Below are 57,671 nucleotides of genomic sequence, written 5' to 3'. Positions count from 1 at the left end.
CGAACTATACGAGATAATTTTTTCAAAAGCGAAGTTTGGAATAGGATTGGCAACACCAGAAGAAATTGATCTGTACAACATATTCCACGCAACGGAACTTGCTATGAACAGGGCACTTGAATTGCTTAGTCAATTTGTTGAAATAAAAAATGTCTTTGTTGACGGTAAGAATTTGAAATTGAACTATCCGGCAACTTGCATCGTGAAAGGCGATGGCGAAATTTATCAAATCTCCACTGCATCGATTCTGGCAAAAGTAACAAGGGACAAGATAATAAAGAAATTCGATTTGCAATTTCCACAATACAAGTTATCGGTACACAAAGGCTATCCAACAGAAGAACACATTGAATTGCTGAAAATTTACGGTCCAACACCTTTTCACAGATTAACTTTTGAACCGGTTACTCAGATATTATCGATAGAGCTTTTAGATTCATGGCTAAGAGAAGGTCTTATATCAGAAGAAAGATACAAGAAAGTTTCGAGTCTTTTGGAGGTGGATCTCTTTGGGAATCTCAGAAAACATCGAACACATCGAAAAAACAAATGATAAATTGAATCTTGAAGAAAAAATTCTCGACAAGGGTTTTGTAAGGCTTGTAGATATGATGGGGGATGATTACGCAGCGGTTAAAGCCGCTCGAGTTTCGTATGGTCAAGGGTTGAAAACACCCGAACGCGACAAGGCACTAATTATGTATCTCATGGAACACGGGCACGAGACACCTTTTGAACATATAGTCTTTACATTTCACGTTAAAGCACCGCTTTTCGTTGCAAGGCAGTGGTTTAGGCACAGGATTGGTTCATTTAACGAGATAAGCCAGAGGTATACGGAAATAAAAGAGGAAGAATTTTACATACCTGAAAACATAAGAATTAACGTTCCTGAGGACAGGCAAAAGGCGATAGTTGTTGATGACACAGAACTTCTTGAGAAAGTTAAGGAAGCAATGGTGAAGACCTTCGAGGAGGCTTATCACACTTACAAAGAATTGCTCAACATGGGTGTTGCAAGAGAACTTGCACGTATCGTTCTACCTCTTTCAACTTACACGCAGTTTTATTGGACGGTTAACGCGAGAAGTTTGATGAATTTCTTGAGTTTGCGAGCGGATTCTCACGCCCAGTGGGAAATAGAGCAGTACGCCATAGCTATTGCGAAGATGTTTAAAGCAACTTGCCCGTGGACCTACGAGGCATTTGTAAAATACGCCTACCGAGGTGATATCCTTGAAGCTTAGAGAAATACTTGAAATAGTAGAAGGAAAAGTAATTGCACCAGAGGATGCCGATTTGAACATAGAAATCAGTAAAGTTGCAGCCTCTGACTTGATGAGCGACGTGCTCGCACTTACAGAACCCGGTTCACTGCTTGTAACAGGGCTTGCAACACCGCAATGTGTGAGGACAGCGGGGGTTGTCGGCATTCCTGTTGTTATCATTGTGCGCAACAGGGACATAATGCCTGAAACATTGAAAGCCGCAGAAACGGCTGGTGTTGTGCTTTGCGTAACGAAAAAAGGCATGTACGAAGTCTGCGGGTTGCTGTACACCGCAGGACTTCAACCTGTCTTTAACCAAGGATAATAACTGCTATTGGTGGAAGGTGGGGACATATGATTCTGAATTTAGAACCGCTTTATTCATCAATTGTTGAAGATATAAAACAACGTGTGGCAAGGTTACCGAGAACACCGAAGCTGGTAGCTGTCACTTGCCAGCCAGAACCTTCAACGCTGAGTTATCTGAGAAGTCAGGAAAAACAGGCTAAAAGATTTGGTATTGAATTTGCGGTATATGAGGCACCGAAAGCGTCGGATTTGAAATTGCTTTTGCCTAAGTTATCAGCTGATGACTCTATCAACGGAATCTTTCTCACACATCCACTACCGCCGGAGATTTCTGAAATCGAGGCGATTTCTTTAATCTCTCCGGACAAAGACGTTGAGGGCAGGCATCCAGCGAACCTTGGAAAAATAATGTACGATAGCCCCATCTTTCCGCCATGTACTGCAGAGGCTGTGTTAAGAATAATAAAATATCTTGGAGATCCAACCGGAAAGAGAATTTCCGTTATAGGCAGAAGTGTTACCGTTGGAAAACCGCTTGCACTTCTTTTGTTGCAAAAGGGTATTGACGCAACGGTAACTGTATGTCATTCAAGGACCAAGAATATAGCTGAAATAACGCGCGAATCGGGTATTGTGGTTGTTGCCATAGGAAGAGCGAAGGCCCTCAACAAAGATTATTTCAAGCCTGGAACAACTGTCATAGATGTGGGTATAAACGTTGAGAACGACGAAATTTTTGGAGACGTGGACCCCAGTGTCGCCGAGATATGTGACTTAACGCCTGTTCCGGGTGGAGTCGGGAGGATCACAACACTGGTTCTTATGGAGCATACAGTAAAAGCAGTTGAAATAGCAAGGAACATTTTATAAAAAGATAAAAACATATCAACCCTTAGGAGGTGTGTACGAGTGAAACTTATATTCGCAGGAGCGCCAGATGCAGGAGCAACAACAGGAACAGCTACACCAACAAGTACTTCTGGAGCATTGATGCAGATGCTCATCATGCTACTTATCTTTTTTGCGATGATGTATTTCTTGGTGATACTGCCGCAGAGAAGAAGAGAAAAGGAATTCAAACAAATGATCGAGAGCTTGAAAAAAGGTGATACTATAATCACAACTGGTGGTGTGGTTGGCAAGATAGTTGATATCAAGAAAGACGTAATCAAGATCAAAAGTGCAAATTCAACTGAGCTTGAAATTCATAAGGCTTACATAGCTAAGGTAATTAAAGAGAAAGAGGAAGCCAAAGAAGAAGTAAAAGAAGATTCCAAAGAATAAGTAGCGGGGGAGGGTTTCGGAATGCGGAGTGATCGCATAAGACTTATCATCTCATTGGCACTACTTGTAGCAGCTGTTGTAGCCATGTTGCTGCCCGGTGGAAGACCGGCAAGTGGTTTTGCGAAGTTTTTCAGTCGCATCAAACTTGGTCTTGACTTAAGCGGTGGAGTAAGGCTCGAGTACAAGGTTGATATTGAAAAAGGTACGGAAAATCCAAGTGCGGTAGTTGATGATGTTTGGACGGTTTTGAGAAACAGGCTTGACTCAGCAGGATACACTGAAGCGGTGGTAAAGAAAAGTTTCAGAGAAAACAATTCTTTTGTGATTATAGAAATCCCAGATGCAACGGATACGTCAAGAGCAGAAAAGCTAGTTGGTTCAACTGGTGTGCTCTGGTTTGGTCAATCGATTGACGAAAGAACGTACGACCCAACGACAAACCCAGACGATGTGAATCTTGCGTTAAGAGAAAACGCCGAATGGTATCAGAGCAAAGATGGAAAGACTTGGTACTTGATCAAGAAAGAAATTAACAACAGGAAAGATCTTGTACTCTCAGGTCCAAGAATTGTCGAGGCGGTACCAACAATAGATCAAAAAGGTGTTGCAAATTACGTAGTTTCTTTCACGCTTGACAGACAATTTGTCGAACTTTTCAAAAATATCACAAAGGAACTTTACGTACCTGAACAGGTTCTTAATAGCGGTACAACGCAGTATCAACTTGCACTTAAGAAGAGACTTGCAATAGTTCTTGATGATAAAGTTCAGTTTGTTGGATTTGTCGTCAGTCCAATCGAAGATGGAAAAGGACAAATTAGAGGAAACTTCACTTTCGATGAAGCAAAGGAACTGGCCGCAATACTTAGAAGTGGTGCACTCCCGGCAAGGTTGGAAAAAACGACAGCCAATCTTGTTTCACCAACTCTTGGTAAAGATGTCCTCAATCAATCACTCAATGCAGGTATAATAGGTGCAATACTTGTCATACTCTACATGCTTATCATTTACGGAGTTATGGGATTTGTTGCTGTTATCGGTATATTCTATGCACTGATAATAATTTTTGGATTCCTTGCCGGAACTGGTGCAATACTCACGTTGCCAGGTATTGCAGGTATAATCTTCACAATAGGTACTCTCGTTGATGGTAATATAATCATCTACGAAAGGATCAAAGAAGAAGTTAGAAGCGGAAAGACTATAAAGGCAGCGATAGAAATGGCATTTTCAAGATCTTTCTGGACGCTATTTGATGCAAACCTTACAACTATAATTGCTGCACTTTTCCTCTACTACTTCGGTACTGGTACAATCAAAGGATTTGCTATAACAACGATCGTTGGTATCTTTGCAGCAATGTTCATGAACCTCGTATTCAGCAAATTCTTGCTCGATGCAATGTCTGGGGCTATCAGAGTTAGAAAAGCAGGGGGTGCAAAATAATGAAACTCGATTTCGTTGGAAAAAGATATTACTTCATTGCGCTTTCCGCAGTATTAATAGTTATTTCAATCATAAGCATATTCACCAAAGGATTCAATGTTGGCTTGGAATTCATAGGTGGAAGCGAAGTTGTAGTTAAGACTTCGCAAGATATGAAAATTGCAGATGTCAGGGCAAAGATTTCTGACTTAGCTCCAGAATTCAACAACGCAAGAGTTCTTGAAGTAAAAGCTCTTGGACAAGAAGAGGAAAAGACATTTTCAATCGTTGTTGCACCAAAGGATGAAAAAGGTAATCTGAGAACGTACAATGCTGATGAAAAGGCAACATTGTCGAAAGCAATAGAAGAAAGACTCGGCGGTAAAGTCGTTTCATTTACAGAAGTCAGCGGAGACGCGGCGAACGAAATCAAGAACCTCACTTGGAAAGCAGTGGTATTCACACTCCTCGGAATTCTTATATACGTAGCTTTGAGATTTAAATTCGCATTTGGTATAGGTGCAATTTTGGCACTTATCCACGACGTCGTGATAACACTCGGCTTCTACTCGATTTTCGGCATAGAAATGAACATTGCGGCGATTGCAGCTGTTTTGACACTCGTAGGATACTCTGTCAACGATACGATTATAGTATTCGATAGGATCAGGGAATTCGGAAGGAAATTCAAAGGTAGAGAAATGGCAAGTGTTGTTAACGACAGTATAAACTCTGTTATATTTAGAACAATAAACACATCTTTAACAACGTTCTTTGTCATACTGATGTTGCTCTTGCTCTCAACTGGTAGCATAAAGTCATTTGCATTTGGAATGACGATAGGCGTGGTTGTCGGAACGTACTCATCGATATTCATCGCTTCACCGATAGTAATAAAATGGGTTAAGTCTCTATAATTGGGTGACTATATGGATACGGGGGCATGTTGACCGCGTGCCCCCTTTTTGTAATAATAAAATTCGACAACGGAGGTGGGATTTTGGCTATACTATTTTCATCAATATTGGCGGGAACTATTTTGATAGTTTACCTAACTTTAAACGTGCTCGACAAGAGTCCAGGAAACGAAAAGACAGAGAAGATATCAAGAATCATTCAACGTGGTGCGAAGTCGTTTTTGTTTCAAGAGTACACAATCTTCTTCCCAATAGTCTTCTTGCTCTCACTTCTCTTTGGATTTTCATCCGGTTGGGTGAATGCAATTTCTTTCATTATAGGGTCTTCGTTCTCTGTTTTGGCAGGATTCTTTGGAATGCTTATCGCCACAAAATCTAACGCGAGAACTGCCTGGGGTGCTACAAAGGGAATAGGAGAGGCGCTCGACATAGCCTTCTCTGGCGGTGCAGTTATGGGGCTCATTGTATCGGTCCTCGGACTTGCAGGTCTCGGGATAGTGTATCTATTGTTTGGTCTCCAAGCGGTAAGTTATTATTCACTTGGAGCGTCCTTTGTTGCGCTCTTTGCCAGAGTTGGTGGCGGTATCTATACCAAAGCGGCAGATGTTGGTGCTGACATTGTTGGAAAGGTTGAATCGAACCTTCCGGAAGACGACCCGAGAAACCCCGCAGTTATCGCTGACAACGTGGGTGATAACGTTGGAGACGTTGCTGGCATGGGTGCAGACCTTTACGAATCGTACGTTGGTTCAATATTCTCCGCGATATCTCTTGGATATGCACTCTTTGGAGCGAGTGGAATAACGAGCACGCTTTACATAATCTCTTTTGGACTGATTTCGTCGATACTTGCGATAATACTGGTTAAAGTCTTATCAAGGCTCAACACAGAACCAGCGCTCGCTTTAAGAAGCGGTACAATTGCTTCGAGCGTAATCTTTTTGGCGTTTTCGCTTTCATATGCAATCATGGATAAGAACATGAACCTATTCTGGACAGTTTTAGTTGGTAACATCGTGGGCGTGTCAATAGGGCTCATCACTGAATGGTACACATCCGGAAAGAAAGTTGAGAAATTAGCACACTCAGCAGCGATGGGACCTGCCAACGTTATCATCAGCGGTACAGCGCTTGGAATGGAATCGACAGCGGTGATAACCATTCTCATAGCGGTTGGAACACTTATTTCACACAAATTAGGCGGACTGTACGGAATAGCGATGGCTGGGGTCGGTATGCTTGCTACACTTGCGATGAACCTTTCAGTCGATGCTTATGGACCTATTGCAGACAATGCTGGTGGAGTAGCTCAAATGGCAGGATTGGAAAAAGGCGTAAGAGATATTACCGACAAACTCGACGCACTTGGGAACACAACCGCGGCTATGGGAAAAGGTTTTGCGATAGGTTCAGCAGCACTTACAGCTATAGCCTTGTTCGCAAACTTTGGTTCTATTGCACACATTCAACAGATACAGCTGCAAGACCCAAAGATGTTCATCGGTGCTCTGATAGGTGCAATGCTTACGTTCTTCTTCTCAGCGCTTGCAATGAACGCAGTTGGCGATGCTGCAAACGATATGGTTGAGGAAATAAGAAGACAGATCAGAGAGATGCCTGGAATACTTGCCGGCGCGACAGAACCTGACTATGGAAGCTGTATAAAAATCGCCACAAAAGGTGCACTTAAACGAATGGTCTTACCATCAGTGCTTGCAATTGCTTCACCGATTATCTTGATGCTAGGTCTTGGCGTTCAATCGGTAGCTGGATTGTTGATAGGCTCAACCGTAACAGGCGTTGCGCTCGCTATATTCATGGCAAATTCAGGAGGAGCTTGGGACAACGCTAAGAAGTACGTTGAAGAAGGACACCTCGGTGGTAAGGGATCATTCGCACATAAGGCAACCGTTGTTGGCGATACAGTTGGCGACCCTTACAAAGACACTGCTGGTCCAGCACTTAATATACTTATAAAATTGATGGCAATTACATCGATAGTATTTTACTCAATTGTGGGGAGGTGGATTCAATGAGACGTGTGGGAGTACTTTCAGTTGGAAACGACTGCCCGGGTATAAACGCAGCGATAAGGTCAGTTGTTGTCAACGCTATAGAGAAAGAAGTCGAAGTCATGGGTATCAAAGATGGCTTTGAAGGTTTATTGAATGATAAGGTTGACATACTTGTAAGAAACAACGTTTCAGGTATACTTCACCAGGGCGGTACAATACTCGGCACCTCTTTATTCATTCCAGAGAGCGATGAAGATTTGACAGCAATAAAGAACAAAACGATACAATACGGAATTACGGGATATATCATCCTTGGCGGAAGGAATGCTGTCAGAGCAGCTTTAAATTTGCAAAAATACGGAATACCATCAATAATAGTTCCTGCAACGATAGACAACGACCTTTCATTTACAGATTTTTCAATAGGATTCATAACAGCACTTGAGCACGTAACACAAGCACTCGACATAATCCACTCGACAGCGGAATCGCACCATAGAGTCATGATAGTCAAGACGATGGGTGCACCGGGTGGATGGCTCGCCACATTTGGAGGATTGGCAGGCGGTGCAGATTTTGTCATCACGAGCTCCGATGTGCTTAATCCAAAAGAATTGGTTCAAACTATACAGCATAGGTATGAGAGTGGAAAACGATTCTCGCTTGTCGTTGTCGAAGATGGTGTAAAGCTTCCAGATGAGATAATCGACGAATGTAAATGCTCGAATGAAAGTGATCCGGCAGAAGTCGTTGGGCTTTACATAGGTAGGAAACTGAATCTTGAATGGAGATATACAAACCTTGGATACATCCAAAGAGGAGGAACACCTGCTGCAATAGACAGGATAATTGCAACCCAGATGAGTGCAAGAGCGGTTGAACTCGTCAAAATGGGTAAATTCTACCATGCAGTTGGTGTAAAGGGATTCATCGTCACAGAAGTGCCGTACAGCGATACACTACTTAACGTAAGGCCAGTAGATTTCTACATCAAACAACTTGCAAAATTGTTCTATTAATATTTAATATTAATTCTTGGAAAACCTGAAAAAGTCGGTGTGAAAAAGACACCGACTTTTTTTATTATGACAATTATGAGAAAAGAAAATGAGCGTAATAAAGAGAAATAAAAAGAAAGACAACATTTGAAAGACTATCATGTGCTTATTCTGTACGTATCGATTTTGTTATTATATTTTTAACATGATATAATGAAATTAGTTTTCGGTAACGTTACCAATAACAAAAAACGGTGACAATTGAGATGTAAGTCTTAAATAACAAAGGGGGTTGCTATATGGCTGAAAGATTGCCGTTGTGGAAGAAGTGGATGTACGCACTCGGTCAGCTTGGATGGTCACTCACAAGCTTTGCGATTGGAAACGCACTTGTTTATTTTTACATGCCGCCCGAGGGGGTGAATTTTACGCAGTTTATTCAAAAGGGTATAGTATTTGCAGGACTCACGATAGTTGGATTAGCGCTCGGCACATCGAGGCTTTTCGACGCCATCACGGATCCTCTCGTTGCGACTTTGTCTGATAGGAGCAAACTGAAACTTGGCAGAAGAAGAGGCTATTTGGCAATAAGCGTATTGCCTTTTGCACTTCTTTCTTACCGTTTTTACCGCCATCGAGTAATTATCTAATAAACACAATCTGGCTCTTCTCTACAGTAATTGCTTTCTACTGGTTCATGACAATGTATGTCACACCGTTTTTTGCATGGATGAGCGAGCTTGGACACACGCCAAATGAAAGGCTCGGACTAAGCACGATGATTTCTGTCACGTGGGCAGTAGGGTACGTTATAGGTACACAGATATACCTCTTCCAAACGATGCTGGAAAAAGCTGGTTTTGAACCACTAAAAGCATTCCAGACAGTTACAATAGCTTACGGCGTTGTAGGTTTTATCTTCATGCTGCTACCGATAATATTTATAGACGAGAGAAGATACTGTGAGGCACATACAGTAAACGAAGGTGGACTTGAAGCGATCAAAACAGCATTTAAGGATAAGCCGTTTTTTATATTTGTCATCCAAGACCTGCTCTACTGGGTCGGATTAACCGGAATAAGCCTTGGACTTGTTTACTATATAACAGTATTGCTGAAACTTCCAAAAGAGCATGCTTCACAAGTTCAGCTCATAATGTTCTTGCTTTCGTTCCTATTCTACGCACCTGTGAATATACTTGCGAGAAAACTTGGTAAAAAAAGACTGCTAATGGTTGGATTCATAATATTTGCTATAAACTTCGGATTTACTTCAATGCTTGGAAGACTGGCATTATCACCGGTTGCGCAAAGCTACATCGTCGCAGTCCTCGCAGCGATACCGTTAGCCATATTCGGAATACTTCCAAATGCAATGGTTGCCGATATAGCTGAAGCCCATGGAAAGAGAACTGGAAATTACAAGGCAGCAGTTTTCTTTGGCGCAAGGACATTCGTGCAGAAGATGGGCCAAACAGTTGCAGGTCTTATATTCCCTTCGCTATTCATACTCGGCTCAAATGAAGTTAATGAAGTTGGACTAAGAGTAAGTGCGATAGTTTCACTTGCCCTGATGATACTCGGATATGTTCTGTTGCTCTTCTATGATGAAAAATTTATATTGAAGCATCTCCAAACAGTACATAGTGAATAAGTCTAAAAAGTTTCTTTCATTAAATAGAACCGAGGCAGAAAGCCTCGGTTGTTTTTTTGCCTTTTGAAAACCTCAACAAGACTTAAGACTTTCAGCAATCGTGAAAATAATAACAACAAGATATTGACAGTATAATGAGTATGTATTAAAATATTAATGGAACGTGAAATATATCACAAAGTTAGTTATTTAATACTAAGTATAGCTTATTCCAATCTTAGAGTGCAGGAGGTAGACTAACATGTTTGAAAAGAAAGTTAACATCTACAACGTTTTCGAGCTTAGGTGCAAGACAACATGCTATTTTGGAGTTGGCGCTATTGAGAAGATGAAGGATATATCTGAATATCTTAAAAATAACAACATGAAGAAAGTTATCGTTATTACAGACCCTGTTGCTTACAAAGTTACTGGCGCATGGGATGTTGTAACAAAGTACTTTAAAGAATACGGAATTAAGTACGTTCTGTACGACAAGGTCACACCGAATCCAACGGTTGAACAGATAGATGAAGCGACAAAACTCGGAAAGGAATTCGGTGCGAAAGCAGTACTCGGCATAGGCGGAGGTAGTCCAATCGATACGGCAAAGAGTGTTGCCGTTTTGCTTGAGTACGACGGAAAGACTGGCTCTGAGCTTTATGAAGGAAAATTCGTTCCAACAAAAGCAAAACCGATAATCGCAATTAACACGACACATGGAACAGGTACGGAAGTCGACAGATTTGCTGTAGCCTCTATTTTGGAAAAGGAATACAAACCAGCGATAGCATACGACTGCATTTATCCATTGTTTGCAATAGACGATCCCAAACTGATGCTAACACTTCCATACAAGCAAACTCTCTACACGTCAATTGATGCTTTGAACCACATTACAGAAGCAGCTACTACACTTTCGAGAAACCCATACTCGATACTCTTGGCAAAAGAAACGGTTAGACTTATAGCTACATACTTACCTCAAGCATTGAGCAATCCAAACGACCTGAACGCAAGATACTGGCTGTTGTATGCATCCGCAATAGCGGGTATATCATTCGACAATGGGTTGCTCCACTTCACGCACGCACTTGAGCACCCGCTGAGTGCAGTTAAGCCAGACCTTGCGCATGGACTCGGACTTGCGATGCTTCTTCCTGCTGTTGTCAAAGAAATATATCCTTCTGTAGCTGACATTCTTGCCGAAGTGTATGAACCAATTGTTCCGGGATTGAAAGGCAATCCAGGCGAAGCAGAAGCTATAGCCAAGGGAATAGAAAACTGGCTATTCAACATGGGAGTTACGGAAAAACTTTCAGATATAGGATTCAACGAAGGTCACGTTGACAAACTCACAGAACTTGCAATGACGACACCTTCACTTGGATTGTTGCTTAGCCAAGCACCGATAAAAGCTGAGAGGGAAGTTATAAAGAGGATATATGAGACATCATTGAGGAGAATGTGACAAAAAACCGGGCTGATTTACGCCCGGTTTTTGCTTTTAACGGCGTTCAATATTTAAGAGTACATTTTTACTATATCAAAAATCTCTTCGCACGTAGATAGCGCCTGTAAAGGTTCTTCTTTTGATTTGTATTCTTTTGTAATGAGAAGTTGATTATTAGCGTAAATGACAGACACTCCGAAGTACCTGACAAGCTGTTCTTTTAAATCTAAAGGAAGTCTTTCGCTTACTTCTTTTGGAATAACTTTATAAGTCTTATCGAAGGCAGTATTCTTTCTCAAGAAAATAATTTCAAATGGCGAACGAGGTATTATACTGCATTCCGGAAGCTGGGAATGAAAATTTTCAAGTAGATAACAGAAATACTTTTTATAGTAATTTCTCGCGGTTACTTCTAATTCAAAACAAAGTGATTTACCTTCCTGCTCTTCTGTGGGGTATGTGAACAAGTGTTGTACTTTCAGATTCTTCCATCTGAAATTCGGGTTGAGTTTTGAGAATGTTTTTGAAAACTCCTTTTGGAATGTTTTATCTTCTCGAGCGATGTATCTGTATCCATGACCGTTGATGTAATCCTCTACGAGGTTTTCTTGTTCCTTTTTCTTTTTTCTGAATCTGTAAATCACAAATAGAACGATAGCATCGGAGACTATTATGAAAATTACTAATAGTATTACAAATGTAGAATCCATATACAGCGCCACCATTTAAGTAATGAAATTGTTATTCATTTCGTCTCTTACCTGTTATGTACTCTATTATCAATTTTACCACTGTTGTGTTAGAACACTCACTTTCAAATTCTTCAGCTCTTGATTGAGTGAATTTTCCGTACGTTTGCGGCGAGTACTTCCGGACAAGTTCAAGTAGTGCCATCTTCTTTTTTTCACCATCAACAACCCTTGCTTGACCGAAAGCTATAACGCTTTCGTAAGCTGTCGACAGTTGTTCTGGAAGAACTTTTGCCTTTGTTACTACTGAGAAACTTACGTTCTTGTGCACAGAAATGTTTTCAAGCTTTTTTCCAGAGCTCGCACAGTGGAAATAAATCGCACCGTCTTTATAAACATAATTCACTGGCACTGCGTACGGATAGTTACCGTCGTAGGTTGTAAAAAAACCATATTCGCCGATTTTGAGAAGTTCGATAGCATCTCTAATAGGTAATTCTCTGTCTTTTCTTCTCATCTTTGGGAATGGAGATATTCCAAGAGCCTGTTTGACAAGTGTGATTAAGACTCTCGGAGGAATTTGACTTTCGATAGCGATATTTCTGTTCGTGTAAATGTCGAATTCTTCGGTGCTTATTCCTTCACCTAAGTCGTACTCTTTTTCGTATTTTTCAAATTCGTCTTCAGTTTCGATTTCTACCATGTACTTAATATCGATATTGTAAGGAATGTCAAGCTGCATGAACTCATCGAGCACTATTTCTGTGGGCGTATCGGATATGTAGTGTCTGATCTTCACTACAACGGGCTTGCTTGATAATTCGTTGAAGAGTCTTTCCCACATATCTGTATTTTGTTTCCTGATAAATTTGGTTAAATCGTACTCCTCTTCAACTCGTTGAAAACCTTCCACGAGTTCAGACTTAAATGCGGCGATCCAAGTTTCGTTTCCTTTTTTATCCACTGTGTAGCGAATTCTCCATTCTCGACTTTTTGAAAAGTCCCGTTCGCCAAGAAGTTCCAACAACAAAATGCAGTCCGGCAGATACCACTGGACCACACCAATTGAAAATTTTGCCATATTTTTAAGTTTCGTGGCTTGGTTTTCGTCAATCAGATACTTCTTTTCTCTTTCGATGGGCATAGCGCACGCCTCAAAATAAGTTCAAGTTTTGAAAATCATTGAATGGTTGCCGATTCTACCGGATAATCGATCTCTTCGAGCTTTTGTACTACTCTTTCAATGTTATCTGTGTCGATAATGACTTCTTTCTGGGCAACTCTAACTTCAAAGTCCTTCTCTCCAATTTCCTCGAGTGCCTTTGAAATTCTCATCTTGCAGTGGTTGCATGAAATGTCAGGAACTTTCAACAGATACCTTGCCATACGTCTTCGCCTCCTTTGAGATTCGGGGATAATTAAATGGATAAGTGGGTAGCCCTTTCGAACTTATTCCTGATTCTTATTGAGTTAAAAATCACCGTGATTGAGCTCATAGCCATGGCAGCTTCAGCTATCGCCGGATGTAACAACCCAAGCATTGCAAGCGGAATAGCGATGACGTTGTAGAAGAACGCAAATAGCAAATTGACCTTGATAGCTTGGAATGTTATTTTCGATATCTTTATCACATCAGCTACCTTTGATATACCACCCTTTGTTATTATTATATCAGCACTATCGATTGCCAAGTCACTTCCGCTTCCAATTGCAATGCCTATGTCCGCTGCTTTCAGCGCCGCTGCGTCGTTTATTCCATCACCGACCATAATCACTTTCTTGCCGAACGCTTGGAATTTCCGCACAATGTTCAGTTTTTCCTCGGGCTTAACGTTTGCATATACTTGCTCTATGCCAACGATATTTGAAACGTACTTTGCAGTGTTTTCATTGTCGCCTGTAACCATGACAGGAATTATACCTGAATTCTTGAGTTCAGTAATTGCTCTGACAGAATCTTCCCTTATAGCATCTTCGATGACGAAGAAGCCCAATATCTCGTCATCTTTCCTAAACTCGACGATCGATTTTCCTTGAGATGTATATATCGAATAAGAAGCTATGTCTTTCGGTTTCCCAAGAAAATAAGTCACTCCATCTACATTACCCTGAACACCTTTTCCGTGAATTTCGGTAAACTCGATGATTTGAACAACTGTGGCCTTATGGTTTGACAAATATTCCGCAACTGCTCTTGAAAGCGGGTGAGTTGATAAACTCATCAAGCTGTAGGCTATCGGTTTCAATGAATCTTCGATTTGCGCAACGGAAACCTTCGGTTTTCCTTCCGTAATCGTTCCTGTCTTGTCGAAGAGCACATAACCAACGTTCTTGACGGTTTGGATAGCCTCCGCATTTCTAATGAGCAATCCTCTTTTCGCTGCCAAAGAAGTTCCGACTATCAATGCCATTGGAGTTGCCAGTCCCAAAGCACACGGACAAGCGATGACAACCGTGGTTAAGAATACGAATATAGACAGCGAAAGTATGTTTTCAGTGTGGATAGTCCACGGAAGGATATCGCGTATTGAATGAGTCAGCATGTTCATATTCTCGAAATTGAAATACCACAAAAAAGCGCTTATGAGAGCAAGAGCCACAATGGTGGGCACGAAATAATTCGTAATCCTGTCTGCGAGCTGTTGAATTGGCACCTTTGCTCCTTGAGCTTCTTGGACTAACGAAATCATTTTTGACAAAAAGGTATCCTCACCAGTCTTAGTGACACGAGCTTTTATAACACCGTTCACATTCAAAGATCCGCCTATTACTGAGTCGCCCTGTCCTTTTTCAACAGGTATGGGCTCTCCGGTGATCATAGATTCATCTACCAGTGCTGTTCCTTCTATAATTTCTCCATCTGTTGGAATTCGCTCTCCTGGTTTTATCAATAGTATATGACCTTCCTTTATAGCCTCGATGGGAACTGTGAATTCTCCCTTGTCCGTTATAACCTGCGCATCCTTTGATTGAAGCGCAAGTAATTCTTTCACTTGCTTAGATGCTCTATCCCTAAGGTAGGATTCGATGAATCTGCCAAGCAAGTGGAGAGATACTATCATCGCACCGATACTGCCAAATGCGTGGATGTCCATGAAATAAGATAGAGGCGTCGTCAACCAAGCTGTTACAGAGCCAAAGAGTATCAAAGTATCCATATTTGAATGCTTATGCAAAAGGGCGATTGTAGCACCTTTAATAGTATCGCGACCAGCATAGAAAATGACAAGTGCTGCAAATATAAGCTCGAGTTCTTTGAAGTAAGGTATGTGGACGTTATTCATGTGGAAAAGCATCAGAATTGATAGAGGGATGGTTATGATGAGTGCGATTATCAGGTTTGTCTTTATCCTTTTCAATCTCTTCTCCTCGATTGCCTCGACTGGTTCATCAGTAACACCATATCCAACGCTTTCAACCGCTTTTGCCAGAATCTCATCATCTACATCGTCTTCTAAAACAACGAAAGCGGTGTTCGTTGCAAGGTTAACAGCGGCGAATTTGACACCTTCGACTTTTGAAAGAGATTTTTCAACGATTCGTGCGCAATTCGCACACGTCATTCCTGTGATGCGTAAGCTTTTCTTCTTCTCAACATGTTCCATTTCGCTCCCTCCTTACAATTTATATTATACACGATAATCTGAAAAAGTAAATTAGTTATCACTAAGTCAGTGAAGAAAATTTAAAAAGCCCCATGTTTTTTTCGGTAAGAACACAGGGCTTTAAGTTTCTACTATTTTAGAAAATGCCATTTCTAAAATATGTTCATGTTATTCAATGTTATCGATGCTGAGTTGCGAGGCGAGATGGTAGCTTTTTCCGCTGTTTTTCGCGTAGTACATTGCCATATCAGCTTTAATTAGTAAATCCCCAAAGTCAATGCCATCATGCGGATATATTGCTATTCCGAAGTTTGCGGAGACTTTGAATACATGCGACTCCCAGATTATATCTTTTTCTATCTCTTGGAGCGTTCTTTCCACAAATTGTAGATATTCTTTACAATCATATAGTAAGAAGACAAACTCATCCCCACCGATTCGTGCGACAAAATCACTTTTCCTTACAACTTTTTGGAGTCTTTCAGAGATCACTCTAAGTAGATAGTCTCCTACTCTGTGGCCAAAAGAGTCGTTAACAATTTTGAATCTCAGAAGATCAACGTACACTACGCATATGTTTTTTCCTTCCCTTTTTGCAAGGTTCATCATTCTTTCAGCTTCAATTTCAAGCGCTCTTCTGTTTGGTAGTTGTGTTAGAGCATCTCTTGTGGATAAGAATTCAAGCATGTCTTTTTGTTTCAACAACTCTTCTTCAAGTTTTAACCTTTCGAATACAACACCTATCTGGGTAGCGAAGAGTGTGGCGATTCTAACTGAAAAATCATTAAACGTATGTACTTTTTCAAAATTGTCGATATTTAAAAATGCCGCGATTTCATTGTTTACAATGATTGGAACAGAAAGCATAGCTTTGATTTCGTTAACTCTTCCGTATTTGTCTAATATTTGAAACCTCTCATCTTTGAGCTTCTCTGAGTCGAAACCCTGAAGGTGCGTTATTATTTTTACTTTAGGATCCATACTTTGCGCCAGCTCTTCAGGAAGGAACCAGACCTTTTTCAGTTCTTCGAAGTTGTATCCAACACAAGCACTAAATTTATATCTATCGCCATCTTTCACAAGAACCGAGCCTGCTTGTGCGCCCGGAATTATTTCTATTGCTTTTTCTAATATCAGTTGATATGAAGGTTTTACGGAACCTCTTAGCATATCTTGGCTTAGCTGGATTACTGAATTTAGCGCTTTATTAAGAGTCGATTCTATATCTAATTCTCGACGTACGTACATTTCGTAAACAACAGTAATTGCTATCAATAACAGTAGAACGAAAGACATGATTATTGGAATTTCGCTAATTGTGAGTAATCTTTCGTATCTCAAACCATATGCTAGATCTCTTACTAAGTTACTCTTCGCAGTTGTTATTCGTATATTGTGTATTTCAAAGTTTCTTAGAATAGGGCCTACATCAATTCGGATACTGGCTCTTTTGTCAGGTAGAAATCTCTCACCAAAAGAATCGAATATTTTGTATTCAACGATAAGGAATGTCCCTTCACTTCTTATTGAGTAAAATCCATTCGGAGGGTTAGCACTTTCAAAAGTAACGTCTACAATGAACGGATAGTCCTTTTTCATCTCTCTTTGAAGCTTTCTCATGCTTTCATGGTCCTGTTTTGAGACAGCATTGTACATATCGTCCCATTGAGAGTATGCTCGCGATACTTCCATTGCTTGAGTTTCCATAATGTTCTTGAATAGCAACCTGAAAGATTTATCTTCATTTTCAAGGTATATTCTCAGAAATATGATGAATGAGAATGTTATAATCCCAAGTAGTAGAAAATAAATCCAACTTTTTGATTTCACATCGTTCCCTCCGAGAAGGAATTTTATTCGATAATATTTTACCATGTTTTCTTAATTTTTATATTTAAAAATATCTGATAAAATAATATACGATTATCAACTTAAGGTTTTTGCCCTGGAGGTGCATATCATGATTTTTACATTAACTATGAATCCCTGCCTTGATAGGTACATCTACGTTGACGAGCTTATTCTGGACGATACTATCCGTGCACAGAAAGTGGTAGATTATCCAGCGGGTAAAGGAATCGATGTATCAAGAGTAATAAAAGAACTCGGCGGAGTATCGATTGCTATAGCGCTCGTTGGTGGAGATAATGGTCGCAAGCTCGAAGAGATGTTAGATAGAGAGGGGGTCATCTACTCTTCCATCCGCGTGCCGCAAGAAACAAGGATGAACGTTATACTTGAAACCAACAAAGGTCAGTACAGAATAAGTATGCCTGGTGAGAAGATTAGCGTCAGAAAGTTGCAAGTTGTACTTGAAGTTCTCAATGCACTTGTTAGACCAGGGGATGTTGTGGTCGTCTCAGGAAGTTTGCCAAAAGGAGTTGCCGCTGAGTTCTACACAGGCATAGTCTTTTCGTTAAAGCAATGGGGAGCAACAGTTTATTTCGATGCTGATGGCGATAAATTGAAAGCAGGATTGATTGGACAGCCCGACTATATAAAGCCGAATTTGCATGAATTCCAAAGACTAATTGGAAAGCACGTTTCAAAGCGTGAAGAAATTGTGGAGGAAGCAATAAAAATAATTGATATCCACGAGCTTAAGGGGATACTATTAACCCTTGGCGGTGAAGGTGCCTACTTCATATCGAAAGAAAAAGTTCTTTATACAAAAACAATAAAAGTGAATGTAAAGAGTGCGGTAGGTGCCGGAGATTCATTCTTGGCTGGTTTTGTGCTCAAAAGGACCGAAGGTGCGTCAGATGAGGAAGCACTAAGATGGGCAAATGCATCTGGTACTGCTGCTGTCATGACGCCTGGAACAAGGTTGTGCAGAAGGAATGATGTCGAGAGGTTGCTTGAAAAGGTGGAAATTGAGGAAATAAAGTTCTAAGAATAATAAGAAGAACGGGGGTATCCCCGTTCTTTCTTCAAAGTTTATAATTTGCACCATTTCATTACTTCTTCGACTTCGATTGTGGCAAGGGCTATGTAATTGTCAGCAGCACCGTAATACACATAATATTGACCATTGTACTCAACCATTGCATCGCTGAAAACCACATTTGGTACACCGCCAAATATTTCCCATTCTTCTTCCGGTTCTAAGATTGGCTCTTCACTTCTCTTAATTACTTTTGTTGGGTCATTAAGATCAAGTAATATGAATCCGAGCCTGTATATCGGTCTTGGTGCTTCTTCTACACCATGGTAGAGCAGCAGCCAGCCATAAGGTGTCTTTATTGGTGGAGCACCAGCACCAATTTTTAGATTATCCCAGTAACCTTTTCTCGGACCAGCTATGCTTACGTAGTTTCCCCAGTTTACAAGATCATCAGAAAATGCCAACCAAATGTCCGGTTCGAATCTGTGGAGCATTACGTACTTGCCATTTATCTTTTCTGGGAAGAGAGCGGCATCTTTATTGTTGATTTCGTCCTTTATCACTACGCCATATCTCTTCCAAGTAATGAAATTCTTTGTCGATGCTAAGGCTACTCTTGGACCTTTTGGTGAGTAAGCTGTGTAAAGCATGTAGTATGTGTCTCCAATTTTGGTTATCCTCGGGTCTTCAACGCCGTACAGTTCATCGCTTACTGCTGGAGAAAAAACAGGTTTCTCAAACCGATTGAAGCGAACTCCATCCGTGCTAACGGCGTACCCTATTCTTGAAACCATATCGACACCTTGTGCCCTGTAGAGTAAGTGGAAAAGCTCACCGTCGTAAACAACGGCGCAGTTGAATACAAACTTGTTTTCCCAAAGGTGTTCAGGAACGGGGGCGAGTAATGGATTCAACGGGTGCCTTTTTAATCTTAACTCCATCTTTTTTTTCTCCTCCTTTTGTAATGTTGTAATAGTCTCCTGTCTTTTTCTCTACCTTAAAGACATAGATATTCCTTGTAAGAAGTAGTTTCTCAGTAGCAAGAAGATGATCACCATCGGTATAGTCTGGATAACAGCGCCTGCGAGAACAGGGCCGATGTAACTTGCGTACTCATGATTGAACGACGCAAGTAGAACTGAAAGTGGCATATTCTTGTAATCTTTCATTACCATAAGTGGCCAAAGGAAATTGTCCCAGATCCCTATGAAAGTGAACAGCCCAACTATAGAAGCTGTTGATTTAGCCAGTGGGAACATTATCTGTATTACAACCCAAAAATTGCTCGCTCCGTCTATTTTTGCAGCATCGATATAATCTTGTGGTATCGTTTTGAAAGTCTGTGCGAACATGAATACTCCCCACGAACTTGTCAGTGAAGGTACAATGAGCGCCTGATATGTGTTCAACCAGCCGAACGTGCGTATGAGTATGAACATCGGTATCATAAACATGAATCCTGGAAAGAGCATTTGATATATTATGAAATTGTACACAGCCTTACCCAATTTAAACTTGATGCGCGATAGTGCATATCCTATAAACATAGATGTAAATACAACAGAGAATGTGACTGTCGAAGATATGAAAAGACTGTTCAAGAAAGCTCGTATAAACGGCCTTTCAAACTTGTTTGCCATGACAAATATGAATCTGTAATGTTCTAAACTAAACTTCTTTGGAATGAAAGTGGTGAAGATATCTTCAGCCGGTTTAAAGGACGATAAGAAAAGCCAAATATATGGATAGATCCAAACTAACGCCAAGAAAAGCATTATAAATGTGATAACGTATGAAATGACTTTCTCTTTCCTCATACAAAGCTCACTTCTTTCTCGAAGAGCTTTCTAATCAACATGACTATCCCGTAACTGACGAGTGCTGTTACAATCGCAACAGTTGTAGCATACGAAGGGTCAATTCTTTTGAAAGCAGTGTCGTACATGTAGATCAAGAAAGTTGTCGTTCGTTGCATAGGTCCGCCACCTGTGATCATGTATGGTTCAGTGAAAATTCCAAAAGTCAGCATTACAGCCAAAACGGTTACTGTTATCAGCGATGGATTCAACAGCGGTAAGGTAATCTTCCAGAAAATAACGTTCTTGTTTGCCCCATCAAGTTCCGCTGCCTCGTAGAGCGATTGCGGAATGGAAATTAAACCTGCGTAAAGAATCAACCCATAATATCCGATGAACTTCCAAGTTATTATCAAACATATCGAAAAGATCGCAAGTTGCGGATTTGAAAACCAAGGGATCGTAAAACCAAATAGACTATCAATAAGCCTGTTTATAGGTCCATTCACCGCGAAAAGATTCGAGAAGAGCAATGAGTAAGCAACGCCTGAAGACACATTTGCAACTAAGAAACTCAGCATTATGAACGTTTTACCGAACTTCACCTTGTTTAGAGCAAGAGCGAATAACAAAGATGCGACTAAGACCATCGGAATAAGATAAGCCAAGAAATTCAAAGTGTTAAGGGCTATCCGGAACATTGTACTATCTGTGAATAACCTTGCAAAATTACTAAACCAGATAAGCGAAGGCTTGGAAAAATAATTCCACTTTGTGAATGCGAGAACCAACATCCAAACAAACGGATAGCCCCAGAAAACAGCAGTGTAAGCTAAATATGGTAAAACGATTGAATAACCGAAAATCCTATCTTTCCTTCCAAATCTTCTCGAATTGTGGTTCCTTGCCTTCTGTTCTTTCACATGCTCACATCCAGTGCATAGAGTATTAGAAGAGGAGTTTATTTACTTCTTTAACAGCTTTGTTTAGTATATCGCTTGGCGTACCTTTCATATACATCAGTGGCTCTATAAGATGGGTTGTCATCGCTTGTTGTATATCTATAGTCTTGTCAATCAACGCTGGCGGTATTGCATATGGCACGAAAGAAGAGTATGCCTTAAAGAACTTATCGTTCATGAACTTTGAGAATGCGGGATTCGTGGTTAAATCTTCACGTGCGGGTGGCATTTGTGTCTTTTCGATCCACAGAACATCGTTCTGAACGTTTGAGAACACCCAAGAGATGAATTCAAACGCTGCTTTCTTGTCTTTACATGTGGAGAATATCACTAATCCCTTGCTGTCTGCAAATGTGTAAATAGGTTTATCTTTTGGATAATTATCTGGCACAGGTGGTGCGGAGAACCATATCTCTGGAACTACCTTTGGGAACGTTTCCTTTGCCCAATTCACTTCCCATGGCCCTGTTATCTTCGCTAAGATTGTTCCGTTGTAGAAAGGATTAGTTCCCAATTCAACAGCGGTGTACTTGTTCTTGAACATGTTGTATATGAATTCCGATATCTGCAAACCATATTCATCTCCGAAGTTTACCTTTCGTTTGGCAACATCTATGTACGACTTCCCGCCAGTTGCAGAATAGTAGTAAGTTATGAAGTCAAACCACCTGTCCCACCAGTTGCGACCTGAGATAACCTGCATTGTGAAATTCTTCTTCCCATCGGCGAATTTCTTACTAATTTCGTAAATCTGGCTGTACGTCCTTGGCGGTTCGTTGTACCCAAGCTTCTTCAAAATGTCGCCGCGCCACCAGAATATCATTGGGTTGGAGTAGATGGGGAATACGTAATATTTGCCTTTGATCTTCCAAGAGTCAATAATGCTTTTCATCTTTCGTGTTTCAATCAATTTCTGGAAATCACTCCCGAAGTTGTCAAGTGCATACAAGGCACCTATATCGGCGAGCTGAGCGGCAAAGCCACTAAAGATGTTTTCGCAAAAATCTGGGGCGTTTCCAGCTGCTATTGCACTCAGGATAGCCTCTTCTGAACTTCCGGCAGCAGGGATGGTCTGAACTTCGATTTGAACATCTGGTCTCAGTTTATTCCATTGTGCTACTATCGTTTTCCAGAATTCTTCTTGGAACGCATTTGGAGCAGTCCAGAACGTTAGTTTTACTGCAACAGCACTTACCGAAACTAATAGCAACGACAAGAACACAATAGAAACTACCAACCTTTTCATAATATCCCCTCCTCACTAAAGAATGTGGAAATCGATTTAGATTAAACTTGAATTTCTCTTAATATATGAAGTATAAAGACACTGTTTGTGAGGATGCAGGCTCTGACCAGTCAATATCTCGTTGAGACGTTTCACAGCGTTTATGCCCATCTCAGCTTTCTGAACTCGAAGCGTTGATAGACCCTCTTTTTCAGCATCTGGTATGTCGTCAAATCCAACGACACTTATTTCATTTGGAATCTTGTAACCCCATTCTTTTAATTTACTAAGGACTCTCAATGCTATCACATCGTTGGAACAAATTATAACCTGTGGTACCCAATCTCTCAGAACTCTTTTCAAAACTGAATCAACCTCATCGTGTAAATCGTCGTACTCAAAGAGTATTGGCAACTTTCCATATCTTTGCATAGCGCTCACGTATCCGTTGTACCTATCTCTAAAGCCGTAATATTTAAGTGGTCCGTGGATGTGGACAATTCTGTTGTATCCAGCATCGATGAAATTCCTTGTCACGTAAAACACACCATCGTATCCGTCACTTACGATGCTATCTATTCTCAACCCATCTATATAGTGATCAACAAGGACAACCTTCGCCTTGGATGAAAGGAAATTTATCTCTTCTTCCGAAGCGTCACTACCAACGATTATGAAGCCATCAAATTCAACCTCTGAAGTTTTGAGAACATCTTCAAGAAGCACAATCTCTAAGGATATCTTGTAAAGCGCAGCATAATTCTCAATTGCATCAAGTATAATCTTGTAAAATTCCCCGACGTTTGTTTTGAGCAATTCATCAATCCTCTTGCTTATAATTACACCCACTTTGAAACTTTTCTTTCTTGCAAGTGATTTAGCTGAAAAATGTGGCACGTACCCCAATTCCCTTATGGCCTTCAAGACCTTTATCTCAGTGCTTTCGGAGACATAACCCGTTCCATTGAGAACCCGAGAAACAGTTGCAATTGATACGCCAGCCCTTTTCGCTACATCTTCGATCGAAGCCATTAGAACACCCCCGGAATCAAGAGAATGAAGAATCGAACTGAGAGGATGTAAACGCTTTCATATTCACTATAATTATAAAACCTTTTTGTTCGGTAACAAAATAAGAATTCGTAAGAAAAGCATAGTAAATATTTAAAAACAAAATAAAAAAGAAGAATTTGTTTATTAATTAAAAAAATAATAGAATTTTTGGCAATAAATCAATTATTGTTTTTCCAATCACGAATATATAATATGCAATGTATGTAAGCGTTTACTTATTTTTTCCGTTCCGCAAGAAATCTGGTGATTTATTACCTCTATAACATCAAACTTCCAGGGAGGTGGAGTGTATGAAGAGGGTTCTGATGTCTTTAGTACTTTTATTAGCACTTAGTTTGTTTGGCGCTTCGGTGAGTATTCCAGTCAAGGCTGGAAATGTGGAAGTACCTTTAGTACTGCAAATGGGAAGCTTGGTCGACCTGCTGCCTGAGGACTTTGAACCAGATTGGACAAGCTTGAAAGTAGTTGTTGATGGAAAAGAAGTCCCGTTCCAGCTCGAAGATGTTGATGGTAACGGCAGAGTTTCTGCACCAGACTATCTGGTCTCCATTGTAAAAGGCAATGCACAGATAGTTGTTGAAGATTCTGCGAAAAAGGCGGTTGTTTATCCGAAAGCATTTAGTGTCTCCAAAGACGAAAAAGGTTGGAAAGTGACAGCGGTAGATGGTAGTTTTGAAGCCATGATCAATGACCACGGTTTGGTTCAAGTTACACAATTTGGCACGATAAAAGCCAAGTTGCTCGATGAGGTTGGCATTGCAAGAGTAAGCGGTTGGTTCAACTCGACATACTATGTTGATGGAAAATTGGGCGATCACCATGAAGAAACGAGCAGCGCGTTTAGGGTTGTATCGATTAAAGTGCTTGATCCGGGACCTGTTGCAGTTGGTGTTGTGGCTATTCTCAAATCAGAGAAATTTAATGGGCTAAGACAGGAGATTGTTACACATATTTTCAAGAATGGGGATATACTCGTTGACAACAAATTCGTATTTGAAACATATGCAGATATGATGAAAGTGCAAACGATGGTAACAAGGCCAATTATACCTGCATTTGATGATACTGTCCACATCCTTCCAGTTTTCAGAAGGTTAGTATGGGCTGACCAGCTCAACATTACACCATATGAATATTGGTTGCAAAGAGATGCTGTAACGTGGGTAGACAAGACACCATATATCGTATTTCCTGCTGGGAACAGTATGAAACCACTTTGGTGGGGCGCTACTTATATCTTTGCATCGATGGAAAGATGGAGGAGCAATTTCTCGTCGAAAGGAAATGTTGGCGTTGCTGAAATATTGCCAGAAGTACCAGTTGTTCCAGCTGATTACAAAAAATGGCTCGATTCAGACACATGGGTATACGAAAGCCTTGAATTTAGAGATGGCGTCTTCAAATGGATGCCTGGCGAATTCGATGCATATCCTTCAACAACGGGCGTCTACTCGATGAAGGTTGAGGACATGCCGAACAGATACAAAGCCGGAGATGTTGTACAGCACTTGAGACTCTTTACGCTGTACAACGCAAAGAGTGTTGAAGAAGCGATTAAATTTATTGAAAACAAGAGTGCATCGTTCAGAAGCATTAAAATTGGAGAATAAGATCAAATCTTTTGACCGGGGAGAAATCCCCGGTCTGATTTCTAAGGTTTTTAAGGGAGATGAAATGTGTGAAAAAATTCTTGGTAAGTGTGTTTCTAATTTTACATTTAGTATCATTTTCAGCAATTACATTTAACAACACGCACCTTGAAAGACTTGGGCAAAAATTCTTGCTCGAAGGTGAAGAAGTAAAAGGCTACTGGGTTTACGCTAACAACAAAGGCGATCATTTCGAAGTTGCTACGGCGCAAGGAGAAGGCGACACTTGCGCTGACGATGTTGCAAGGGTTGTATTGCTTTACAGTGAAGCGTACGAAATTACTAAAGACGTGTCCTATTTAGAGCTTGCAAAGGAAGCGTCGAAGTTTGTGTTGAAGATGCAAACTTCCGACGGTGAGTTTTACAACTTCGCTTGGGTTGATGGGACCATTAATAAGCACGGTATCACGAGCGAAAAGTCATCATCTTGGTGGGCATTAAGGGCTTTTGCCGGACTTTCGAAACTTGCCCAATTTCATAACGAAGAAAGAATAATGTTAGCTTTGAGAAGAGCATATTCAGCTATAAAAAGGAAACCTCCAATAGCAGGAGATCAACTTTCACTGTATGTGATTGGACTTTCTAATTACTACAAGTTAACAAAGGACGAAAATGTGAAGAAAGATCTCGAGAAATATTCTATGGAGCTGACTCGATATGAATGGACTGGATTTTCATATCTAAAAGGATTCTTTTCGGTCTATCAAGACCGGTTCCTCTGGAACGGCTGGGGAAACCACTACACGGAGGCTTTGGTAGAAGCGTACAAAGTATTAGGCGATAGTAAGCTCATAGAACTTGCCAAGCGCTCGCTCGATAATCAGATACCTCTCCTATTGTCAACAGGACTGATATATTCCATAGGCAATTATGTAAAACTCTATCCAGAACTTGCCTATGCACTTGAATGTGTCGTGGTACCAAACGTCAAACTGTTCGAGATAACGGGGGATGAGAAATATGCTTACTTTGCTTCTCTGTTATCATCATGGCTGTTTGGTGGGAACAGATTGGGAGTAAGGATGCTTGGAGAGAGCGGGGAAGGGTACGATGGTCTTGAGTACATGCATTACAACAGGAATGCGGGTGCGGAATCTACGATTTGTGCACTGAGAAGTCTACTGTACGTGATGAAACTTCCAGAGAAGTTCCAGATACTCGCTGAAAATCCGAACATCTTAGGCCGAGAGGGTTTAAAGGTCTTAGAGGCGGAGACTTTTGACGTTGGAATATCTGATGTGAGGATTGTAACAGGCGATTACGGAGGTGGAGCAGCACTAAAAATTAATGAAAGGGCGAGACTCAAAAAGGTTTTGGACAACATTAAACCTGGTAAGTACTATGTACTCATATCTGGCGTGTTCTCAAATAACGCGATAACCATTTCCGCTGTGAATCAGTTGAAAAAGAATATCTCTGGAAGTGGGATCTTTGAAGTTGGAGAAATTCAAATAGAGAATTCATTAAGTCTTTCACTAACCAATAGCTGTTCTCTTGATCAGGTAGTGCTTATACCAGAGTATATCGGGATATCTTTCAAAGATAACGAAACAAGCAAGAGTTTGGTATACAATTTAGCAGAAAAGAAAACACAGATAACAGAAGCCGTAGTTTTTGAAAAGATTGAAAAGCGAGTATCTTACGAAGTTGAAGTAGACTTTTCTCAAATCAACGAATTCAAAGCACTTGACCTCAAAGAAATCTTCAACAACGACGGATTTGGTACGCCTCAAAGACCTGGGAATTTCGATAACTTAGGCGGAGCAATTGGTGCGTATCTTCCGGAAAGCGAAGTGAATGAGGGTATAACAGTTATAAAAGACATACCTTTCTATATAGCCACAAGCGGTTTAGACAACATTCGCTGTGATGGACAAGTTATAAAGGTTAACGGATTGGGGAATTACAGTACTATATATATCCTTGCTGCGGCAAATCATGGGGATTACAAAACAGAGCTGAATATGAACGGACAGAGATATGAGATGCAAGTAAAAGATTGGTGCAATGAGCCTGAAGGCTTAGTCTTGGATTACAGATATATCGCGAGTGGCGAAAAACAATTTATCCGTTGCGGGTTGGATCTTTACAGTGTATCAGTTCAAGGCCTTGATTTTCTTGAAATAACTCTGCCAATGGAAATGAACGTTCATATTTTCGCGATTACTGTTAAGTAGCTGTACGCAAAAATAATCCTCGCGTCTTTCATAGTGCGAGGGTTTTTTGTGAAATATATCTGTTTGAACCAAATTTGCTAAATGCTATCTGTACTGAGTTGGGAAGCCAAATGATAGCTCTTCCCACTGTTTTTTGCATAATACATTGCCATATCGGCTTTGATTAACAAATCTCCAAAATCAGTGCCATCGTGCGGATATATTGCTATTCCGAAGTTTGCTGAGACGTTGAATACATGCGACTCCCAGACTATATCTTTCTCTATCTCTTGGAGTGTTCTCTCTACAAATTGCTTGTACTCTTTACAATCATATAGTAAGAAAACGAATTCGTCCCCTCCTATTCTTGCGATGAAGTCGCTTTTTCTCACAACGCTTTGGAGCCTTTCTGCAACAACTTTAAGTATGTAATCTCCTACCCGATGTCCAAAGGAATCATTTATAGCTTTGAATTTAAAAAGGTCAACGTAAACCACACATATATTTTTTCCTTCTCTTTCCGCGAGTTTAGTTATTCTCTCAGCTTCCATTTCGAGAGCTCTTCTATTTGGCAATTGTGTTAGGGCATCTTGCGTGGATAAGATCTCAAGCATTTCTTTTTGTTTTATTAATTCCTCTTCAAGCTTCAATTTTTCAAACACAACGCCTATTTGTGTAGCAAAGAGTGTGGCGATTCTAACTGCAAATTCATTGAAGGCATCAGAACTTTCAAGGTTATCGATGTTCATGAACGCCACTATTTCGTTGTTCACAACGATTGGAACTGAAAGCATTGCCTTTATCTCGTCGATTCTTCCGTACTTATTCAAAATCTGAAATCTTTCGCCTTTAAGCACTTCAGCGTCGAACTCTTGAAGATTAGTGGTTATCTTAACTTTTGCATCCATGCCCTGAGCCAGTTCTTCTTGGAAAAACCAAACTTTGCTCAACTCCTCAAAGTTGTATCCCGCTGTAGCTACAAATCTATATATATCTCCTTCTTTCATGAGCACAGAACCAGATTGAGCTCTTGGAATTATCTCAATCGCCTTTTCCAAAATTAACTGATAAGATAGCTCTATGTTTCCAATAAGCATATCTTGAGTCAGTTTTATAACAGAATTAAGTGCATTATTGAGTATCTCTTCTTTTCTCAATTCCTTTATGACAGAAATTTCAGATACAATGCTCATAAGTGCAATGAGTAGAATAAAAGCAAAAGAAAGAATTATTGGGAGCTCAGAAATTTTTAGCAATCTTTCGTATTTCAAACCATAAGTCAAATCTCTTGCTATTTCCTTTGTTCCTGTAGCAATTCTCACGTTTTCTAAATGGAGCCTTTTCAAAATTGAACTAACATCTACCAAAACCTTAGCTATTTTATCTGGTATGTACGTTTTTCCAGATGAATCCGAAATTCTGTATTCCAAAACAAGTAATGTTCCACTACTTGTAATTGAATAAATTGTCTCTGGCGGATTGCCCGTTTCAAACTCAACGTCGACAATGAACGGATAGCTTTTCTTCAAGTTTTCCTCAATCATATTTAGTTTCTGATCGTCCCATCTCAAAATGGCATTATACAATTCATCATTGCGAAAGTGGGAATAGTAAATTTCTGTAGCATGTGTCTCTACAGTATCTTTAAAAACACTTTTAAAATGCTGTTCTTCATTTTCGAAGTACATGTTCAAAAATACAAAAAAAGTGGTAGTTATAACGATCACGAAAAAGAGTGTTATCAAAATTCGCAACCTCAAATGAATCCCCCCGAAGATTCAAGAAAGGAAAACAGGGCCTTAAATTGCTGATTACACACTTGTTCAGTACTGTCAATATTTTACCACGACATTGTTACGAACAAATTTACAGTTGATTTCAAAATATCAATTTGCCGATTAATTTGGGAGAAAGACTTCACGATATTTTTCATATTTTAAAGTTGATTGGTTAATATTGTTTTCAAAATGCAATCTTTCGAATGCTTGCATAAATGTAAGGAAAGTATTCTGAGGTTTTTCCATTTATTCCTACTCAAAAAAGTTTTGCGCATGTTTTTGTAATGAATCCTTTTAAAATATTTGGGATCGAATCAGAAGGGGTCAATGTGGAAGGATTTCAGAAACTGAAAGTATAATATAAATAAATTAAAATCATCGTGCTCCAGGAGAGCACGATGATCATTTTCAGGGCAAGACATGTTACTATCTGCTGCATCTTCCGAAACCACGTCCATTTTGTGGACCTCTTAAGCTTGCCAAATCTATGGATTTTCCATCAAGTTTGACCTGCTCTGCAACTATATAGCTCCCGCTTGCTGAGGTTGCGAGTTTTCCTACGATTTCTATCGACTGTCCAACCTTGACCTCTGTCACTTTGAATATTGGACCTGCGTGAACATCGTATACCTTATCTCCAACTTGCACTTTCAGTGTGAGTCCAGATTGTGGGGCGAGTGCGAACTCTTTGACTGTGCCTTTGAATGTCTCTGTCGAACCTAACGTTGTGCCCGCTGGCAAGTTTCTGTAAAGTCTTGTTACCTGAGATGCTGTTGCTGTTTGAGATGTTTGTGGAGCTTGCTGTTGTGCATAGCCACCTCTGAAACTTCTTGCTGGACCGAATGCGAAGATACTGCTGACCGCTAAGACTCCTAAAACCAATACCACTAAGAACTTTTTCATATACACTCGCCTCCTGTTTTCTTTTCTTTGCCCTTTTCATCGTGGGCAATCATAGTATAGCTAAATAACCTTAGAAAATCCTTGTCATGAGCTTAGAAGATGCTTAGAGTTTTTAAATAATAATGGCTATGAAAAATTTCCATTGATATGTCAAAATATACTGAATTTATGAGAAAATATCTTCGGCAATCTATCTTAAGCAAGGAGGGAGTAGGATGAAACGTTCGGTTGTTGCTCTGTTGGTTGTTGTTTTTTCAATCTTTATCGGGTTTGGAGCTTTGAAAGTTGAGGGAAACAAAGTTATTTTCACTTTCAGCTATCCTACGGCAAACACTGTTCACATTGCAGGAAATTTTAACAGCTGGTCTACTAACGCCAATCCGATGAGAAAAGAAGGCGATGTCTGGGTTACAGAACTCGAGCTCAAGCCCGGCACTTACCAGTACAAATTTGTCATTGATGGCGGTAAGGTGTGGAAAGAAGACCCAGACGCTCCAGGTTACACCGACGATGGTTTCGGTGGAAAGAACGGAGTCTTCACACTTGCTCTTAAGGATGGAAAATTAGTCGTAGTCGCACCTGCAGCTGAGATAAAAGAAAAGATCGAGATTAACGAAGAAAGAGAAGAAAATTTCTACATCGAAGATAACACATATGTTGTAATAAAGTTCTACAAACCAGAGGCAAAATACGTCTTTATAGCCGGTTCATTTAACAACTGGAGTATGTCCGATACAGAATGTTACAGTGCAGGTGACGGTTGGTGGGAAGCAGTTTTAGAACTTTCACAAGGCATTTACCAATACAAATTCGTAGTTGATGGAAAAGACTGGGTAGTAGATCCGAATGCTCCTGCGTACGTTGACGATGGCTTCGGCGGAAAGAACGGTGTGTTTGAAGTCTGGAAAGAAGACAGCGTTCTGAAAGTTGGAGCACCAAGAATTCAGAAGGAAGAAGAACCAAAAGTCGAATTGCCAAAAGAAAACATTGTGAGGTCTGTCGAGTATGCAGTTGACGGAAAGATCTCCGAAGCAGAAAAGGCAACAGCATATTTTGAAAGTAAAGGCGTTGTCGCATACGTCGCGAGGACGTCAACAGCTGCTTACGTTGGAGTTCTTTTGGATAAATCAGCAACGCAATATCTTGGTCAGAATGTGCTTGTTGAAGTTTACACCGATGCTCCAAAAATGACGTCTTTTAACAAAAAGACATATAACGGAACACAGCTTTCAAAATCGGTTAGTTTTAGATTCTCAATAAACATGAAAACGTGGCAAGCAAGAAAGAGAGGCTCATTCTTTGCGGCAGCTGGAGACGATTCATGGATACTCCAAGCTAACCCATTCAGAGCTGCTGTGGATGAAGCAATCGAATTCGAGATACCGTACGATATACTCGGCGTAAAGAGCGGAGAAACTTTCAACCTTTACGTTGTCGTATCAGTTGAAGGCAAGGACGAAATCGTACCAGCTGAAGGAATAGCAATCAAAACTCCAACGATGATTTCAGGAAACGTAATTGCGAAATTCGTTGACAAAGTTGGTGACGACTACGGATTCGGAACATACACTTATCCAAAAGACCCAGCTTTCGCACCTTACAAAGGGCTTTGGGACATTGTTGAGATGCAAGTGCTTGAAAACGAAGACGCATATGTGTTCGCAATAAAATTCGGAGAAATGACAAATCCATGGGCATCTCCAAAAGGATTCTCGCACCAGCTGATAAACATCTACCTTGATACAAAAGACGGAGGAAGAACGAACACATACAAAGAGGGTGCGAGAGTGCAGTTTACGCAACCGTGGGATTATTTTGTAAAGGTTGCAGGTTGGCCTGATGATAGGATAGTCTTTGCAACGGCTGACGGTAAAGAGATTCCAGAGGCTATAACCTACGAAGCTGACCCAGCGGAAAAAGTTATTTACATAATTGTTTTTAAGAAATATTTAGAAGTAAAGACAGGAATAAAAGCCTACGTGTTATCGATGAGTCAAGATGGATATGGTACTGACCACATAAGACCTGTTGCAAAGGACTCGACTCAATGGACACTTGGTGGCTATCCAGTAGATTCCAAAGACTACGCACCATTCGTACTTGATACAATCGTTCCGGAAGGATACACACAGGAACAAATCTTGAAATCTTACGTTCCGGAAAAAGAATACGCAAAGTTGACACCGGTAGTAATAAAATAACGAAACATGGAAAGGACAAAAGGGCGGTTCAAACCGCCCTTTTTCAACTATCTATTGTATCTCCTTGTCCTTTGTTTCGACTGCCAAAAGCACCACAACGACTGCTGCCAATAATGATAACCCTGCAAGCCATGAGAAGATTTCGAGCAAGGACTTGTTCAGCGATAGCATGTAGCCCCCGAACTGAGGGGCTAATATTCCTGCTATCCTTGCGATAACACCAGCCATCCCATTCCCAGTCCCGCGCATGGGGGTTGGGTACAGCTCAGGTGTATACGCATACACAAGCCCCCAAACACCGAGCGTGAAGAATGAAAGAAGCAGTGCCGTCAAAATAAGTTGTACTGAGCTTGTTACAAAAGCCCACAGGATAGACGAAATAGCCATTCCAATGAAATAAATCACGAGAGATTTCTTCCTGCCTATCCTCTCAATGAAGTATGCAGCAGACAAGTAGCCCGGAAGCTGAGCAACCATCATGAAGAACGTGAACCAGAGCGATTTTGTAGTGCTGAGCCCCTGCTGTGCGAAGATTTTCGGAGCCCATGAGAAGAGCACGTAGTACACAAAACTAACGACAAACCATGAAGTCCAAATCATAACTGTTTTGGTTAAATAAGGTGGTTTAAGAATATCGGCTATGCTGAACTTACTTTTTGGTAGAGGTTCAATCTCAGCCTGTATGCTGATGCCGAGGACATTTTCTAAACCTTTCTTTCCATGCTTTTTGAATACGAACTTTGGTGATTCTGAGAGTTTGAAGAGTATTGGTAACATGACAATTCCGGAGAAGAAGCTCCAATAACTTATCCGCCAAGAGTGTTGTGTTGTCAAGACTGCTACAAGACCAATTGCGATACTGCCAATCGCCCAGCTAGCCTCCAAAAGTACCAGATAACGCCCTCTTATAGCCTTCCCTATGAATTCAGACAGATACGCATTTACAGACGGCATCAACCCACCATAGCCTATACCAGCAAGAAATCTTAAAAATAAAAACGCACTTGGAGTTTTCGAAAAACCGAGCAACCCTGTAAAAACAACGGTGAATAAGAAATAGAAAATATTCGACAACTTTCTGCCAAACAAATCAGCGATCAGACCAACGCTTAGAGCTCCCACAAGCATTCCAAGAAACGTGGAGCTCAGAATGTTGGCAGACTGCTGGACTGATAATCCCCACTCTTGAACAATCGAAGGAAGTGTAAAAGACAAAACAAGCACACCTGCTGCGTCGAACAGCCAAAGAACGGAAGTGATGAGTAACATGAGCTTTTGAAGCTTTAAACCAACGTGCGTTTCAATAACCTTGTCGACGGTGTTCAAGCGCTATCCCTCCTTTTGGAAAACGTATATTTATTTTACACTACATGTAAAGTATTGTCAAATACAACCTTTGCACTATAAATTCCCAAGAACTGAAATTTAATCTCTCGTTTATGTGAGGCACGAGTATGAACTCTATAGTGATTTTTCTTACATTGAATAATAGTTTAATAAACTTATGCAGGTGTTTAAATTAATCAAAAATTAGTATCTTAGAATGTAACTTTATGGTATAATCTAAATATACTTAGACGGGATATATATCACTTACAAGAGGAGGGAAAGACTTATGAAGTTAAAATATCTTCCTGTTTTGATTGCTACTATTGTAGTTGCCGGATTTGTTGTCACATTTATCATTCAGATGAACTTTTCAAAGAAAATTCAGGAACATTGGATCGAAACTTACGATACGGTTGTCGGAGAGGTCGTGCAAGAAGTTGTGGATGAAATTGCTGGAGTGTTGAAAACGGTTCTAACTGATTCTTTGAATGACCCGACCATACTCTAATATCTGGCAAACGGTGATAGAGACTCGCTGCGCGATTATTTGATTCCAAGCTACGAAGATTTCAAAAGAAACGGAATAGAGATCTTTCAGTTTATCACTCCGGATTTGAAGAGTTTTCTAAGAATGCACAAGCCAGAAAAGTATGGTGATGATCTAAGCTTCAGAAAAGCGTTGTTGAATGTTACAAGCAATAAATCAGATGTGGTGACGTACGAAATTGGTGCAAGCGGCATTGGGTTAAGAAGTATAAAGCCGGTTTTCAAAGATGGGCAGTTTATAGCAATTGCTGAACTTGGTTTATACTTGAACAAGAGTTTTTTAGAAGACATCCCGAATGAACAGAATTTTGTGCAATTGTACGATGAAGATGGCAAAAAGTTAGAAAAGCCAATAGTAGTAACCGAAAATGAAGATTTGACAAAGGAAATAAGTAGCGAGGACCTTAGAAAGTTTATCGAAAACGAGGATTATTATTTTCTGAATAATGGATTTTTGTACAACGTGATTCACATGAAAGACGTTGAGGGGAATGTAGTCGGATTGCTCATCAGCAAGACATCACTTAAAGAGGAGGTTGCACTCCAGAAAAAGCGCAATTTAATGACAACTTTCTTAATGAGTTTGGTAATTGTTGTTATAGTGGTTGTTCTTTTCATGATCCTTAGGAGTATCAATAAACAAGTTAAGTCAATTAACTTAACACTTGAGAAAGTTGCAAGCGGAGACCTTACTGTTAAGTTGCATGGAACAAGTAACGAGATAGGTGCTATAGCAAACACGTTGAATGAAACGCTGCGCAAATTACAAGCTTTGTTCAAAGATTTTCAAATGAGCTTTGTAGATATTAACAAAGCTGTTTCCAACTACAGCATGGTTACAAACCAGGTTGAAGATGTTGTAAATTAAACTGTGAGTGTTATAGAAAATGTAACAGACATGATAGAGAGCGTTTCTGCGGCAATAGAGGAGACAAACTCTGGTGCTGAAGAGACAGCGACAGCAGCTCAGAACGTTTCGAATAGTGCTCAGGAGATTTCATCGGTAACCGCGAGGGCATTTAACGAGATTGTGAGTTCCAGAGAGAATGTCCAAAAATTAGTAGAAAGCATCCAGAGTACGATACATTCATCAAACAAATCACTGGAAGTAACATTGTCGTTGGTGGACTACTCAAAGCAAATACAGACGATTGTTGAAACAATAAATTCTATAGCGGAGCAGACAAATTTGCTCGCTTTAAACGCGGCGATAGAGGCGGCAAGAGCAGGAGAAGCGGGAAGAGGATTTGCAGTCGTCGCAGATGAGATAAGGAAGCTGGCAGAAGAGAGTAAGAAGTCAACGAGTGATATACAGAGTATACTGAATAACATACAAATTGGTGTAGAAAAAGTCAGCATGTCGGTAAACGAAAATGCAGGTGTACTGAACGAGTCAAGAAAGAGTGTGGAAAAGGTTAGGGATGTCTTTGATAATATATACAAATTGATGGAAATAATAAACAATAAAGCAGAGACTCTGGCGGCCGCAAGTGAAGAACAAAGTGCGTCTGCACAAGAGATAAGCTCGGCAATGCAGAGCGCAACGAACAACGTGAATGAAATAGTTGCACGGACGAGTGAACTTACAGAAGAGATAAACAAAGTGAAAAACCTGCTTCCAGAGGTTCACAAAGCGGATACAGAAGTTAGTAACACGATCCTGAGGATATCAGAAAATGTGAGAAAAAATATAGTGGTGTCTGAGAAAGAAGATTATGTGCAAGAAATAGAAAAAGCGATTAAAGTCCACAGAACTTGGCTGGAGAGGCTATACAATTCGGTGAAGAACGGGAGAGAAGAGATGCTACAATTCAACTTACACAGGTGTGCGTTCGGAACAATATATGACTTTACAAGACCACCAGAAGGCATGGAAAGCATGTGGGAAGAAGTTGGGAAATTGCACGAACAGGTACACTACAATGGTGAGAAAGTGATGGAATACGTGAAACATGGCAAATTGCAGGAGGCAGAAAGGGCTTACAGAGAAGTGGAAGGAACTGCAAATAGATTGATATCGTTGTTGGAAGAGATAAAAAAGCAATGTGGAGAAATGAGTTGCTAAAGTTTAATTGCTACAAAAGTGGGCGAGAGCCCACTTTTTTGTTTTTGTGGTATAATTTACATGTGCATGTTAAAGTCTGTGTCAAGGTTATTTGCGACCTGTTGATTTCAAAGGAGGTTTTATGATGATTAAGTGGAACTTGTACTCATTTGGGTATTTCATCCCACGTTGGTTCAAATGGGAGGATGCAACGAAGTTTGTTACCGTCTACGGAACGTATGAAATAGGTGATTGGGTTTTCCAAGAGTCGAAACTGGAAATAGAATTAATCGAAGTGCCTGACGAAGTTAGAGACCTTCGCGAAATTTACGAATTTCCGTGGGAAAGATTCAAGGTTCTCCCAACTGAGAAAACAATAGTCGTAAAGCGTGGAAACCCGGAGGATATTGCCGAGACCGAGTTTGAAAAAATCGTATTAGAGGAAGATACTGAAAAAAGTTAATAGGTATGTTTTTCAAAAAGCGAGGGCAGTTTGAAGAACTGCCCTTTTATTTTTAATTCTTGTAGATATATACTATACGGCATATAGATTTCGGGGGGTGTAGTCACCCTTTTATTTTTAATTCTTGTAGATATATCTTCTTGGGTGAAATGAATGAACAGAAGTTTAGATGATCTGAATCTTGAGTTCAGAACGTTGCTTCAGAAATTCATAATAGAGTGCCAAAATGTTGGTGTAAAGGTATTGATTTACAACACTTTGAGAACAAAAGAGGAACAATATGCACTGTATTTGCAAGGCAGAGCACCTGTTGAGAAAGTAAACGAAGCCCGTAAGAAGGCTGGTTTACCACCTATCAGTTCATCAGAAAATCGAGTAGTCACTAATCTTAGAGATTCTCCGCATTGTCACGGCTTAGCAGCTGATTTCGTACCTGTTGTTGATGGAAAAGTTGTTTGGAATGATCATAAACTTTGGGCGATTTGCGGGAAAATCGCAGAGAGAGTTGGGCTGGAGTGGGGCGGCTCTTGGAAGGATTTTCCGGACTATCCACACCTGCAGATGAAAAATTGGAGGCGGTTTTTGAAGAATGGCAAGCAAGAGTGAGATTCATAAAAGGATTTCGTATGTATGCTGGGCGGAAGATATCCGCCCGTTTTTATTTTTCTAAAATGTGGTATAATAACGAAAGACAATAATTTTGAACATGTGACTGGGAGGTTGAAGTTTGTGAGAATTTTGAGCGGTATTAGGCCAACTGGGAAAGTGCATGTTGGTCATTTTGTTGGTGTTTTCGAAAACTGGCTCAAGTTACAAGACGAAGGCAATGACACGTTTTATTTTATAGCAGACTGGCACGCACTGACTACGCACTACGAAGATACGAGCGAATTAAAAGAATTTACTTTTGACTTAATGAAAACTCTCATCGCTGTTGGGCTCGATAAGTCTACGCTCTTTGTCCAGTCCGCTGTTAAAGAACACGCAGAGTTGATGGTTTTATTCTCGATGATTACTCCGCTCTCCTGGCTCGAGCGCGTGCCGACTTATAAAGAAATGCGCCAGCAGATCACAAGCAGAGACCTTTCAAATGCTGGATTCTTAATGTACCCGGTTTTGCAAGCTGCCGATATTTTGATTTACAAAGCAGATGGCGTTCCAGTTGGCGAAGACCAAGTCTACCACGTAGAGCTTACGAGGGAAATCGCAAGAAGGTTCAATTATATCTTCAAGAGAGAGGTTTTTCCAGAACCGAAGGAATTACTCTCGAAAGTTCCAAAACTCCTTGGAACCGACGGAAGGAAGATGAGCAAGAGCTACGGCAACACGATTCCACTCATCACAACGGAAGCAGAGCTTTCAAAGATGGTAATGCCTATGGTAACTGATACTAATAGGAAGAGAAGGTCTGATCCAGGCAATCCGGAAGTGTGCCCAGTGTGGGATTATCATAAGGCTTTCGGCACAGCGGATAAGCCAGAAGAAGCTCAGTGGGTTGTGGAAGGCTGTACTCAGGCAAAGATAGGATGTATCGATTGTAAAAAACTATTGCTAAAGAACATGGTGCAGAAATTGCAGCCGATTTGGGATAGGTACAATTCAATAACCGATGCTGAAGTCAAAGAAGCGATGGAAGAAGGGAACGAAAAGGCAAGGAAAGTTGCACAAGAGACGATGGAGGAAGTTAGAGAAGCGATCAAGATAATGTACTGATCTGGATGAAGGAGGGTAAAAATGTTAGAACCAGTGATTTTGAAGAACATACTTTTCTCAATATTGGCTGTAGTCATTGCGTATATTGTTCACAGAATTATAATGAGATCTATCAATAAATTCATTTCAACATTAGGTAAAGAGGTTAAAGCACCGAAAACTTTGTCTTTAATCCTTGCGTTTTTGATTTATGGTTTTGCGATAGCCGGTATTTTGGCTATTTGGGATGTCAACCTTGCTCCATACCTTGCAGGTTTGGGAATATCTGGTATAGTGATAGGTCTTGCGTTGCAAGAACCATTAACGAATTTTATGTCCGGTATTCTGGTTCTTGTTACGCGCAAGGTCTTTGAGGGCGAAGTGGTCGATATAGATGGCCTGACGGGGATTGTCGATATAGTTAAGATGAACCACGTTCATCTGAAGACTTTTGACGGCAAGATGATACTGATTCCAAACAGGAAGGTTTGGTCAGGCACTGTAACGAAATTTTGGCCCGGTAGGTACAGAAGAATAGATGTGGATGTTACGGTCGATTACTCTTCTGATCTTGATAAAGTTGTTTCAATCTTGAAGAAAGTCCTCGAAGAAGAGCCGTTGGTGGTAAAGGATAATTCTGTGGAGAACAATGTTGTCTTCAAATCGTTCGATTCTAATGGCGTTGTTTACACGGTGCGTTTTTGGACAGAAAAAGAAACATATTTTGACACGCTAAATGCAGTCGCGCACAGAATTAAGTCGGAAATCGATAAGAATGGTATCAAGATTCCATTCAGTATCGTTGAAGTCAAGCTTGTGAAATAATTTTCGGAGGGATGGAGATAGATGAGGAAAATAGAAAATGTTAGGAACATCTGTATAATTGCGCATATTGACCATGGTAAAACGACGCTTACCGATAGGATTTTAGAGATGACGAATGCCGTTGAGAAGAGGAAAATGCGAGAACAGTACCTTGACAGTATGGATATCGAAAGAGAACGCGGAATAACGATAAAATCACACCCACTTAGAGTTTTCTACACAGCAGAAGATGGAAAAGAATACGAAATAAACATCGTCGATACACCTGGGCACGTCGATTTCTCTTATGAAGTTGATAGGAGCATGGCGGCAGTCGAGGGTGCTATCCTCTTAGTCGATGCAACACAAGGTGTTCAGGCTCAAACGGTTGCGAATACGTATAAGGCACTCGAACATGATTTAGAGTTAATACCAGCTGTGAATAAAATCGACATGCCACTTGCTAATATCGAAGAGACTGTCGCGGAAATAGAAGATTTGATAGGTATTCCAGGCGAGGATATTTTTAAGATAAGTGCTAAAGAAGGTATTGGTGTTAAAGAACTTGTGGAGGCGGTTATAAAGCTCGTTCCACCACCGGAAACATCCGATGATGGGCATTTGCGTGCGCTTATTTTCGATGCGAAGTACGATAAATACCGCGGTGCAATTACGTACGTTAGAATTTTCGATGGCGAGATTAAATCAGGCGACAAGATAATGATGATGTCTACAAACGAAGTTTATGAAGTCATAGAGGTAGGTACGTTCACTCCTGATATGTTGCCTGTCGATTCTCTGAAAGCAGGGGATATCGGTTATATCATTGCAGGGTTGAAAGACGTTTCCAAAGCCAAAATCGGTGATACGATAACAAAACCTGATAACCCAGCTCCAGAGCCACTGCCGGGATACAAGGAAGTAAAACCGATGGTATTTGCGGGTATGTATCCAGGATTGCCTGAGTACTACGAAGAGTTAAGAAAGGCACTGGATAAATACAAGCTCAACGACGCGGCGCTCGTTTACAAACCAGATCACTCGCCAGCGCTTGGTTTTGGTTTCAGGTGCGGTTTTCTTGGACTACTTCATATGGATGTTGTCAGGGAAAGGCTTGAGCGAGAGTTCGATATGGCTGTCATATTAACTGCGCCGAACGTTGAGTACAAGGTAATCACGCATGCGGGCGAAGAGGTGTTCATAAACGACCCGGCTAAGTTCCCAGAAGAAGGAGAAGTGCGAGAGATTTACGAGCCGTACGTTAAGTTGTCGATAATTACGCCACCAGATTATATAGGAAAGTTGATGAACTTGGTGCAGAACGAAAAGCGCGGTACGATGATCTCAACGGAAAACGCCGGTCACGAGCGTGTTGTTATGCACTTTGAAGTTCCACTTGCGGAAATCATCTTCGATTTCTTCGATAAGATGAAAGCAGTGAGTAGAGGATACGCATCAATGGACTACGAGTTCCTTGAATACAGAAAGAGTGATCTCGTAAAGATTGCGATATACGTGAATAAAGAACCTGTTGATGCACTGTCGTTCGTTGCGCACCGCGACAAAGCATACACGATAGCAAGAAAGCTTGTCGATAAACTCGCTGAGCTCATACCTCAACATCAGTTTGAAATTCCTATCCAAGCGAAAGCTGGCGGTAGGTTCATCGCACGTTCAACAGTTAAGGCACTGAGAAAAGACGTGTTGGCGAAGTGTTACGGTGGAGACGTTACGAGGAAGATGAAGCTTCTTGAAAAGCAGAAAGAGGGTAAGAAAAAACTTAGGGAAATTGGTAACGTGACGATACCTCAAGAAGCTTTCTTAGCAATGCTCAGGATTGGTGAGGAGGAAGAATAAGAGATTTTCTAAGGATAGGAGGGAGCTGTCTTGAACTGGAATCTGAAAGAGATTTTTCAAGACGATACAGCTGCTACTGAAAATGCAAAACTGCGCTTGAACGAAATAAAAAAATACGTTGAGGAATTTGAAAATGAACAGGAATTAGGAAGATTAGTTGAATTGATTAAAAAGATAGAAGATTCAACCGATAATTTTGCAAAATCCTCTCAGTATGCGTGGATGAGGTACTCTACGGATACTGAGAGTTCAGAAAGCCAGAAGCTCATCGGAAGTATTCAACAACTCGAAGCTGAACTTTCAGAAAGCCTCGTAAAGATGGAAGTTAAGCTTGCTGCTCTTGATGATGCATCCATTGAAAAAATGATAGATCTGGATAAAAACTATGAGCACAAGCTTAGAAGAATTGTGGAAAGAAGAAAGCACCTCTTATCTAAAGAAGCTGAGCAAACATTAGCTTTGATGTCTGTTTCCGGAAGAGGTGCAATTTCCAAGATTCATAGTAGATTAGAGAGTGCGTACACTTTTGATATAGAAATTGATGGTAAGCTTAAAACGTTAACGGTCGAAGAAATTAAAGCACTACGCAGGTCGACGGATAGCCATCTCAGGAAAAGAGCAATGAAGATGTTCTTTGAAAGGTTCCAAAACGATTCAATGGTGATAACCGAAGTTTATAACCTGATAGTCAAAAACTACGACACAGAGAGCAAAATTCGACGCTTTCCAAAGCCGATATCGATGATGAATTTTGAAAATGAAGTGAGCGACGAAGTTGTAGATAAATTAATAGAAGTTACTGACCAATACACAAATCTGGTGCGCAGGTATTATGATTGGAAATCGAAAATAATGGGCGAAAAATTGACACTTGCAGACATATACGCGCCGATAAGTGCTGAGAGGAGAATATTTACTTTCGATGAAGCTAAGGACGTTATCTTGGAATCGTATTATGCGTTTAACCAATCAGCTGGTGATATTGTAAAAGGATTTTTCGATACTTCGCGCATTGATTTGCTACCTAAGAAGGGAAAGGTTGGAGGTGCTTACTGTATATATTCAACGACAAAACTACCTCCGTACGTTCTCACGAACTTTAACGGTGACATGTACGATGTTATGACTTTGGCGCATGAGCTTGGACATGGATTGCATGGCACTCTTTCAAGAAAACAGACGTTTTTCAACCACGACACGCCACTGACGTTAGCAGAACTCGCTTCCGTTTTTGGAGAGTTCTTAGTCTTTGATAATCTCAAAAACAAGCTTTCAAAAAAAGAAAAAATGGCTCTGCTTGCTTCGAAAATCGAAGATACAATCGCGACAACATTTAGGCAGAATATGTTTACTAAGTTTGAATTGAGAGCCCACAAGAAGATTAGTACAGATGGGTACGCCGATTGGAATGAGTTGAATGAGATATACCACGATGAATTGAAGAATATATTTGGAGATGTTGTCGAAATTCCTGAGTGGTACAAAAACGAATGGGCGATGGTTTCTCACTTTTTTGAGACACCATTCTACGTCTATGCATACAATTTTGCGCACTGTCTTGTGATTACGCTTTATCAGAAGTACTTGGAAGAAGGAAGAACATTTGCCGAGAAATATTTAAAATTGCTTGAAAGCGGAGGCAAGTATACACCGGAAGAATTGTTAGCCAGTGTTGGAATTGATGTCAAGGAAGAAGGATTCTGGGAAAGGGCATTTAGGTTCATTGAGCACCTTGTAGATGAGTTAGAAGAAGCAGCTCGGGATTAAAAGGAATATTTTAAAAATATTGACAAAGCGAAAGTGTTTTATTAAAATATAGCAAGACATCATAGAAAATCCTTGTAGGAGGCGATTAATGTGAATAGAGAAGAGCTCTTTAAAAAAGTAGCGGAAATCATTTCTGAGAAGCTGAACGTACCTATCGAAGACATTGACGAAGATAGCCATTTGATTGAAGATTTGGGAGCAGATTCACTCGATGCATTCGATCTTGTTATGGTTTTTGAAGACGAGTTTGGTATAAAGCTCGAAGACGAAGAAATCGAGAAACTTGTGACAGTTAAAAATATTCTCGATTTGCTTGAAGAAAAAATCAGCGATTAATCAAAAGTGAATAGAAAAAACAAAACATGCGGGTTTTTACCCGCATGTTTTTATTCCAAGCTCTCAAGACTATAAGAAATTGTATACATATATCTTATCGCTCTGGTTGTCAACCGTTTCTTTTAGGATTATTTTCGCACAGAAATCTTTAGTAATTTCTGTTGGTATTTCGACTATGAGGCTGTCTTTTTCTGGTAGTGTTGTTGAGAAAGTAAAGTATGGTGTTTGTAATCCGGCTGTATTTTCAGAGAGTATATCGGATATTTTGATACTTTTGCTTACTTGAATCGCTTTTTCAATATGGGTCTCCCTTGGCCTTCCCCAGTCGTATATGCGGTATGTAAGGTCTGACGACTGCTGGACTTCTATGACTGTGCTGTTCGGACCCAGAGCATGTACAGTCCCGGCTGGTATGTTTACAAACGTACCTTTCCTAACCTTTACAAAAGTCATAACTTCGTTTAATTTATCCATTTTGCCATTATTTATGTACTCTTTCATCTTGTCAACATCTTCGCAAATTGCAAATTCACCGTCTGTAAGAAAATACCAGGCTTCGCTTTTTCCCCAAGGTTCTTTCTCGAAAGAGTTTGCGTAATCGTTGTCTGGATGAACTTGCACACTTAGCCACTGCTTTGTTGATACGAGTTTTATCAGTATTGGGAATCTCTCATATTTACTGTCGTATATTGAACGCCCAAATTCGTTTAAGGAAATCCCATTCTCAAGCTTTGTTTCATATAATGGGTGTCCTGAAAGAAGCCAAATTTCACCTATTGGCATTTCATTTTCAAGCTCGAAGATAACGTTTATATCACTGTTACCCCAGATCATTGAGCGAAAATGAGGTATAATCTTGAACTGCATCTTAACCCTCCTATTTTTTAAAATTTAGAAAGCCAAGAGAGTTGAGGTTTTACCCCCCATATCCTCCGGCAATTATCTTTCCGTCTTCGTATTTAAGAACTACCTTTGGCAATGGTCTGTCCGTCATGTACCTTGCATCATGCATAAAGACTTCAACACCAGGATATAATACTTTTCTTGCTACGACTGAGCATTGATAACGCATAACGGACAGTTTCTCTTCAAGTTCTTGCTTTCTTTTTAAATTTCTCTCGAGTTGTTCCCGAAGGTTAATGAGTGTTCTTGTTACTTTAGAGAACTGTTCTTCTTTATCCGGAGGTATAGTCACTCCTTTTTCTTTCATTTCCTTGTATTGCTTTACGATATTGATTAACTTTTGTAAGCTTGTCTTATCTGTTTCTATTTGGACATTTAGTAATTTCAGTTCTTCGCGAATGTAAGGGTTTACACCAACTTCCAGATATGTATTAACGCCAAAGTCTGAACCTATTTCTTCGGCTTCTATTTTTGATAGCGCGATGTATTCGCCACCGATGATATTCGCACGAGGTCCTGTCCCGATTATAGAATTCGTGACCCTTACAGTGCAGTTCATCAGATTGGATTCGAAGTAGAGATTCTCGGCTTCTATTGTTACCGCTTCGGCGTACTTTACATGCACATCCTTTTTTGCCTTTATCAATCCTTTATCCTTACCTTTTACACCAGAAACTCTTACATTTCCTTCTAACGAGATTACTGTTGAAGCCTCTGCAACACCATTGACTTCAACGTCCCCTTTTGCGCGAACTATAAAGCCTGGTTTTACATCGCCTTTCACTAAAACTACACCGGGGAATTCGACGTTTCCAGTTTCATAGTTAACGTCTCCATCTATTTCTAAGTATTCACTTACTTCAATCATTCCCTTTTCAATATCTATTTTTAATATTCCTTCGTTTGTTGCAATTATGTGCATTCCATCTTCGCTAAGTGCAACGTTCTTTCCAAGTACTACTTTTGCTTCGTTGCCTTTCTTAGCCGGAACGGGTTCTCCGTAGACATTTCGACCCGGGATGCCTTCTGTTGGTGGATAAATGGTTGCAATTTTCTGACCACTTTTGACGATTATTCTTTTCTGCACTGGAAACTCTCTGAAATCAACTTTGTTTCCGGAAGTGGTGAAAGATCTTTGACTCAGTACTTCAAATATTATTCTTCCGTCTTCTCCATTCTTTGGTAAATCACCGCGGGCAAAAAGCACAGGTGTGTCCTCAACCGGCTCTTCACACAGGTGCCGAAGAGCCCCCAAATCTATGTTGTGTGTTATTTTCGCTTTTCTTATTTCTTCCGTTAATTTATCTAAAGTGACATTCTCTCCCGGAAGTATATTCGAAAGTTTTATGTAAGCTTCCATCTTGTCCGGTGTTACGGAAATGACTACATTCATGCTATTCCCCCTTGCAAGAGCAAATCAGAGAGCGTGCCGATAATTTTTCTGGTTGAATGTCACCTAATCTCTTTGACAGTATTGTCTGGATTCAATATCAGAATCTTGGGTCCTTTGTATTCATTTGGATCGTATATTGAAAATGCCATTATTATTATTCTGTCTCCCTTTTCAACAAGTCTTGCAGCCGCGCCGTTCAATGAAATCTTTCTTGAACCACGGGGTTCCGGTATCACATACGTTGTTAGTCTATTTCCGTTGTTGACATCCGAGACTATTACCATTTCGTTTATCTTTATTCCACTCAATTCTAATAGTTCTTCATCGATACCTATACTTCCTTCATATTCAATTTCCTTTTCCGTGATGGTTGCCATATGAATCTTTGCTTTAAGCATAATTTCCATCATTTTTGTACTCCTCCTTTTTAATTATTGTCTATTTGACTGTTCAAATTTCCTTCAGGTACTTGTGTGTCTTCCACCTTGGGGATTTCAACGACAAAGCGATTACCGTTATCGGTTGCTTCATGGTATATCTTTCCTTTATGCTCATCCTCAACAATTTTCTTGCATATAGCCAGTCCCAGTCCGGTACCGTAGACCTTAGTGGTGAAAAACGGTGTAAAAAGTTTATCTGCAGTTTCTTTGTCTATCGGTTTCCCTTCATTCCAGACAGATACCAGGACTTTGTCGAGTTTGATTTTAGTTTCTATTAATATCTTACCATCATTTGGAGTAGCTTCAATTGCATTTTGCAATAAATTTATTACAACCTGCTTCATTCTTGAGTATTCAGCATATACTGTTATTTCTTCGGAATCGGCATTAAATGTGAAAAGTATGTTCTTTTCTCGGATTTTTTCTTCCAAGAGAATATACACATCGTTTATGAGTTTGTTTATATTGAAATACCGGAATTCCAATGATCTCGGTTCTCTGCTAAAATCAAGTATTTCGTTCACTATTTGTTCAAGGCGTAATACTTCGTCTTCTATTATTTTTACATACCTACTCCTTGCATCAGGGTTATCAACGTTCTTTTGAAGTCTTTTAATAAATCCTCCAAGAACTGAAATGGGGTTCCTTAATTCATGTGCAACTCTTGCAGCCATTTCACCAAGTGCAGCAAGTTTCTCTTGCTTCTTGCGTTCTTTTTCTAAATTAACTCTATCTGTTACATCATCAAGGGTTATTATAACGCCTCGGAGCATTATTCTCTCCGTATCCCAAAATGGTGTTATGCGGATGTCGTAATACCTTTCCTGACCGCCCAATGAGATTAAGTAATTACTTAAGTTTATCTCTTCTTTAATTCTCATACTTTGAAAAGACATTTCTTGTATATCCTCAAATTCAGGTCCGAGTGATCTTAATTCTATGCCTGTCATTTGTTCCTTGGGTCGACCGAAGTAAATTTCAGCTTTTTTGTTCCACTCGTTCACTTTCCCTTCTCTGTCTAAAACGATTATCGCTGAGGACATGTTTTGGAGTACAGAATCTGAGAACTCGCGTAAATATTCAATGAGACTCTTCTGCCTTTCAAGCGATGCAGTTTTATTACGCAATTCTTCATAGTTAAGTGCGGTCTCTATTGCGAGCCCTGCACTGTCAGAAATTATTTTTAAGATATCTATATCACTTTCTCTGATAGGTTTTTTTGTGTAGAAATTATCCACTATCACTACTCCAAATGTGCCTTCTCGTCCTACAAGTGGTATTACAGCAAATTCTTTTGTGCCGAGCAGATTAACGATGTCCGCAACATCTACTCCCATAGAGTCGATCAATCTTTCGGTTCCAACAAATATCTTCTTTCTCAGTACACACTTTTCAAGTATCGGATGCGCCTTATATGGAAATATTCTGTTTTCGATTTGCTCTGTTAGTCTATTGTTTATTTCAATCGTCATAGCTTCTTCCCTTAGGTACTGAACAACATCTGCATATCTCATTGCTCTTTGATTGGCTTTTTTCCAATCTTCCTCCACGTTTTCACTGTCTGGTCCGAACCACATTTTTCCAATTAGTGTGTCCCGTTTTTCATCGTATACGAGTAATAAAGCTCGGTTGTATCCCAGCAACCTGCCGGAAGTAAGCCCCAACAGCAACGTCTTGTAGACATTTCTTACGCTGTACATAGTTCGCATAGCCTGGCTTATGTAATGCACGGCGTTCATTTTTCTTATCTGCTCTTTCTGTTCTTCTATAAGCTTTTCATGGTTCTCCTGCAATTCCTTTAGTTTTACAATCTCTTCTCTCAGACGTTTTTCAAACTCAACTCTTCCCCTTGCAAGAATGGATCTTCTTACCGAATCCCTTGCTAAGTCCAAATCCATAGAATCAAATGACTTTGATTCCAAATATGTATCTTTTGCCTTCTTGTTTGCAAAAATGTACCATTCTTCTGAATTGATGTCACCCGGTACAATAACTGCGGATAGAACATTCGCCTTGAGTACCGCATTTAATCCAACTGGTTTATAAAGAACCTTTTCTGTGCCTTTGAAGTATCTCAAAGTTTCGTTTGGCATCTCTGACATTTCGAATTTGAAAGTATCGAACGAACCAGAATTTTGGTCATACACTTGCACTTCGACTTTGTCTTTGATTCTCAAAGTTGCTGATATTTCTGCTTCCAGTATGTCTGCCATTACTTTCAGAAAAGTTTCAATTATTTCTGAGGTGGATTTTGCGCTTTCGAAGAGTGTTGTTAGCATCCAAAGGGATCTGTATTTGCTTAAGTAATTCTTTGATTGTTCGTATGTTGGAATAAACCACAGGGCAAATGCCAAGAAGTCTGAAATCTCGCGATAATTAGTGATTTTTGAAGGAAGCCTTGGTGTGAGTACAATTCCAATAGGAGCACTATCGCCATACTCACCGTAGACCAGCTGTGATATGTAAGCTTCTCCGTATTCAGATAATTCACCATCAAGTCTTATCTTCGACAAACTATCGCGTCTGTCTATGATACTTGAATGGATTTTTGACTGAACTGGCAAGAAGTTGCTTAAAAGTACACGGTATGCTGATTTGCTTTTTTCGTAAAAAGCGATCGAAATTTTATCGACTCCAACAAAAGATGCGATTTCTTCGGCAACTTTTTGTGCTGATTCTGATAATTTGCTTTTTTCAAATATATCGGTAAGCGCTTTGCATATTTTACTTCCTATCATTTTGATTCACCCCTTCGAAGTTTAAAGTCTTTCGTGTTGGCTAAGTTCCAAACCCCTCTGAATTTGAAATGAGACCCCTCCCAAAATATTTTGCCACATTTTGGGCAATGTTTAAAACGCTCGAAACTTTCAAATATGTACGTAGGAACTTTTCCGACGATATCTTCCTTTGAACATTCTATCAATTCTGCATTGCATTCACTACATCTTGGATTTCCTCGCGCTGTGCTTTGAATCTTTGACAGAACTTCTTCAATTTGTTCACTGACATTGTTGCTTAATACTAATATGCCTGATAGCTTCCTTGCCAATTCGCGAGATTTAGTAATTAGTAATTTTTTTATGTTTTTTGTCTTGACGACATTTTCTATCGTGGCCATATTTGAGCTTTTCACTATTTCAACGTCGTATCCTAAGATTCTGAGTTTCTTGCCGAGCTTAACAACTGTTAGATCGCATATGAAACCTACATTTGAGTCAAACGAATTCTGACTCTTATCGTTCATCTTTCGCGTCCTCAATACCCAAAGATTTAATCTCCCTGTACTTTGCAAGTTCTATCAGTCTCATTATTCTCTTATATTTCTCGTCATTGATGTTCTTTTCAAGCAAATCATGTTCTTTTTCAAGTCCCATCAATATGCTGTCAATCTCTTGATAAGTCATTCCAAATGCCTCTTCATCGGTCAAACCGGGGACAAGATCTGGCGTCGGTGGTTTTTTTATAATCTTCTCGGGTACATTTAGATACCTTGCAAGCTCAAAAACTTGTGTCTTATAAAGGTGTTTAATAGGTTCGATATCGACAGAGTCGTCGCCCCATTTTACGTAAAGTCCAAGTTTCAGTTCAGTCTTGTTCGTCGTTCCAACGACGCAGTAGTTGAGTTTTTCCGCTTCGAAATATAACTTACACATCCTTATCCTATGTTTGGATCTGTAGTATGCTATGCCTTTCAAGAAGAGCTCATCACCTGAATTTTGCAAATCCATGGCGTATGGGTCATCATATCTGTTCCACCTATTTTTTGCGTAGACTATTTTAAGTTTTTCGGGTATGAACAGCGCGGGTGGGAATAGTTTATAAGTACCTAAACCTGATAAAGCTTTTGTAATACTTTCTACTCTGTATTCAACACCAAAATGTTGGCAGACCAGCTTCGCATCTTCTATGCTTTGCCTTGAACTATCTCTTTCTGGTAAGATAAATGCTTTTATCTTAGCTTTTCCAACAGCATTTACTAACAGAGCGAGTACGACAGCTGAATCAATACCACCGCTGACACCTATCACAGCCCCTCTGTATCCGTGTTTCTCAATAAGTTCATTTATAAAGCGCTCTATTTTTTTACTCTCTACTTCTGGATTAAAGTTCATATTTTCACCTTCTACTTTATAGTGATTTACATTAGTATTCTATCACAATTCATTCCACAAAGTGGTAAAATATCAATTAGGTAGAAGTTGGGGGGAGAAATATGAAGTGGTTGGCTATAATGTTCCACTCACTTATGTTTTCCGTTGTGAATTCTTATTCGACGTTTTACAGCCTCTTCCCGAATTTTTCGTTCGGCTATTTTCCTGTTCTTTTTGTTATTCTATACGCTTTATGCTTGGGAGCAAAGGTGAGCTTAAGGGAAATTCTCTTGATTTCTGTTCTTTCGCCTATTTTTTCCTTTTTTCTCCTACAGTTCTTATCGTATCTTCTCTTCTCTGAGTACGCTACATACCAGATCTTACTCACAGTTGTTGCCAAAGGCTCGGTGGGATTTGGATTTGCTTGGATGCTTATAAGTGTTGTGGTTGGATCGATTTCTAATCTCGTGTTCTTTAAAAACAAGCACTAATTTTGTGAAATTGAAAAGACTAAAGGAGAGATAAGTTTGCGGGTATTTCTTTTTCTTCAACTCATATCACTTATCATCTTTGTTTACATAATGTATTTCGTTCCGTCGAATCTTTATTTGTTCTCAGTAATTGCTACTTTTTTGATTGTGAATACTGTCGGTATAACGTACTATGTTTTTAGAATGTGGGGTAAAGAATTAGTTAATGCGACAAAGCAGATCAAACTTTTGTATTTTTCACTCCTTGTAGTTGCAGTAGTTGGTTTGGGTTTCCTTTTTGCCAATCTGTTTAACATGTGGATTGACAGATATCCGATAGATACTTTGAGCAATTTCTTGAATGCGTTACTTGTGGTTTCAACATTTCTCTTGGTATCCTTTGGAGTATCTTACGTTGCTCTAAAAAGAGAGCTTGAGAGGCAGGTTATAGAGTATAAAAAGCTTAATGAAGCCCAGATGAAGTTAAGGATGCAGGTTTTCAGGTACAAAACTAATCCTCATTTTCTGTTCAATTCTATGAGCACTGCGGTTTCAATGATTGACCTTGGAGAAAGCAATGACAAATTGCGCGAGTATCTTATAAATCTTTCAGAGCTTTTTAGAGCAGTTCTGGAAGCTCCTGAAGTTTGGACGTTGAAAGATGAAATCTCCTTAGTGAAGAAGTATTTGGATATACAGAAGATCAGGTTGAGCAATTTTGACTATATGATAGACATTCAGCCGGAATGTGAGGGTGTGAAAATTCCGTCTCTAATCCTTCAGCCGATTGTGGAAAACTCGATAATTCATGGTGTAACCAAGTCTACAAACAGTGGTGTTATAACAATAGAAGCTAAGCAAACGGATGGATTTATTCTCTTGAGTATTCAAGACAATGGAAAGGGTGCATCAGAAATCGTGAAGGGTGCAGGTCTACAGATGGTTGAGAATTTGCTGAAAACGTTCGATAAGGATTCAGAATTAATTTATGAGACATCACCAGGAAAAGGAACAAAGGTATTTCTGAGATGGCTTGCTACCCGCTAAGAGTTTGACATAAAATTAGTGAATTGGAGGTAAAGGTGAGAATATGACTTGTGTAATTGTTGAAGATGAAAAGTTGCTTGCTCTTGTACTTGAAAAGATGTTGAAAGAGGAAGGTTTAGATATATTAGGCATAGCATCTAACGCACGTGAAGCTATCGAGATGATCAATACAAAAATGCCCGATTTGGTTTTTCTAGATATAAACTTGGGAGAATACGACGGTTTTTATGTTCTTGAAAACGTCAAGCATAGGCCTTATGTGATATTTACGACTGCTTATTCAGAATACGCTGTAAAGGCTTTCGAAGAAAATGCAATTGACTATCTTTTAAAACCTATAAGGGAAGAACGCTTGAAGACTGCTATCGAGAAGGTAAGGAAGATTATAGAAAGCAACAAAGAGGACGTACTTCAAGAGTCAAAAATGAGAGAATTCATAAAGAAGATGAAAAAAGAAAAATTCTCCGTCGAAGTTGACGGAGAGGTGTTGTTTTTGGATATCAGCAAAATTTTATACATTTACGCAAGCGAAGGTGAAGTAGTTGTCGTCTCAAATGAAGAAAAATTGACTACGAAAACTTCTTTAAAGGTTTGTGAAGAAAAACTACCTGCGGAAAAATTCCTTAGAGTTCATAAATCGTATATTATAAATGTTGAGCACATAAAGAAAATAATCAGGAATTACTTTGGGAGCGTGGCCCTCGAACTTTCAAATGGCGATATTGTGCCAGTTGGAAGAAATTACAAGGAGTCTTTAAAAGAGTTGCTCGAATAAGACTTAAGCACTTATATATTTGGCATTATCCTCAGTAGCCCAACAATTTTCCCTTCTTTCATACTGCTTCCGGATATAACGACTCCATCTTCTGATTTTAGAATGTTAAACAACATACCATATTCTGTGTCCAAGTATTTTTCTATAATAGTAGGTTTCTCCATATCCGTTCGGAAGATGAAAGAACCATACCACGGTATCTTTACGTCTTTATCGGTTTTATAACCAACAAACATGATTGTCTTGCTCTCATCTTTGTTATCTATTGTTGAAGAATCAACGGCTATCGAATGTATTCTCGCATTTTCTCCAAACGTTTTAAGGTATACGACTTGACCGCTTTCCGAAAGCTTTGCGATGAAGCCCTTTTCAACTCCTAAGGCATTTTGCGAATTGTTGCCAGCAGAGTCTGACGACAGTTTTTCGTAAACATATCCTGCGACGTAAATTGAGTTATTTGTAACAACTAAATCGAGAGGCCACAGTGTATAAGAGTTTGTTAACGTAGACTTCCAAACTAAATTACCCTTTGTATCGTAAGCTACAACGTATCCATCGTACCGATTCCCATCTGTGAACGAGTTTGAAGAACCGACAGAGAGAATCAATTTTTGTGCTTCAACATAGCCACCTGAATACGCTCTATCCCATCTTATACCGCCAAAGCTCCTGTCCCATAGAATCTTTCCATCTCTTGACAAGCTCACAATCCAGTAGTCGTGTTCGCCAAAATTTTGCGACACATCTCCGCCTTTTGCGTAATTATCACCTACGATGACGTATCCGTTCTCTGTTTTCAGAACTTTGTATGCTCTATCCCAGTCAGGTCCTCCGTAAACTTTGTACCAAAGGATTTTTCCTTGTTCATTGTATTTTATAAGCAGAGCATCGTACCTGCCACGGACTCCGAAACTTTTTGAAGAAGAAACCCCTACGACTATGTAACCGTCGCTCTCCTTAATAACATCATATGCAAATTCGTCTCCATCGTTTCCAAAAAACGTTTTTGAAATTATATTGCCATCTTTATCCAACTTTGCTAAAAAGATCTGGTATTTTTCCTTCTCGTTTGTCAGTACATCACCTACAACTAAATACTCGTCGTTGACTTTCAAAACCTTCGTTATTCGTGTTTCTTGCCCAAAGTCAAGAAAGATTTCTTTCTCCTCATTTACATTTTCGTTATTCGTTTTATCAGCTTGCTTCAGAAAAGAAAAAAGTTTCATTGTGTTATTTTCAGAGTTTATAATTGTGGAAAAACCAATGAAGAATAAACCTATCACTAATATCAAGAAAATAGCAGAAAAAAGCTTGAAACTATTGGATCCATTTCTGCTGTTCTTTCTACTGTTTGGAAGTCTTCTATACATTTTTTTGTGAGCATTTTCTAATTTGTTCCTGTCAAGTCTCAAACCTTAATACCCCTTTCTTTTGCTATTTCTTTCAAAAGTTCCCTTTCTTTACCTGATACCTTCTTTGGTATCGAAACTTTAAATTCTGCAACCAAGTTCCCGCGTCTACCTGTCCTTGTATTTGGAATTCCCTTGCCTTTGATAACAACTCTATCATTTGGCTGTGTGCCGGCAGGTATTTCTACCTCGATTTTCTCTTTATTCGGAAGTTCAACGAACGCTGTTCCTCCAAGAATTGCTGTTACGTAATCTATTGGCACAGTTACTATTATATCATCACCCTCGCGTTTGTAATCACTTGTTTGTCTGACTCTGATATGCACATACAAATCCCCGTATTCACCACCATAACTGCCGGCGTTTCCTTTCCGAGGAATTCGCAATACGCTTCCATCTTCGACTCCTGATGGTATATTTACCACAGCAGTGGTTCGCTTCTTTATCCTTCCACTGCCGCGACAGACATGGCATGTTTCTCCGGGAATCGAACCTGTACCACCACAAGCGTCACAAGTGTGCTGGTTAATAAATACTCCAAATGGGGTGCGTTTTTCTTCTCTTACAACGCCAGTACCGTGACATTTTGAACAGGTTACCCACTTACTGCCAGGTTCAACACCTTCGCCATGACAGTTCTCGCAAGCATCATATCTATCGTATTCAATTGTTGCATCCTTTCCAGTGAATATATCTGCATCTGTTATAACTAACTCAACATTTATATCTTCACCTCTTCGAGAGCTTCTGCGTGTTCCTCTCTGGGACGATTGAGAAGCTGTTGAAGTTCTCTGCCCTCCAAAGAATATGTTGAATATATCATCGAAATCTCTGAAAATGTCTTCAAATCCGAAACCAAAACCACCAGTGCCGAAATTTGTCCCATTCGGTTCGTATACATAACCGCCTTCACCTACGTAACCAAACTTATCGTACATTGCTCTTTTTTGCGGGTCGCTGAGCACTTCGTAAGCTTCTTGAATCTCTTTAAACTTCTGTTCCGCTTGCTTCTTTTTGTCTCCGGCGTGCCTATCTGGATGCCATTCTTTGACAAGCTTCTTGTAAGCGGCTTTAATTTCATCGTCAGAGGCATTTTTTGGAATACCAAGTATCTCGTAATAATCCTTTTTAGCTGGCATTATGCCTCACCTCTATTTTCCGCACTGCTTTCAGAGCTTTTACCTTCACTGTTGTCTTTGTTACTGTTTGTGTTCTCAGTATTTTCTGCAGGTTCTTTTTTCTTTCTTGGCTTGACTGCAACCTTTACTTTCGCAGGTTTAATAACCTGACCGTTGAAGGTATAACCATCTTCTATAACTTCGGTGATCGTGTATTCTTCCAAGTCTTCTCTTTCTTCCCTTTCGAATGCTTCGTGATTGAACGGGTCAAACTTGCCAGTTGCATCAATTTGTTTTAACCCCTCATTTTCAAGTGTTCTGACAAATTTCTCGTATATCTTTTCCACTCCAGTTTTGAATTCCTCGAGGTTGTTTGATAGCTCAAAATGTTTAAAAGCTCGTTTGAAATCGTCTAAGAGAGGTATCATCGCTCTCATAATCCTTAAAGAGGTAGCTCTGCTCGCATCTCTTATCTGCCTGTCGGCGTCTAACTTGTAATTTTCGAATGTTGCTTTTATAACCCGAGCCGCGTTTTGGATTTCTTTCAACTGCGCTTCGAGCTCGGAGATCTTTTCTTTTAACTCCTTGTTTTCCTTTTCAAGATTCGAAACTTCCTCTTTATTTTCAGTCAAATTATCTGTGTTATCTGAAGCAATTTTCCTTTCCTTCTCTTCTAAATTTTCCAGTTTTCTTTCCTTTTCCATATTTTTCCCTCCTCAGTTCATCTTTTATATATTTTATTAGTTTACGCATTTAACACATTTCACACATTTCTCGAGACTATTGTGAAGTATTCAGTCAATCTATTGAGCATGAATTCAAAGCTTTCGAACACATGATCATATCGGCTGAACTTATCAAATAAGACGGCGATTCGTCCTATTGGGTTGTTTTCCGCATAGAATGGTCCTATAATGACTGAGAAGTCATCCAAGAAACGCAAACCATGTTCTTTACCCACATAGACATCATTCTTGAGTTCTAAGAGGTCTTTGTAGAAAACATCGGTTGATACATAAGCAAGTATATTCTGCAGTTTTCGTAAATTAATCCTGTCGTTTGTTAAAAGGTTTGAAAGTCCTTCGGTGATATAATCCTCGTAGCTTTCCATCGATAAGCGTTCAGTTATCTCCAAGAATCCCTTGCTCATATTACTTATTTCAAAGCCGTTTATGCTATTGAGATTGTTTAACTTCGAGAAGATGTCTTTCAATTTCGTTCTGAATTCGTTAAGTGTTAGACCTTGAATCAGCTTGTTCAGGACTTCCTCAATGTGTGTTATCTCTTCGCCGCTATCGATTTCTGCATGTTGGAGAGGTATAGAAGAACTCAGACCAAGCGAAGTTACGACATTTGCAATAGAAAAGTTTCTGCTAACAGGTGTTATCACAATTCTTTTGATCCTAAGATTCAACGGACTTGGCTTCTCTATAACTACCATGCCTTTTGTTGATGAACTCAGCAATTTGGCTGCCCCAGTTAGCACTTTTTCCATATCGCCCATTGGGAAATTCGCAACTGTCTCAACGTGGGTGCTCTTTGACTTTATCTCATCTCTTATTTTTCTGAGTTCGTTAACGTAAAATCTCAAACCTTTATCGGTAGGTACCCTACCCGCCGATGTGTGTGGCTGATATATGTAACCAGCCTTCATCAACCTGTTCATGTCATTTCTGACAGTTGCGCCTGACCTTTCAAGTGCAGCGTTTTCTAAGACTCTCTTCGAACTTACTGGAGCTTTCGTGTTTATGTACTCTTGTACAATACAGTACAGCACTTTTTTCTGCCTTTCGGTGATGTCCATTCTATCACCTCCGGATATTACGAAATCGATAAAAGTATATCCTGTGAATTGTCAAACAAATTAGCAATCATATGTTTTGTCTGCTAAAATATTACCATAAATGTGTACTATTGTCAATTCTTTAGCTTTTGAGAAGTCCGAACATTCCTATCTTTTCAAGCTCAGGATTATGGTTTAAAATATTGTTGTGAACATGGTACGCTTTGCGAACCATTGATGTTCCATGAGAATTTTCGTGAATTCCTGTGAAAGGGGAATAATAATGGGGAAGAATGGAAACTGGAGAGTTTATCTTGCTGGAGTTACCGTTTCGCTGATATTTGGACTTTCTTTTTTGTTCACAAAGGCTGGCATTGAGTACGTGGGGATTTACACGTTTTTGTCTTATAGGTTTGGTATAGCAACCGCTGCTATTCTGTTGCTAAGTTTTCTGAAAGTTGTCCGTATAAGTAGGAAGCCTTACTGGAAGCTGTGGAAAGTTGTTATTTTCCAGCCTATAATGTATTTTATTTTTGAAACGAATGGTTTGAGGTACGCAACTTCTTCAGAGGCTGGTATGATAATAGCGATGATACCCATTGTTATTGCTTTTCTCAGTCCATTCATGCTTAAGGAAAAGCTACACTGGTTTCAGGTTTTGTTTGCATTCACAAGCTTCTTGGGCGTCTCTCTAATAGTTGGAGGCGGCGGATTTGAAAAAGGAGCTTTCATAGGAAAGGTGTTAGTTCTGTGTGCCGTCTTTTCTGCAGCACTTTATAATATTTTCTCGCGGAAGTTATCAGCGCTCTTCGAACCTATGGAAATAACATTCACAATGATGCTGACAGGTTTTTTGTTTTTCACAACCATGAGTTTAATCACTGGTCAGTTCGAGATAACGACGAATTTATCAGCAATTATCAGTGCTCTGTACCTTGGTGTTTTATCTTCAACAGTTGCTTTCTTCTTGGTAAATTACATGCTCAGCAAAGTCTCACCGACCGTTTCGTCTCTATTTTCTAATTTGACGACAATCGTTTCTGTATTGGCTGGTAGCCTGATTCGTCATGAAAAGATACTCTTTATTCAAATAATCGGTATGGTCATGATACTTGCATCACTTGTTGCCAATTCGTACCTTAGTTCGAGAGCTAAAAACAAGACCTCGGCTTGACGCCGA

At 39.9% G+C, this 57,671-nt stretch carries 51 protein-coding genes and 1 pseudogene (1 of these 52 only partly in view); 29 read left to right on the top strand and 23 right to left on the bottom strand.

Annotated features, from left to right (window positions below; genetic code table 11):
• The 11 genes and pseudogenes from BUA11_RS06575 to BUA11_RS06525 all read left to right on the top strand — a co-directional run.
• On the top strand, positions 1-553 hold the 3' portion of the coding sequence (locus BUA11_RS06575) for a ribonuclease HII (protein ID WP_072759666.1). Its footprint begins 161 nt before the window's first position; 553 of the gene's 714 nt are visible here — the last part of the coding sequence; the start codon falls outside the window, past its left edge; the stop codon is at positions 551-553.
• 55 nt (positions 554-608) lie between these two features.
• The gene (gene thyX / locus BUA11_RS06570; protein ID WP_218587315.1) at positions 609-1,247 is read left to right on the top strand and encodes an FAD-dependent thymidylate synthase; all 639 of its coding nucleotides are present in this window, start codon (positions 609-611) and stop codon (positions 1,245-1,247) included.
• Entirely contained in the window at positions 1,237-1,593 is a 357-nt protein-coding gene (locus BUA11_RS06565) for a hypothetical protein (RefSeq protein WP_072759664.1), read from the top strand. The genes thyX and BUA11_RS06565 overlap by 11 nt, the downstream gene beginning before the upstream one ends.
• A gap of 29 nt (positions 1,594-1,622) precedes the next feature.
• Positions 1,623-2,447, top strand: a complete 825-nt coding sequence (locus tag BUA11_RS06560; RefSeq protein WP_072759662.1) for a bifunctional 5,10-methylenetetrahydrofolate dehydrogenase/5,10-methenyltetrahydrofolate cyclohydrolase — start codon at positions 1,623-1,625, stop codon at positions 2,445-2,447.
• A 39-nt stretch (positions 2,448-2,486) separates the two neighbouring features.
• Complete coding sequence (yajC, locus tag BUA11_RS06555) at positions 2,487-2,861, top strand: preprotein translocase subunit YajC (RefSeq protein ID WP_072759660.1); 375 nt, start codon at positions 2,487-2,489, stop codon at positions 2,859-2,861.
• 21 nt (positions 2,862-2,882) lie between these two features.
• A complete protein-coding gene (secD, locus tag BUA11_RS06550) occupies positions 2,883-4,307 on the top strand; it encodes a protein translocase subunit SecD (protein ID WP_072759658.1) in 1,425 nt (474 codons plus the stop codon).
• On the top strand, positions 4,307-5,203 hold the full coding sequence (gene secF / locus BUA11_RS06545; RefSeq protein WP_072759656.1) for a protein translocase subunit SecF: 897 nt from the start codon (positions 4,307-4,309) through the stop codon (positions 5,201-5,203). Before secD ends, secF begins: the two co-directional genes overlap by 1 nt.
• An 83-nt stretch (positions 5,204-5,286) precedes the next feature.
• Positions 5,287-7,239 carry a sodium-translocating pyrophosphatase gene (locus BUA11_RS06540; RefSeq protein ID WP_072759654.1) on the top strand — a complete coding sequence of 651 codons (1,953 nt, stop codon included), beginning with the start codon at positions 5,287-5,289 and terminating at the stop codon, positions 7,237-7,239.
• Positions 7,236-8,237, top strand: coding sequence for a 6-phosphofructokinase (locus BUA11_RS06535; RefSeq protein WP_072759652.1), 1,002 nt, complete (start codon positions 7,236-7,238; stop codon positions 8,235-8,237). Before BUA11_RS06540 ends, BUA11_RS06535 begins: the two co-directional genes overlap by 4 nt.
• 278 nt (positions 8,238-8,515) lie before the next feature.
• A pseudogene (locus BUA11_RS06530) lies at positions 8,516-9,870 on the top strand (MFS transporter).
• A 241-nt stretch (positions 9,871-10,111) separates the two neighbouring features.
• The gene (locus BUA11_RS06525) at positions 10,112-11,320 is read left to right on the top strand and encodes an iron-containing alcohol dehydrogenase (RefSeq protein ID WP_072759650.1); all 1,209 of its coding nucleotides are present in this window, start codon (positions 10,112-10,114) and stop codon (positions 11,318-11,320) included.
• Between the two features lie 53 nt (positions 11,321-11,373).
• Here the strand turns inward: BUA11_RS06525 and BUA11_RS06520 are convergent, their stop codons facing one another.
• From BUA11_RS06520 to BUA11_RS06500, 5 genes are all read right to left on the bottom strand, one after another.
• Positions 11,374-12,012 carry a FeoB-associated Cys-rich membrane protein gene (locus tag BUA11_RS06520; RefSeq protein ID WP_072759648.1) on the bottom strand — a complete coding sequence of 213 codons (639 nt, stop codon included), beginning with the start codon at positions 12,010-12,012 and terminating at the stop codon, positions 11,374-11,376.
• A gap of 31 nt (positions 12,013-12,043) precedes the next feature.
• Positions 12,044-13,135, bottom strand: a complete 1,092-nt coding sequence (locus tag BUA11_RS10470; protein ID WP_245789587.1) for a pyridoxamine 5'-phosphate oxidase family protein — start codon at positions 13,133-13,135, stop codon at positions 12,044-12,046.
• Between the two features lie 35 nt (positions 13,136-13,170).
• Positions 13,171-13,377: a heavy-metal-associated domain-containing protein gene (locus BUA11_RS06510; protein ID WP_072759646.1), complete on the bottom strand. Its 207-nt coding sequence runs from the start codon at positions 13,375-13,377 to the stop codon at positions 13,171-13,173.
• 32 nt (positions 13,378-13,409) lie between these two features.
• Positions 13,410-15,596, bottom strand: coding sequence for a heavy metal translocating P-type ATPase (locus BUA11_RS06505; RefSeq protein WP_072759645.1), 2,187 nt, complete (start codon positions 15,594-15,596; stop codon positions 13,410-13,412).
• Positions 15,597-15,764: 168 nt separating this feature from the next.
• The gene (locus tag BUA11_RS06500) at positions 15,765-17,426 is read right to left on the bottom strand and encodes a sensor domain-containing diguanylate cyclase (protein WP_072759643.1); all 1,662 of its coding nucleotides are present in this window, start codon (positions 17,424-17,426) and stop codon (positions 15,765-15,767) included.
• Positions 17,427-17,556: 130 nt separating this feature from the next.
• Between BUA11_RS06500 and BUA11_RS06495 the strand changes: the two genes are divergently transcribed.
• Positions 17,557-18,489, top strand: a complete 933-nt coding sequence (locus tag BUA11_RS06495; protein WP_072759641.1) for a 1-phosphofructokinase family hexose kinase — start codon at positions 17,557-17,559, stop codon at positions 18,487-18,489.
• Between the two features lie 44 nt (positions 18,490-18,533).
• On the opposite strand, the gene BUA11_RS06490 is transcribed toward BUA11_RS06495, so the two are convergent.
• Genes BUA11_RS06490 through BUA11_RS06470 form a run of 5 tightly spaced genes read right to left on the bottom strand, consistent with a single transcriptional unit; the run spans position 18,534 to position 23,495 of the window.
• The gene (locus BUA11_RS06490) at positions 18,534-19,421 is read right to left on the bottom strand and encodes a glycoside hydrolase family 130 protein (protein ID WP_072759639.1); all 888 of its coding nucleotides are present in this window, start codon (positions 19,419-19,421) and stop codon (positions 18,534-18,536) included.
• Between the two features lie 51 nt (positions 19,422-19,472).
• Positions 19,473-20,297, bottom strand: coding sequence for a carbohydrate ABC transporter permease (locus BUA11_RS06485; protein WP_072759637.1), 825 nt, complete (start codon positions 20,295-20,297; stop codon positions 19,473-19,475).
• Positions 20,294-21,199, bottom strand: coding sequence for a carbohydrate ABC transporter permease (locus BUA11_RS06480; RefSeq protein WP_072759635.1), 906 nt, complete (start codon positions 21,197-21,199; stop codon positions 20,294-20,296). Before BUA11_RS06480 ends, BUA11_RS06485 begins: the two co-directional genes overlap by 4 nt.
• A gap of 25 nt (positions 21,200-21,224) precedes the next feature.
• Positions 21,225-22,484 carry an ABC transporter substrate-binding protein gene (locus tag BUA11_RS06475; protein ID WP_072759633.1) on the bottom strand — a complete coding sequence of 420 codons (1,260 nt, stop codon included), beginning with the start codon at positions 22,482-22,484 and terminating at the stop codon, positions 21,225-21,227.
• 36 nt (positions 22,485-22,520) lie between these two features.
• Entirely contained in the window at positions 22,521-23,495 is a 975-nt protein-coding gene (locus BUA11_RS06470) for a LacI family DNA-binding transcriptional regulator (RefSeq protein WP_072759631.1), read from the bottom strand.
• Positions 23,496-23,827: 332 nt separating this feature from the next.
• Here BUA11_RS06470 and BUA11_RS06465 point away from each other — a divergent pair, with 332 nt between their 5' ends.
• Both BUA11_RS06465 and BUA11_RS06460 read left to right on the top strand, forming a co-directional pair.
• On the top strand, positions 23,828-25,147 hold the full coding sequence (locus BUA11_RS06465; protein WP_072759629.1) for a hypothetical protein: 1,320 nt from the start codon (positions 23,828-23,830) through the stop codon (positions 25,145-25,147).
• Between the two features lie 68 nt (positions 25,148-25,215).
• On the top strand, positions 25,216-27,363 hold the full coding sequence (locus tag BUA11_RS06460; protein WP_372589802.1) for a glycoside hydrolase family protein: 2,148 nt from the start codon (positions 25,216-25,218) through the stop codon (positions 27,361-27,363).
• A 77-nt stretch (positions 27,364-27,440) separates the two neighbouring features.
• Here the strand turns inward: BUA11_RS06460 and BUA11_RS06455 are convergent, their stop codons facing one another.
• Together BUA11_RS06455 and BUA11_RS06450 are read right to left on the bottom strand one after the other, a co-directional pair.
• Positions 27,441-29,102 (bottom strand): sensor domain-containing diguanylate cyclase, encoded by a 1,662-nt coding sequence (locus tag BUA11_RS06455; RefSeq protein ID WP_072759615.1) that lies wholly within the window; start codon positions 29,100-29,102, stop codon positions 27,441-27,443.
• Between the two features lie 444 nt (positions 29,103-29,546).
• The gene (locus BUA11_RS06450) at positions 29,547-30,023 is read right to left on the bottom strand and encodes a hypothetical protein (protein ID WP_072759614.1); all 477 of its coding nucleotides are present in this window, start codon (positions 30,021-30,023) and stop codon (positions 29,547-29,549) included.
• Between the two features lie 215 nt (positions 30,024-30,238).
• Here BUA11_RS06450 and BUA11_RS06445 point away from each other — a divergent pair, with 215 nt between their 5' ends.
• The gene (locus BUA11_RS06445; protein ID WP_072759613.1) at positions 30,239-32,224 is read left to right on the top strand and encodes a glucodextranase DOMON-like domain-containing protein; all 1,986 of its coding nucleotides are present in this window, start codon (positions 30,239-30,241) and stop codon (positions 32,222-32,224) included.
• Positions 32,225-32,275: 51 nt separating this feature from the next.
• Here the strand turns inward: BUA11_RS06445 and BUA11_RS06440 are convergent, their stop codons facing one another.
• Positions 32,276-33,493 carry an MFS transporter gene (locus BUA11_RS06440; RefSeq protein ID WP_072759700.1) on the bottom strand — a complete coding sequence of 406 codons (1,218 nt, stop codon included), beginning with the start codon at positions 33,491-33,493 and terminating at the stop codon, positions 32,276-32,278.
• Positions 33,494-33,839: 346 nt separating this feature from the next.
• Between BUA11_RS06440 and BUA11_RS06435 the strand changes: the two genes are divergently transcribed.
• The 10 genes from BUA11_RS06435 to acpP all read left to right on the top strand — a co-directional run bounded on the left by BUA11_RS06435 (position 33,840) and on the right by acpP (position 43,062).
• A complete protein-coding gene (locus BUA11_RS06435) occupies positions 33,840-34,061 on the top strand; it encodes a hypothetical protein (protein WP_072759612.1) in 222 nt (73 codons plus the stop codon).
• A gap of 3 nt (positions 34,062-34,064) precedes the next feature.
• On the top strand, positions 34,065-34,967 hold the full coding sequence (locus BUA11_RS06430) for a cache domain-containing protein (protein ID WP_281246567.1): 903 nt from the start codon (positions 34,065-34,067) through the stop codon (positions 34,965-34,967).
• 3 nt (positions 34,968-34,970) lie between these two features.
• A complete protein-coding gene (locus BUA11_RS06425; protein ID WP_072759610.1) occupies positions 34,971-36,164 on the top strand; it encodes a methyl-accepting chemotaxis protein in 1,194 nt (397 codons plus the stop codon).
• Positions 36,165-36,288: 124 nt separating this feature from the next.
• On the top strand, positions 36,289-36,606 hold the full coding sequence (locus tag BUA11_RS06420) for a hypothetical protein (RefSeq protein ID WP_072759609.1): 318 nt from the start codon (positions 36,289-36,291) through the stop codon (positions 36,604-36,606).
• A 153-nt stretch (positions 36,607-36,759) separates the two neighbouring features.
• On the top strand, positions 36,760-37,212 hold the full coding sequence (locus BUA11_RS06415) for a M15 family metallopeptidase (RefSeq protein WP_072759608.1): 453 nt from the start codon (positions 36,760-36,762) through the stop codon (positions 37,210-37,212).
• 123 nt (positions 37,213-37,335) lie between these two features.
• Positions 37,336-38,319 carry a tryptophan--tRNA ligase gene (trpS, locus tag BUA11_RS06410; RefSeq protein WP_072759607.1) on the top strand — a complete coding sequence of 328 codons (984 nt, stop codon included), beginning with the start codon at positions 37,336-37,338 and terminating at the stop codon, positions 38,317-38,319.
• A 21-nt stretch (positions 38,320-38,340) separates the two neighbouring features.
• A complete protein-coding gene (locus BUA11_RS06405) occupies positions 38,341-39,123 on the top strand; it encodes a mechanosensitive ion channel family protein (RefSeq protein WP_072759606.1) in 783 nt (260 codons plus the stop codon).
• A gap of 21 nt (positions 39,124-39,144) precedes the next feature.
• Positions 39,145-40,959, top strand: coding sequence for a translation elongation factor 4 (gene lepA / locus BUA11_RS06400; protein ID WP_072759605.1), 1,815 nt, complete (start codon positions 39,145-39,147; stop codon positions 40,957-40,959).
• A gap of 30 nt (positions 40,960-40,989) precedes the next feature.
• A complete protein-coding gene (locus tag BUA11_RS06395) occupies positions 40,990-42,726 on the top strand; it encodes a M3 family oligoendopeptidase (RefSeq protein WP_072759604.1) in 1,737 nt (578 codons plus the stop codon).
• Positions 42,727-42,816: 90 nt separating this feature from the next.
• The gene (gene acpP, locus BUA11_RS06390) at positions 42,817-43,062 is read left to right on the top strand and encodes an acyl carrier protein (protein ID WP_072759601.1); all 246 of its coding nucleotides are present in this window, start codon (positions 42,817-42,819) and stop codon (positions 43,060-43,062) included.
• A gap of 69 nt (positions 43,063-43,131) precedes the next feature.
• Here the strand turns inward: acpP and BUA11_RS06385 are convergent, their stop codons facing one another.
• The 6 genes from BUA11_RS06385 to nadE are packed head-to-tail and all read right to left on the bottom strand — an operon-like array spanning position 43,132 to position 49,910.
• Positions 43,132-43,929 carry a type I phosphomannose isomerase catalytic subunit gene (locus BUA11_RS06385; RefSeq protein WP_072759598.1) on the bottom strand — a complete coding sequence of 266 codons (798 nt, stop codon included), beginning with the start codon at positions 43,927-43,929 and terminating at the stop codon, positions 43,132-43,134.
• Positions 43,930-43,978: 49 nt separating this feature from the next.
• Positions 43,979-45,358, bottom strand: a complete 1,380-nt coding sequence (locus BUA11_RS06380; protein WP_072759596.1) for a flagellar assembly protein A — start codon at positions 45,356-45,358, stop codon at positions 43,979-43,981.
• A 59-nt stretch (positions 45,359-45,417) separates the two neighbouring features.
• Positions 45,418-45,768, bottom strand: coding sequence for an aspartate 1-decarboxylase (panD, locus tag BUA11_RS06375; protein WP_072759593.1), 351 nt, complete (start codon positions 45,766-45,768; stop codon positions 45,418-45,420).
• A gap of 17 nt (positions 45,769-45,785) precedes the next feature.
• Entirely contained in the window at positions 45,786-48,536 is a 2,751-nt protein-coding gene (locus tag BUA11_RS06370) for a sensor histidine kinase (RefSeq protein ID WP_072759592.1), read from the bottom strand.
• A complete protein-coding gene (locus BUA11_RS06365; RefSeq protein ID WP_072759589.1) occupies positions 48,533-49,042 on the bottom strand; it encodes a Mut7-C RNAse domain-containing protein in 510 nt (169 codons plus the stop codon). Before BUA11_RS06365 ends, BUA11_RS06370 begins: the two co-directional genes overlap by 4 nt.
• Complete coding sequence (gene nadE / locus BUA11_RS06360; protein WP_072759577.1) at positions 49,032-49,910, bottom strand: NAD(+) synthase; 879 nt, start codon at positions 49,908-49,910, stop codon at positions 49,032-49,034. The genes BUA11_RS06365 and nadE overlap by 11 nt, the downstream gene beginning before the upstream one ends.
• 101 nt (positions 49,911-50,011) lie before the next feature.
• Between nadE and BUA11_RS06355 the strand changes: the two genes are divergently transcribed.
• The 3 genes from BUA11_RS06355 to BUA11_RS06345 are packed head-to-tail and all read left to right on the top strand — an operon-like array spanning position 50,012 to position 52,181.
• The gene (locus BUA11_RS06355) at positions 50,012-50,380 is read left to right on the top strand and encodes a hypothetical protein (protein WP_072759575.1); all 369 of its coding nucleotides are present in this window, start codon (positions 50,012-50,014) and stop codon (positions 50,378-50,380) included.
• Positions 50,381-50,416: 36 nt separating this feature from the next.
• Positions 50,417-51,406, top strand: coding sequence for a sensor histidine kinase (locus tag BUA11_RS06350; RefSeq protein WP_072759573.1), 990 nt, complete (start codon positions 50,417-50,419; stop codon positions 51,404-51,406).
• A gap of 43 nt (positions 51,407-51,449) precedes the next feature.
• On the top strand, positions 51,450-52,181 hold the full coding sequence (locus BUA11_RS06345) for a LytR/AlgR family response regulator transcription factor (protein ID WP_072759571.1): 732 nt from the start codon (positions 51,450-51,452) through the stop codon (positions 52,179-52,181).
• A gap of 11 nt (positions 52,182-52,192) precedes the next feature.
• Here the strand turns inward: BUA11_RS06345 and BUA11_RS06340 are convergent, their stop codons facing one another.
• From BUA11_RS06340 to hrcA, 4 genes are read right to left on the bottom strand one after another with little or no spacing between them, the layout of a single operon-like run.
• Positions 52,193-53,593: a hypothetical protein gene (locus BUA11_RS06340; RefSeq protein ID WP_072759569.1), complete on the bottom strand. Its 1,401-nt coding sequence runs from the start codon at positions 53,591-53,593 to the stop codon at positions 52,193-52,195.
• Positions 53,590-54,732 (bottom strand): molecular chaperone DnaJ, encoded by a 1,143-nt coding sequence (gene dnaJ, locus BUA11_RS06335; protein ID WP_178137755.1) that lies wholly within the window; start codon positions 54,730-54,732, stop codon positions 53,590-53,592. Before dnaJ ends, BUA11_RS06340 begins: the two co-directional genes overlap by 4 nt.
• The gene (locus tag BUA11_RS06330; protein ID WP_084634388.1) at positions 54,729-55,412 is read right to left on the bottom strand and encodes a nucleotide exchange factor GrpE; all 684 of its coding nucleotides are present in this window, start codon (positions 55,410-55,412) and stop codon (positions 54,729-54,731) included. The genes dnaJ and BUA11_RS06330 overlap by 4 nt, the downstream gene beginning before the upstream one ends.
• A gap of 59 nt (positions 55,413-55,471) precedes the next feature.
• On the bottom strand, positions 55,472-56,512 hold the full coding sequence (hrcA, locus tag BUA11_RS06325; protein ID WP_072759565.1) for a heat-inducible transcriptional repressor HrcA: 1,041 nt from the start codon (positions 56,510-56,512) through the stop codon (positions 55,472-55,474).
• A 262-nt stretch (positions 56,513-56,774) separates the two neighbouring features.
• Here hrcA and BUA11_RS06320 point away from each other — a divergent pair, with 262 nt between their 5' ends.
• Positions 56,775-57,665, top strand: a complete 891-nt coding sequence (locus BUA11_RS06320; protein WP_072759563.1) for a DMT family transporter — start codon at positions 56,775-56,777, stop codon at positions 57,663-57,665.
• Positions 57,666-57,671: the final 6 nt, after the last annotated feature.

The sequence above is a fragment of the Fervidobacterium gondwanense DSM 13020 genome, assembly GCF_900143265.1.
GTDB lineage: Bacteria > Thermotogota > Thermotogae > Thermotogales > Fervidobacteriaceae > Fervidobacterium > Fervidobacterium gondwanense.
This window is presented reverse-complemented; position numbering and strand designations above follow the sequence as displayed.

What these genes read in the sequence shown, in the direction of transcription:
- BUA11_RS10470 (WP_245789587.1), bottom strand. Translation starts at nt 13,135, where the DNA reads ATGCCCATCGAAAGAGAAAAGAAGTATCTGATTGACGAAAACCAAGCC.
- BUA11_RS06475 (WP_072759633.1), bottom strand. Translation starts at nt 22,484, where the DNA reads ATGAAAAGGTTGGTAGTTTCTATTGTGTTCTTGTCGTTGCTATTAGTT.
- BUA11_RS06380 (WP_072759596.1), bottom strand. Translation starts at nt 45,358, where the DNA reads ATGAATGTAGTCATTTCCGTAACACCGGACAAGATGGAAGCTTACATA.
- nadE (WP_072759577.1), bottom strand. Translation starts at nt 49,910, where the DNA reads ATGAACTTTAATCCAGAAGTAGAGAGTAAAAAAATAGAGCGCTTTATA.
- BUA11_RS06420 (WP_072759609.1), top strand. Translation starts at nt 36,289, where the DNA reads ATGATTAAGTGGAACTTGTACTCATTTGGGTATTTCATCCCACGTTGG.
- BUA11_RS06525 (WP_072759650.1), top strand. Translation starts at nt 10,112, where the DNA reads ATGTTTGAAAAGAAAGTTAACATCTACAACGTTTTCGAGCTTAGGTGC.
- BUA11_RS06485 (WP_072759637.1), bottom strand. Translation starts at nt 20,297, where the DNA reads ATGAGGAAAGAGAAAGTCATTTCATACGTTATCACATTTATAATGCTT.
- BUA11_RS06355 (WP_072759575.1), top strand. Translation starts at nt 50,012, where the DNA reads ATGAAGTGGTTGGCTATAATGTTCCACTCACTTATGTTTTCCGTTGTG.
- BUA11_RS06495 (WP_072759641.1), top strand. Translation starts at nt 17,557, where the DNA reads ATGATTTTTACATTAACTATGAATCCCTGCCTTGATAGGTACATCTAC.
- BUA11_RS06330 (WP_084634388.1), bottom strand. Translation starts at nt 55,412, where the DNA reads ATGGAAAAGGAAAGAAAACTGGAAAATTTAGAAGAGAAGGAAAGGAAA.
- BUA11_RS06520 (WP_072759648.1), bottom strand. Translation starts at nt 12,012, where the DNA reads ATGGATTCTACATTTGTAATACTATTAGTAATTTTCATAATAGTCTCC.
- hrcA (WP_072759565.1), bottom strand. Translation starts at nt 56,512, where the DNA reads ATGGACATCACCGAAAGGCAGAAAAAAGTGCTGTACTGTATTGTACAA.
- BUA11_RS06345 (WP_072759571.1), top strand. Translation starts at nt 51,450, where the DNA reads ATGACTTGTGTAATTGTTGAAGATGAAAAGTTGCTTGCTCTTGTACTT.
- secF (WP_072759656.1), top strand. Translation starts at nt 4,307, where the DNA reads ATGAAACTCGATTTCGTTGGAAAAAGATATTACTTCATTGCGCTTTCC.
- BUA11_RS06370 (WP_072759592.1), bottom strand. Translation starts at nt 48,536, where the DNA reads ATGATAGGAAGTAAAATATGCAAAGCGCTTACCGATATATTTGAAAAA.
- secD (WP_072759658.1), top strand. Translation starts at nt 2,883, where the DNA reads ATGCGGAGTGATCGCATAAGACTTATCATCTCATTGGCACTACTTGTA.
- BUA11_RS06435 (WP_072759612.1), top strand. Translation starts at nt 33,840, where the DNA reads ATGAAGTTAAAATATCTTCCTGTTTTGATTGCTACTATTGTAGTTGCC.
- BUA11_RS06510 (WP_072759646.1), bottom strand. Translation starts at nt 13,377, where the DNA reads ATGGCAAGGTATCTGTTGAAAGTTCCTGACATTTCATGCAACCACTGC.
- BUA11_RS06490 (WP_072759639.1), bottom strand. Translation starts at nt 19,421, where the DNA reads ATGGAGTTAAGATTAAAAAGGCACCCGTTGAATCCATTACTCGCCCCC.
- BUA11_RS06560 (WP_072759662.1), top strand. Translation starts at nt 1,623, where the DNA reads ATGATTCTGAATTTAGAACCGCTTTATTCATCAATTGTTGAAGATATA.
- BUA11_RS06365 (WP_072759589.1), bottom strand. Translation starts at nt 49,042, where the DNA reads ATGAACGATAAGAGTCAGAATTCGTTTGACTCAAATGTAGGTTTCATA.
- lepA (WP_072759605.1), top strand. Translation starts at nt 39,145, where the DNA reads ATGAGGAAAATAGAAAATGTTAGGAACATCTGTATAATTGCGCATATT.
- BUA11_RS06450 (WP_072759614.1), bottom strand. Translation starts at nt 30,023, where the DNA reads ATGAAAAAGTTCTTAGTGGTATTGGTTTTAGGAGTCTTAGCGGTCAGC.
- thyX (WP_218587315.1), top strand. Translation starts at nt 609, where the DNA reads ATGATGGGGGATGATTACGCAGCGGTTAAAGCCGCTCGAGTTTCGTAT.
- BUA11_RS06470 (WP_072759631.1), bottom strand. Translation starts at nt 23,495, where the DNA reads ATGGCTTCGATCGAAGATGTAGCGAAAAGGGCTGGCGTATCAATTGCA.
- BUA11_RS06320 (WP_072759563.1), top strand. Translation starts at nt 56,775, where the DNA reads ATGGGGAAGAATGGAAACTGGAGAGTTTATCTTGCTGGAGTTACCGTT.
- BUA11_RS06405 (WP_072759606.1), top strand. Translation starts at nt 38,341, where the DNA reads ATGTTAGAACCAGTGATTTTGAAGAACATACTTTTCTCAATATTGGCT.
- BUA11_RS06385 (WP_072759598.1), bottom strand. Translation starts at nt 43,929, where the DNA reads ATGCAGTTCAAGATTATACCTCATTTTCGCTCAATGATCTGGGGTAAC.
- BUA11_RS06415 (WP_072759608.1), top strand. Translation starts at nt 36,760, where the DNA reads ATGAACAGAAGTTTAGATGATCTGAATCTTGAGTTCAGAACGTTGCTT.
- BUA11_RS06535 (WP_072759652.1), top strand. Translation starts at nt 7,236, where the DNA reads ATGAGACGTGTGGGAGTACTTTCAGTTGGAAACGACTGCCCGGGTATA.
- BUA11_RS06445 (WP_072759613.1), top strand. Translation starts at nt 30,239, where the DNA reads ATGAAACGTTCGGTTGTTGCTCTGTTGGTTGTTGTTTTTTCAATCTTT.
- BUA11_RS06505 (WP_072759645.1), bottom strand. Translation starts at nt 15,596, where the DNA reads ATGGAACATGTTGAGAAGAAGAAAAGCTTACGCATCACAGGAATGACG.
- panD (WP_072759593.1), bottom strand. Translation starts at nt 45,768, where the DNA reads ATGATGGAAATTATGCTTAAAGCAAAGATTCATATGGCAACCATCACG.
- BUA11_RS06465 (WP_072759629.1), top strand. Translation starts at nt 23,828, where the DNA reads ATGAAGAGGGTTCTGATGTCTTTAGTACTTTTATTAGCACTTAGTTTG.
- BUA11_RS06440 (WP_072759700.1), bottom strand. Translation starts at nt 33,493, where the DNA reads ATGTTACTCATCACTTCCGTTCTTTGGCTGTTCGACGCAGCAGGTGTG.